Consider the following 57,671-nt stretch of genomic DNA (forward strand, 5'->3'; position numbering starts at 1 on the left):
GAGGAACTGGCCGCGGAGCTCTCCTCGTTCGTCCCCGTGGCGCACTGACCGCACAGCCGCACGACCCGGCGGAACCCGAAGGCCCGCCCCTGCACAGGGGCGGGCCTTCGGGCGTACGGCTGCCGTCCCGTTACCGGTCGGCGAACTTGTCGGTCATCGTGGTGAAGACGTCCTTGGCGCCCGCTCCCAGCTGGGGACCGGCCAGCCAGCCCGAAGTCACCGGCCCGATGGAGGTGTTGGAGACCAGCACGGACTTGCCGTCACGGCCCTTCATGAACCAGCCGCCGCCGGACGAACCACCGGTCATGGTGCAGCCGATGCGGTACATCGCCGGAGTGCTCGGGCTGATGGAGAGCCGGCCCGGACGGTCGACGCACTTGTGCATGATCAGGCCGTCGTACGGCGGGGCGGCGGGGTAGCCCCAGGCCCCCATGGCGCCGATCGCCGAGACCTCGGGAGCGTCGAAGCCGACCGACAGGGCGTTGCCTACGGTCTCCTCCAGCGACTTGGTGCCGCGCTCCGGCTTCACGTGCAGCACCGCGTAGTCGTAGGGGGCGCCCTCGCCCCCGGTGGGGCCGCCGTCGGTGATCCACTCCCCGGACGTGGTCGCCCAGTCCGCCCAGTACGCGCCGTACGGGGCGATCTCCTGCGGCTGCGCGTTCTTCAGCGCGGCGGCGGACTTGCCCTGGTCGTTGTAGGCGGGCACGAAGACGATGTTGCGGTACCAGCCGCCCTTCGAGCCGGCGTGCACGCAGTGCCCGGCGGTCCACACCAGGTTGGACTTCCCCGGGTTCTCCGGGTCCTTGACGACCGTGCCGGAGCAGACCATCGACCCCTCGGGGGAGTCGAAGAACACCTTGCCGACCGGGGCCGCGTAGTTGTGGTACGGAGTCTTCTCGCGCTCGGCCGTCACCGGGGCGGGCTCCGGGTCGCTGACGCCCTGGCCGCCGGAGACGTCGCCGGCCGCCATGGTCTTCGCCGGGTCCTTGGCGGACTTCATCCGGTCGGGCTTCCACAGCCCTTCGATGACCGGGTTGACGAAGTCCTTGGCCTCACGCAGCCATTTGTCCTTGTCCCAGTTCTTCCACTCGCCGTTCTTCCACTTGTCCGGGTCGACGCCGTGCTTCTTCAACTGCTCGGCCAGACCGTCGGACAGGGAGCCGCCGCTGGTCTCGCCCCCCGCGGATTCGGCGGCGGACGGCTTGTCGGCCGCGTTGTCCTCCTCCGGCCCGCAGGCCGTGGCCGTCAGCGCGAGTGCGGCGGCGATGCCGGTCGCGGCGAGCAGCGGACGTATGGATCGCATGGAAGTAATTCCCCCTGAAAACGCTGAAATTGCCATGAACTTGTCACGTGAAGAGGCGGCCGGGCCCGAGGGCCACGAAGGCGCAGCCCCACCCTATGACGGCTCCGGAGGTGCTCCCCGCCACGTGCCGGGGCCGGGAGGAGCGGTCCACGTGCCGGGGCCCCGGCGCACAACTGCCGCGCCGGGGCCCCGAGATGCCGTCGCCGTCGCCCGGACCGGTCCGGGCGACGGGACCGTCGTCACTGTCCCGCGTACTTCTTGCTGACCGCCTCGTAGACGCCCTCGGCCTCCTTGCCGAGCCGCGGTCCGGCGAGCCAGCCGGCCGTGACCGGACCGATGGAGGTGTTGGAGACCAGCGCGGGCTTGCCGTCCTGGCCCGCGGCGACCCAGCCGCCGCCGGAGGAACCGCCGGTCATGGTGCAGCCGATGCGGTACATCGTGGGGTCCTGCGTGGTCAGTGAGAGTCGGCCCGGCCTGTCCGAGCACTGGAACGCCTTCTGGCCGTCGTACGGCGGAGCGGCCGGGAAGCCGGTCGCCGTCATGTTCTCGATCTTCGGCACGGCCGGGGCGTTGAACTCGACGGGCAGCGCGGAGCCCACCGTCTCCTCCAGGGACTTGCCCGTCGAGCCCTTCTCCGGCGCGACCTGCAGCACGGCGAAGTCGTACGGAGCACCCTGCCCGCCGGTCGAGGCGCCCTGCGAGATCCACTGCTCGGACGTCTGGGCCCAGACACCCCACCAGACGCCGTAGGGGGCGATCTGCTCCCTGGTCGCCTTCTTCAGCTCGGCCAGCGAGAGACCGTCGTTGTTGTACGAGGGCACGAAGGCGATGTTGCGGTACCAGCCGCCCGCCTTGCCCGCGTGCACGCAGTGCCCGGCGGTCCACACCAGGTTGGACTTCCCCGGGTGCGCCGGGTCCTTCACCACGGTCGCGGAGCAGACCATGGAGCCCTTGGGGCCGTCGAAGAGCAGCTTCCCGGACTCCGCGGTGCTGGCGTGGTACGGGGTCTCCACCCCGGCGGCCCGGACCGGGGCGGGCGTCGGGTCGGTGACGCCCCTGTCACCCGAGATGTCGTTGTCCACCGGCTTCTGGGGCGCCTTGTCCGCGTCCCGCATCCGGTCCGGGTCCCAGAGGTCCTCGATGATCGGGTTGACGAAGTCCTTGGCCTCGCGCAGCCACTTGTCCTTGTCCCAGTTCTTCCACTCGCCGTTCCGCCACTTGTCCGGGTCGATCCCGTGCTCCTTGAGCCGGTTCTTCAGATCGTCCGGGATGGTGATCCCGCCATCCGAGGACCGGCCGGTGGAGGCGCTCTGCTCGCCGCCCGCGTTGTCCTCCTCCGGCCCGCAGGCGGTGGCGGTGAGCGCGAGGACGGTGGTGACCGCGGCAACGGCGAGCACCGAGGACCGGCGACGTGCCGTCCCTCGGCGTGCTGCGCGGGCCGGTCGAATGAGTCGCATGTGGTGATCCCCCTGGGACTTCGTAACTCAACACTTCTGTACTGCACTGCGGTACTGCTCCGAGCCACCCGCTCAGAACATCCTGCGGATTCCCGAAAAGGTGTCCGGGATCCTGTGCGGCCCCCACTATGCCGGTGCCGAGGGGGACGGCGTGCGGCAGGTCCGCGGTTCCGCCGCCACGAGGATCTTCCGATTTACCCGTGATCCGGCGCGCTCGGCGTCGTTGGTACGGGCGGGGGAACCCGGGACGGCGTTCATCCCCGTAGTCCGTCCGTGCGCCGACGCACGGATGTGCAACGCAACTGTTACAACGGGAGGACCGACAGCAGTGGCCGTGACCGAACCAGCTCCGGTGGCCGCACCGGCGGCGCACGAGGGGATCCTGCGCCGCCAGTCGCTGCGCGAATCCGCCGCCCGTACCTACGCGCGCTCACTGCCGATCGTGCCGGTGCGGGCCCGGGGGCTGACCATCGAGGGCGCGGACGGACGGCGTTACCTCGACTGTCTCTCCGGCGCGGGCACCCTGGCGCTGGGGCACAACCACCCGGTCGTCCTGGAAGCGATCAAGAAGGTCCTCGACTCCGGCGCCCCGCTGCACGTGCTCGACCTGGCCACCCCGGTCAAGGACGCCTTCACCACGGAACTCTTCGCCACGCTGCCGAAGGAGTTCGCCGACGACGCCCGCATCCAGTTCTGCGGGCCGGCCGGGACGGACGCGGTCGAGGCGGCGTTCAAGCTGGTCCGCAGGGCGACCGGTCGCAGCGGACTCCTCGCCTTCACCGGTGCCTACCACGGGATGACGGCGGGCGCCCTCGCCGCCTCGGGCGGCGCCGAGGACGTACGGGTCACCCGGCTGCCCTTCCCGCAGAACTACCGCTGCCCCTTCGGCATCGGCGGCGAGCGCGGCGCGGAGATCGCCGCCCGGTGGACCGAGAACCTCCTGGACGACCCCAAGGGAGGCACACCCCCGCCGGCCGGAATGATCCTCGAACCGGTCCAGGGCGAAGGAGGCGTGAACCCCGCCCCCGACAGCTGGATGCGCCGGATGCGGGAGATCACCGCGGCCCGGTCCGTCCCGCTCGTCGTCGACGAGGTCCAGACGGGCGTCGGCCGCACCGGCGCCTTCTGGGCCGTCGAGCACAGCGGGATCGTGCCCGACGTGATGGTGCTCTCCAAGGCCATCGGCGGTTCCCTCCCGCTCGCCGTGATCGTCTACCGCTCCGGGCTCGACACCTGGCAACCGGGCGCCCACGCCGGCACTTTCCGGGGCAACCAGCTCGCGATGGCGGCGGGCACGGCCACCCTGGCCTTCGTACGGGAGAACCGCCTGGACGAGCGGGCCGCCACGCTCGGGGCCCGCATGCTCGACCGCCTCCAGGCGCTGGCCACCGACCACCCGACCGTCGGCGACGTACGAGGACGCGGCCTGATGCTCGGGGTCGAACTGGTCGACCCCGGGGCCGCCGCACCCGGCGACGGCCCCGAACCACCGCCCGCCCCGGTCCTCGCCGCGGCCGTCCAGCAGGAGTGCCTGCGCCGGGGACTCATCGTCGAACTCGGCGGACGCCACAGTTCCGTCGTACGCCTCCTGCCGCCCCTCACCCTCACCGACGAACAGGCAACAGCGGTCGTGGACCGCCTCGCCGATGCCCTGGCAGCCGCCGAGCGGCTGTCGCTCCGCCGGATCACGACCGGGTCGGTCCGCTGACCCCGGACACCCTCACGAGAAAGACCGCCGTGAACCCCACCTCCGCCCCCCACACCGACGGCCCTTCCCCCACCCCGCAGCCAGGACAGGCCGGCCCCGCCGGAAACCTCGTCATCGAGCAGTCCACCGTGCCGTGCCAGAAAGCGGCGCCGTACGACGAGTGGTACCTGCCGGGGGCGACGGCCGCCGACGCGGTACCGACCGACCTCCTCGACCACCCCGACCCGCGGCGGGCCGCCGACGCCGCGGGCACCGAGAACCTGCTGCGCTGCTGGGTCCGGGAGTGCGACCTGCCCCGGCCGGACGGGGAAACCCTGCGCATCCCCCTCCCCGCCAGCGGAACGGCCCTGCTCGTCCCCGTCCGCTACTGGTCGGCCACCGGCTGGCACCGCTTCGGGGCACCGGTCCTGGAAGGGGCGCCCGAGGGAGCCCCGATCGCCGACGCCGTCACCATCGCCGCGCTCCTGGGCCGCGAGGCCGACCGGGACGAGGGCGCCGACCTGGTGGCCCGGGTGGCCGACTCGGTACGGCGGACCGCCGGCTTCGTCGCGGAACGGCGTCGGGCCCCCGAGGCCCCCGCCGGAGCGGACCTCTTCCTCACCGCCGAGCAGTCGCTGCTCCTCGGCCACCCGCTCCACCCCACCCCCAAGAGCCGCGAGGGACTCTCCGACTCCGAATCCCACCGCTACTCGCCCGAGTCGCACGGGTCCTTCCAACTGCACTGGATGGCCGTCGACCGGTCCGTGCTGGACGACGACTCCGCCTGGACCGACGGAGGACGCCCCGTGCCGGCCGCGGAGCTGATCGCCCCCTATGCCGAAGGGCTGCGCCTCCCCGTCGCCACCGAGCCGATCCCGCTCCACCCCTGGCAGGCCCGCGAACTCGGCCACCGCCCCGAAGTGGCCGCCCTGCTCGACGCCGGAGTCCTTTACGACCTGGGCCCGTACGGGCAGCGCTGGCACCCCACCTCTTCCGTCCGCACCGTGCACCGGCCCGGCGCCGAGTTCATGCTCAAGCTCTCCCTCGGCGTACGCATCACCAACTCCCGCCGCGAGAACCTCCGCAAGGAACTCCACCGAGGAGTGGAGGTGCACCGGCTGCTCCGCAGCGGCCTCGCCACCCAGTGGCACGCGGCCCACCCGGGCTTCGACATCGTCCGCGATCCCGCCTGGCTCGCCGTCGACTATGTGGACGGCACCCCCGTCGCCGGGCTCGACGTGATGATCCGCCACAACCCCTTCGGACGGCACGACGACGCGGTCTGCATCGCCGCGCTGACCGCCCCCCGACCGTGGCCGGGCAGGACGGGGATGCGCTCGCGTCTCGCCGAGACCGTCCTCTCCCTGGCCACCGCCACCGGAAGGGCCGTACCGGAGGTCGCGGCCGAGTGGTTCCTGCGCTACCTGGACCGCGTCGTACGCCCGGTGCTCTGGCTCGACGGGCACGCGGGCGTGGCCCTCGAAGCCCACCAGCAGAACACCCTGGTGCTCCTCGACCCGGAGGGCTGGCCCGTCGGCGGCCGCTACCGCGACAACCAGGGCTACTACTTCCGGGAGTCCCACCGCGCGGCGCTGGAACACCGGCTCCCCGGCATCGGATCGGCCAGCGACACCTTCGTCTCCGACGAGGTCACCGACGAACGCTTCGCCTACTACCTCGGCATCAACAACGTGTTCGGCCTGATCGGGGCGTTCGGTGCCCAGCGGCTCGCCGACGAACGCGTACTCGTCGCGGCCTTCCGCAGGTTCCTCGGCTCGGCCGCCGCCCTGGGCTCCCCGCTGCCCGCGCAGCTGCTGGAGAAGACCCGGCTGAGGTGCAAGGCCAACCTGCTGACCCGGCTGCACGGTCTCGACGAACTCGTCGGCCCCGTGGACACCCAGTCCGTCTACGTCACCATTGCCAACCCCCTGTGTGCCTGAGGGAACATGACCATCGCCTGAACCGCCGAGAGGAGAGCGACACCGTGGCTCCCGCCGATGCACACGCCGACGCGGGCCCCGTTTCCGCCGACCAGGCCGACACGGGCGCCGAGGACACCTTGGACCTGCCGCTCTCCGGAGAACTCCTCAATCTGTTCGGGGAGGACACACCGGCCACCGCGACCTCGTCCCCGCCACCGGCGCCGGACGCGCCCGCGTCGTCCCGAACGGACGGCGCGGGCGCGTCGGTTTCCCGGCCGGCCGCGAGCGGGGAGGGCTCGTCCGACCTGCTCGACCACCCGGCCGACTGGCGGCCGGTCACCACCCCGGCCGGAGTGTTCCAGCTCGTCCCGGTGCGCCTGGAGCGCGACCTCACCGTGCTGAGCCGCTGGATGAACGACCCCGCCGTCGCGGCCTTCTGGGAACTCGCCGGACCGGAGACCGTCACGGCCGACCACCTCCGCCCCCAGATCGAGGGCGACGGACGCAGCGTCCCGTGCCTGGGCGTGCTTGCGGGCGTCCCCATGAGCTACTGGGAGATCTACCGCGCGGACCTCGACCCGCTGGCTCGCCACTACCCCGCACGACCGCACGACACCGGAATCCACCTGCTCATCGGCGGCGTCGACAACCGCGGACGCGGCATCGGCACCACCCTGCTGCGGGCCGTCTCCGACCTCGTGCTCGACAACCGTCCGCAGTGCGCGCGGGTCGTCGCGGAACCCGACCTGCGCAACACCCCGTCGGTCTCCGCCTTCCTGAGCGCAGGATTCCGTTTCTCCGCCGAACTCGAACTTCCCGACAAGCGGGCCGCCCTGATGGTCCGCGACCGTGCCCACCGTGCCCACCTGTGAACGACCATGCCCACCTGTGAACGAACTGCCGCACAACTCATACCGCCCGAACCCCATCGGTTCCGTCCCGAGGAGTTACCGTGCCGAAATATCCCACGAGCCATGATTCAGCGGAGTCCGTCGAACTGCTCAGCACGCCGGAACTGAACCGGACGGTCTGGGACAGGGCCGCCGCCCGGCTGCTCGCGAAGATGCTCGGCGAATTCGCCTACGAGGAACTCGTCGAGCCGGTCGCCCGGGAGGGCGGGGACGACATCTACACCCTCGGGCTCGACGACGGCGCCACCCTCGCCTTCAGGGCCCGCCGGGGCGTGTACGACAGCTGGCGGGTCGACCCCGAGTCGATCGTCGAGACGCGCGGGAGCGTCCCGGGAGACCCGGCGGACGCGGACCGCGCCCCGGACGCGCCCGGCGCACCGCCGGGGAACGGAGAGACCGGCCCCGTCCCGTTCCGGGACCCGCTGCGGTTCCTCGTACGGGCCCGCCACCTCCTGGACATCGACGGCGCCACCCTCGGCCACCTCATCCGAGAGATCACCACCACCCTCACCGCCGACGCCCGGCTCGACCACACCGCGCTCCCCGCGGCCCGGCTGGCCGAACTCGACTACGCCGAGCTGGAAGGACACCAGACCGGCCACCCCTGGCTCGTCGCCAACAAGGGCCGCCTCGGCCTCTCCGCCGCCGACGCCTCCCGCCACACCCCCGAGGCCCGCAACCCGGTCCGGCTCCCGTGGATCGCGGTCTCCACACGGATCGCCGCCTACCGCGGGACGGACGCCCTGGCCGATCCCGAGCGGCTGTACACCCGGGAACTCGATCCGGCGGTCCGCGACTCCTTCGCCGCTGCGCTGCGCGGCCGGGGCCTCGATCCGGACGGCTACCTCTTCCTCCCCGTGCACCCCTGGCAGTGGGACGAATGGATCGTCCCGGTCTTCGCCCCCGCCATCGCCGCCGACGACATCGTGCCGCTCCCCGCCGACCCGGACCTCCGGCTCCCGCAGCAGTCCATCCGCACCTTCTCCAACGTGACCCGCACCGACCGGCACACCGTCAAGCTGCCCCTGTCGATCCTCAACACGCTGGTCTGGCGGGGACTGCCGACCGAACGCACCCTCGCGGCCCCCGCCGTCACCACCTGGGTCCAGGGCCTGCGCGACCAGGACGCCTTCCTCCGTGACACCTGCGGGGTCGTCCTGCTCGGCGAGGTCGCCTCCGTCACGGTCGAGCACCCGCTCTACGACCGCCTCCCCGAGGCCCCGTACCAGTTCAAGGAGATCCTCGGCGCGATCTGGCGCGAACCCCTCCAGCCCCGGCTCGCACCGGGCGAGCGGGCCCGGACCCTCGCCTCGCTGCTGCACACCGACTCGCGGGGGCGCGCCTTCACCGCGGAGCTCGTCGCCCGCTCCGGACTCACTCCCACCGCCTGGCTGACCCGGCTGTTCGCCGCGCTGCTCCCGCCGCTGCTGCACTTCCTCTACCGCTACGGCACGGTCTTCTCCCCGCACGGCGAGAACGCCATCGTCGTCTTCGACGACCGGGACGTGCCGGTGCGCCTGGCGATCAAGGACTTCGTGGACGACGTGAACATCAGCGCCCAGCCGCTGCCGGAGCACGAGTCGATGCCCGAGGACGTGCGCCGCATCCTGCTCACCGAGGAACCCTCCTTCCTCACCCAGTTCATCCAGTCCGGACTGTTCGTCGGGGTGTTCCGTTTCCTGTCCCCGCTGTGCGAGGAACAGCTGGGTGTCCCGGAGGCCGATTTCTGGTCACTCGTCCGGGCCGAGATCCTGCGGTACCACGCCCGCTTCCCCGAGCTGAAGGAGCGGTTCGAGGTGTTCGACCTCCTCGTCCCCCGGATCGAGCGGCTCTGCCTCAACCGCAACCGCCTGCACGTCGACGGGTACCGGGACCGCCCCGAACGCCCGCACGCCGCCATCCACGGGACCGTTCCCAATCCGCTGCACCCCTCCTCCTGAGGCCGGGAGTGATCGCCGTTGTCAGTGGTGCCCCGTAGGGTGGTCGGGCTATGACGAAGCCATCCCTCCCCGATCTCCTGCACGCCGCCGTGACCGCCGTCGGCGGTACGGAAAGGCCGGGCCAGGCCGCCATGGCCGAGGCCGTCGCCGAGGCCGTCGACGACAATTCCCATCTGCTCGTCCAGGCCGGCACCGGCACCGGCAAGTCCCTCGGCTACCTGGTGCCCGCGCTGGCGCACGGGGAGCGCGTCGTGGTGGCCACGGCGACCCTGGCGCTGCAGCGGCAGCTCGTGGAGCGAGACCTTCCGCGTACGGTCGACGCCCTGCACCCGCTGCTGCGCCGACGCCCCCAGTTCGCCATGCTCAAGGGCCGCTCGAACTACCTCTGTCTGCACCGGCTCCACGAAGGGGTGCCGCAGGACGAGGAGGAGGGGCTCTTCGACCAGTTCGAGGCCGCGGCCCCGTCGAGCAAGCTCGGCCAGGACCTGCTGCGGCTGCGGGACTGGTCCGACGAGACCGAGTCCGGCGATCGTGACGACCTGACCCCCGGCGTCTCCGACCGTGCCTGGGCCCAGGTCTCGGTCTCCTCCCGTGAATGCCTCGGTGCGAGCAAGTGCGCGTACGGCGCGGAGTGCTTCGCCGAGCTGGCCCGTGAGCGGGCCAAGCTCGCCGACGTCGTCGTCACCAATCACGCCCTTCTCGCCATCGACGCCATCGAGGGCGCCCCCGTGCTCCCGCAGCACGAGGTGCTGATCGTCGACGAGGCCCACGAACTGGTCTCCCGGGTCACCGGAGTGGCCACCGGCGAACTCACCCCGGGTCAGGTCAACCGAGCCGTGCGCCGGGCGGCGAAGCTGGTCAACGAGAAGGCGGCCGACGCCCTGCAGACCGCGTCGGAAGGGTTCGAGCGGGTGATGGAGCTGGCGCTCCCCGGCCGCCTGGAGGAGGTTCCCGAGGACCTCGGCTACGCACTGCTGGCGCTCCGCGACGCCGCGCGCACGGTGATCTCGGCGCTGGGAGCCACCCGGGACAAGTCCGTCCAGGACGAGGACGCCGTCCGCAAGCAGGCGCTGGCGTCGGTGGAGACGATCCACGGCGTCGCCGAGCGGATCACCCAGGGCTCGGAGTACGACGTCGTCTGGTACGAGCGCCACGACCGTTTCGGCGCTTCCCTGCGGGTCGCCCCGCTCTCCGTGTCGGGGCTGCTGCGCGAGAAGCTCTTCACCGAACGGTCCGTCGTCCTCACCTCGGCCACGCTCAAGCTCGGCGGGGATTTCAACGGGGTGGGGGCCTCGCTGGGGCTCGCCCCCGAGGGCACCGCGGGCGACGACCTCCCGCAGTGGAAGGGGCTGGACGTCGGCTCCCCGTTCGACTACCCGAAGCAGGGCATCCTGTACGTCGCCCGGCATCTGGCCACTCCGGGGCGGGAGGCGTCCCGCCCCGACATGCTGGACGAGCTCGCCGAGCTGGTGGAGGCGGCCGGTGGGCGCACCCTCGGGCTGTTCTCGTCCATGCGGGCGGCCCAGGCCGCAGCCGAGGAGCTGCGGGGCCGACTGGACAAGCCGATTCTGCTGCAGGGCGAGGAGACGCTCGGTGAGCTGATCAAGAATTTCGCGGCCGATGCGGAGACCTGCCTCTTCGGCACGCTGTCGCTATGGCAGGGCGTCGATGTGCCGGGGGCCAGCTGTCAGCTGGTGGTCATGGACCGGATCCCGTTCCCGCGCCCCGACGATCCGCTGATGAGCGCCCGCCAGAAGGCGGTCGAGGAGGCGGGAGGCAACGGGTTCATGGCGGTCGCGGCGACGCATGCCGCGTTGCTGATGGCCCAGGGTGCCGGTCGGCTCGTACGGGCCACGGGAGACAAGGGGGTGGTCGCGGTACTCGATCCGCGTCTGGCCAACGCCCGGTACGGCAGCTATCTGCGCGCCTCGCTGCCCGACTTCTGGTACACAACCGACCGCAACCAGGCGCGCCGCTCACTCGCGGCGATCGATGCGGCGGCCAAGGCCGACGGCAAGTAGGCCGGACCGGGGCCGAGGGCGAGCAGACCCGACCGGGCGGGGCGACGGCGAGCAGGCCCCGCCCGGGGCGGTCGGGCACGGGCACCCGGACGCGAGGGACCGGAGCACCTGGTGGAGTACAAGACGAGACCGTAGTGCAGGCGGGCCGGAGTGCCTGGAGCGCGGGACCGGAGTGCGGGCGGCGGTGGAGTGCCTGGAGCACGGGAATCGGGGCATGGGCAGGGCCCCGGGATCGGCGCAGTGGATCCCGGGGCCCGGTCGGAGCGGGTGGGCCGTCACACCCGCCGCAGCACTGCCACCACCTTGCCGAGGATCGTCGCCTCGTCGCCCGGGATCGGCTGGTACGCGGAGTTGTGCGGGAGCAGCCACACGTGGCCGTCCTCCCGCTTGAAGCGCTTGACCGTGGCCTCGCCGTCCAGCATGGCGGCCACGATGTCGCCGTTCTCCGCGACGGGCTGGCGGCGCACGGTGACCCAGTCGCCGTCGCAGATCGCCGCCTCGATCATCGAGTCACCGACGACCTTGAGTACGAACAGCTCTCCGTCCCCGACCAGTTGGCGGGGGAGAGGGAAGACGTCCTCGACCGACTCCTCGGCGAGGATCGGGCCACCGGCCGCGATCCGGCCGACCAGCGGTACGTACGACGCCGCGGGCTTGCCGGTCGTGTCGGTGGGCTGCGAGCTGGGCTGGTCCGAACCGCGGACCTCGTACGCACGCGGGCGATGGGGGTCGCGACGCAGGAATCCCTTGCGCTCCAGGGCCATCAGCTGATGGGCGACGGAGGACGTGCTGGACAGGCCCACCGCCTGGCCGATCTCCCGCATCGAGGGCGGGTACCCGCGCCGCTGCACGGAGTCCCGGATCACCTCGATCACCCGCCGCTGCCGGTCCGTGAGCCCCGAGCTGTCCGCCCGGATTCCGGGAGGTCGACCGGGCAAGGAGCGCGCTGGGCGCGCGGGCTCTGGCCCCTCCATGTTCGTGACTGAGTCATTCATGGCATGCACCGGCTCGAATCGGCTCTGGGAGCGGTCCTGGACGGTGATGGTGGCGCTGTCTGCGGTGGTGGTCACGTCGGCCCCTCTCGAATGGTCTCCCTGGCTGGACAACGGTAGTAGCTTTCGAAAGGTTGCGCCAAACACACGTTCGAGTGAAAAACGAATAAAAGTCTGTCCAGTGCTCACTGCTGGGTGTATGAGCGATGGTCGGCTGTCGTGATCCGCCATCGTCGGGCCGGTCGGTGCTCCGGGCGGTTCGCGGCAGGGGGTGCCGGTGCGTTGCCGTCGTGCGGAGAGGGCGGCGAGACGGTCGCTGGGAGGGTTCCGGGTCGTTGTCGGGGTCCGACAGTGGGAGCCCCGCGATCCTGGCCGCCCCGTCGTTCCCGTACCCTCGTCCACGGCCGTACGCTGCCTGCCGATCGCTCGTGATGCGCGACACGCGGTAGGGCCGGATGTGCAACCAAACCCAAGATCTAGTGGTTGGATTGCCTCGGCCGCCCAGAAGTTGTGGTCCCCGGTCTGCCGGGGGTGCGGCCATCGCCTATGCTTGTCACTGCTTCGAGGGGCCCCTGCGGGCCCTGGAGAGGCTATTCAGTCGTGCTGTGAAGGAGGGTTGGGAGCCATGCACTGCCCCTTCTGCAGGCACCCCGACAGCCGGGTCGTCGACAGTCGCACCACCGATGACGGCACGTCCATCCGACGCCGCCGCCAGTGCCCCGACTGCTCCCGCCGTTTCACCACGGTGGAGACCTGCTCGCTGATGGTGGTGAAGCGCAGCGGCGTGACCGAGCCCTTCAGTCGCACCAAGGTCATCTCCGGCGTGCGCAAGGCGTGCCAGGGCCGACCGGTCACCGAGGACGCCCTCGCCAAGCTCGGCCAGCGTGTCGAGGAGGCGGTGCGCGCCACCGGCAGTGCCGAGCTGACCACGCACGACGTGGGCCTGGCCATCCTCGGCCCCCTGCAGGAACTCGACCTCGTCGCGTACCTGCGCTTCGCGTCCGTGTACCGGGCGTTCGACACGCTCGAAGACTTCGAGGCCGCCATCGCGGAACTCCGTGAGCAGCGGCCTCCCGCGAAAGAACGCGGGAAGGGCGAGGCCCCCGCGGTCCCCGTTCCCGCCGTCGCCGCCGACTAGAGCGGCGCAGGCCTGCCGGCACGGGTCCGTGGACCGGCGGCAGGGCGGCTTCATGAACCTGCTTCGGGCGCTGTGCGGTGCCCGAAGCATCAGAGACAGACTGTGCCCCGGGAAGTTCTGGGCACTTCAGGGCGTTTTTGCCCACATATGGGAGGCGGCATGACAGAGACGGCGAGCGGCCCGGCACGAGGTTCCCGCGCCAAGGGAGCCAAGGCGAGCAAGGGTCTGCGCATCGAGCGCATCCACACCACCCCCGGCGTACATCCGTACGACGAGGTGACGTGGGAGCGCCGTGACGTCGTCATGACCAACTGGCGCGACGGCTCGATCAACTTCGAGCAGCGTGGCGTCGAGTTCCCCGACTTCTGGTCGGTGAACGCGGTCAACATCGTCACCAGCAAGTACTTCCGCGGGGCGGTCGGCACCCCGCAGCGCGAGACCGGTCTGAAGCAGCTCATCGACCGGATCGTGAAGACGTACCGCAAGGCCGGCGAGGACCACGGCTACTTCGCCTCTCCCGCAGACGCCGAGATCTTCGAGCACGAGCTGGCGTACGCCCTCCTGCACCAGATCTTCAGCTTCAACTCGCCGGTCTGGTTCAACGTCGGCACGCCCCAGCCGCAGCAGGTCTCCGCCTGCTTCATCCTGTCCGTCGACGACTCCATGGAGTCGATCCTCGACTGGTACAAGGAAGAGGGCATGATCTTCAAGGGCGGCTCCGGCGCCGGCCTGAACCTCTCCCGTATCCGCTCCTCCAAGGAGCTGCTCTCCTCCGGCGGCAACGCCTCCGGCCCGGTCTCCTTCATGCGTGGCGCCGACGCCTCCGCCGGAACGATCAAGTCCGGTGGCGCCACCCGACGCGCGGCCAAGATGGTCATCCTCGACGTCGACCACCCCGACATCGAGAACTTCATCGAGACCAAGGTCAAGGAGGAGGAGAAGATCCGCGCCCTGCGCGACGCGGGCTTCGACATGGACCTGGGCGGCGACGACATCACGTCGGTCCAGTACCAGAACGCCAACAACTCGGTCCGGGTGAACGACGAGTTCATGAAGGCCGTGGAGTCCGGCGGCAAGTTCGGGCTGCGCGCCCGGATGACCGGCGAGGTCATCGAGGAGGTCGAGGCCAAGTCCCTCTTCCGCAAGATGGCGGAGGCTGCCTGGGCGTGCGCCGACCCGGGCATCCAGTACGACGACACGATCAACCAGTGGCACACCTGCCCGGAGTCCGGCCGGATCAACGGCTCGAACCCCTGCAGCGAGTACATGCACCTGGACAACACCTCGTGCAACCTCGCCTCGCTGAACCTGATGAAGTTCCTCAAGGACGACGGCAAGGGCAACCAGTCCTTCGAGTCCGAGCGCTTCGCCAAGGTCGTCGAGCTGGTCATCACCGCGATGGACATCTCCATCTGCTTCGCGGACTTCCCGACCCAGAAGATCGGCGAGAACACCCGCGCCTTCCGCCAGCTGGGCATCGGTTACGCCAACCTCGGCGCCCTGCTGATGGCGACCGGCCACGCCTACGACAGCGACGGCGGCCGTGCCCTCGCCGGTGCCATCACCTCGCTGATGACCGGCACCTCGTACAAGCGCTCCGCCGAACTCGCCGCGGTCGTCGGCCCGTACGACGGCTACGCCCGCAACGCCGAGCCGCACCAGCGCGTCATGAAGCAGCACGCCGACGCCAACGCCGCGGCCGTCCGCATGGACGACCTGGACAACCCGATCTGGGCCGCCGCGACGGAGGCCTGGCAGGACGTGATCCGCCTCGGCGCGAAGAACGGTTTCCGCAACTCGCAGGCCTCGGTCATCGCGCCCACCGGCACCATCGGTCTCGCGATGTCCTGCGACACCACCGGCCTCGAGCCCGACCTCGCCCTGGTCAAGTTCAAGAAGCTGGTCGGCGGCGGCTCGATGCAGATCGTGAACGGCACCGTCCCGCAGGCCCTGCGCCGCCTGGGCTACCAGGAGGAGCAGATCGAGGCGATCGTCGCCCACATCGCCGAGCACGGCAACGTGATCGACGCCCCCGGTCTGAAGACCGAGCACTACGAGGTCTTCGACTGCGCCATGGGCGAGCGTTCCATCTCCGCGATGGGCCACGTGCGCATGATGGCCGCGATCCAGCCGTGGATCTCCGGCGCCCTCTCCAAGACGGTGAACCTGCCGGAGTCGGCCACCGTCGAGGACGTCGAGGAGGTCTACTTCGAGGCGTGGAAGATGGGTGTCAAGGCACTCGCGATCTACCGCGACAACTGCAAGGTCGGCCAGCCCCTCTCCGCGAAGACCAAGGAGAAGGAGAAGGCCGAGGTCACGGCCAAGGCCGAGGAGACCATCCGTACCGCGGTCGAGAAGGTCGTCGAGTACCGCCCGGTCCGCAAGCGCCTCCCCAAGGGCCGCCCCGGCATCACCACCTCCTTCACGGTGGGTGGCGCGGAGGGCTACATGACCGCCAATTCCTACCCGGACGACGGTCTCGGCGAGGTCTTCCTGAAGATGTCCAAGCAGGGTTCGACCCTCGCAGGAATGATGGACGCCTTCTCCATCGCCGTCTCGGTCGGTCTGCAGTACGGCGTTCCGCTGGAGACGTACGTCTCGAAGTTCACCAACATGCGCTTCGAGCCGGCCGGCATGACGGACGACCCGGACGTGCGGATGGCGCAGTCGATCGTCGACTACATCTTCCGCCGCCTCGCGCTGGACTTCCTGCCCTTCGAGACCCGCTCCGCCCTGGGCATCCACTCGGCCGAGGAGCGTCAGCGCCACCTCGACACCGGTTCGTACGAACCCTCCCTGGAGGAGGAAGAGCTGGACGTCGAGGGCCTGGCCCAGTCCGCGCCGCTGCGGACGGAGCCGCTGAAGGCGGTGGCCGTCGTGCAGGAGGCCGAGAAGCCCGCCCCGAAGACCGCGCACACCTCGGCGGAACTCGTCGAGATGCAGCTGGGCATCAGCGCGGACGCGCCGCTCTGCTTCTCCTGCGGTACGAAGATGCAGCGCGCCGGGTCCTGCTACATCTGCGAGGGCTGCGGCTCGACCAGCGGTTGCAGCTGAAACCGGGTGTGATCGGGTCCGACACGGCGTTGAACGGCTGCCGTTGAGGACACCGAACCGCACATGAGAGAGGGTGTCGGCCGTGGGCCGGCACCCTCCCCGGCGTTCCGGACCCGCAAGGGCCCGGGGGCCGTGCCCTCGGTGCGTCGGAGCCGCACGGAATGCGCCACCGACCTCCGGCGGACATGGCCGGGGGCGGGGATCCCGGCAGCGAAGCGGCCTGGGACGCCTGGGACGTCCGAGGCGGCCTGGGACGCGTTCTCCCCGCAGAACAATTCGAAGGTGCTTGTGGCCCACGGTTGCGTAGGGTCCCCCCATGCCGAACCCCGAACTCCAGCGGGCCATAGCTTTCCTGACCGACTTCGCCCGCCGTCAGGCCGCACGTGTCGACGAACTCCAAGGCGGATTCGCTGCACTTGACGGCGCATTCGCCCGTTCCCGCGCAAACAACCAGGTCTTCATCGACAGGGCCGTGGACCCCGAGGCGCTGCCCGCCATCGCGGAGGAGGCGCTGGGGCATCTGCCCCACCGCATGATCTCCGTCCTCGACGACGGCGTCGCGACGGCGTGCGCGGAGCCGCTGATCAGGGCCGGATACACCCACTCCACCTGTCTGCTCATGCTGCACGCGGGGCCGGTGCCGGCCGGCGGGCCCGCGGAGGAGGTGGGCCTCGACGAGATACGCGCTCCGCTCGCCCGGCAGTGGCGGGAATTCCTCCCGGCAGTGGACGACGAGGGCATACGCCAGCTCGTCGACCGACGCGAGGCCCGTCGGCGCGGAGCCGACGTGGTGCGTTTCATCGGCGCCCGGACGGAGGAGGGCGAGGTCGCCTCGTGGGCCGACCTCTATCTGGACCCGGCGACCGGCACGGCCCAGATCGAGGACCTGGTCACCTCGAAGGCCCACCTCGGGCGTGGTTACGCCGACGCCGTCCTGACCACCGCCCTGCGCTCGGCCGCCGCCGAGGGTTGCGGCACCCGCTTCCTGTCGGCCGACGCGGAGGACTGGCCGCGTCACTGGTACGAGCGCCGCGGCTTCTCCGTCATCGGCCGCACGCACTGCTTCGAACGCGGCTGATCGCGGGACGATCCGGACGGGGAAGCGGCTGCACGGCGGCTCGCAGTGCGAAGGGGGCCGTTCGGTGGCCGGTCCCCTTCGGCACGCCGGTCGTCGTCCCGCTCGCCGCCCTCTTCCGTGTGCCGTGACGCGTCAGGCTCCGGGCGTACGGCTTCCCATCGCACCGGCGAACGAGTCGGGGTCCCCGTCGAAGCCGCGGACCATGCTGCGGAACTCCCAGGCACCGGAGGCGCCGCGGACGAATTCGGCAATGGTCGCCGCGGTGGCGGCACCGACCGAGGAGAAGTCGTCCTCCGCCAGGTTCGTGTAGCCCTCCCGGACCTGGACACCGGTGTTCGGTATGTCGGCGAACGCCTTGCGGCCGTCGCGCTGCTGGATGGCGACCCCGACGACGACCCGGGTGTACGTGGGCGACAACCGGTTCAGCTCCAGCGTCATCACCTCGTCGAAACCGAAGCCCTGACCGGTCCTGCTGTCGCGGTTGAGGTTGATGGTGCCGTCCGGTGAACGACTGTCGAAGTGCACCAGATACGCGGGGCTGCCGTACGGCGCGTCCGCGAGGTACGTCGCCGCGATGATGTCGAGGTCATGGGCAGGGGTGCCCGAAGGACTGGGATCCCATTTGAGCCTGACTTCGACCTTCTCGATGTCCTTGTTGGGCGTGCTCATCGGACCTGCCTCCCTGGCTTGCCGCCGGGCCGTCGGTTCGTTCGTTCCACCCGATCATGTCCGTAACGGGCCGCGGATCCAACCGGCTTGGCCTTCGATGGCGGAATCGGGCCACTGCCGCTTCGCAGGAGGGTGACTCGTGCCACGCCCGGCGCCGTACGATGGCGCGGTGCTGGTCAAGTGGATTCGTTGCACCGTGATGGACCGTCGAGGCTTTGAACGGGGGCAGCGGAAGTGGGCGGAGCTGCTGGGCGAGCCCGGATTCAGGGGGCAGGGCGGCGGGTGGAGCCGGGAGCGCCCGGACGTGGCGCACGTCTTCGCCTTCTGGGAGAACCGTGTCTTCTACGACTCGTTCATGGCGCGTGCGCACGACAACCTGGCAGCCGCGCAGTCGGGTACGTACAGCAGTATCCAGGTCAAGCTGTTCGAGTACCGCTTCGATGTGAAGACCGGTTTTGAGCCGCGTTTCACCGACGCGGACGTCATCAGGGTGGCGCACAGCAAGGTGCGCGAAGACCGGGTGGAGCACTTCGCTTTGATGCAGGAACGGGTATGGAATCCGGCGATGGCCGGATCGCCCGGCATGCTGCGGGGGGTCTTCGGCGAGGCACCGGGGCACGAGTTCCTCGTGCTGTCCATGTGGCAGTCGAGCGCCGAGCGGGGCAAGTACCGGGCGGGGAGCATCGAGCGGCTGTCGCAACGGGCGCAGACCGAGGACGATGTCGCGGCGCTGGCGGGAGACGTCGTGCAACTCGAACCCTCCTGGACGGTGTGATCGGTCGGTGTGGAGGGCCCGGCCGGGACGGTTGCCTGCGCACGGCACGAGCAGCCGATCAGGCAGGCCCAGCCGGGGTGTTGGCGTTTTTCGGGGCCGTTCCGGTGTCGAAGATTCCGGCTCGGGCGGCCGCCAGTGCCGCGGCGGCACACCGGTCGGCCAACTCCCCGTCGACGGGCTCGCGAGTGATGAACAGTCTGAGGAACAGCGGTGACACGACGGCTCTGACGAGCGCCCCCGCGTCCGTGTCCCGGTCCAGCTCGTGCCGGGACACAGCGCGTACGACGATGGCCTCGCAACGTGCGAACCGCTCCGCGTAGAAGGCGTTCAGCGCCTCCGCGGCGCGCCGGGACTGGAACGCCGCGGCGATGAAGGCGGTCGGCGCGGCCGCCGTGGCGGGGGCGGTGAAGGATTCGGCCGTCGTGTGCGCCAGCGCGCGCAGGTCTCCTTCCAGGCTTCCGGTGTCGGGCGGCGCCCAACTGTCCTCTCCGGCCAGGTCGAGGGCGTCGGCGACCAGCCCTTCGACGTTTCCCCAGCGCCGGTAGAGGGTCGTCTTGTGGATGCCGGCGTGCTCCGCGACGTATTCGACGGTCAGGCCCGGGTATCCGTGTTCCACCAGTCCGGTGAGGACGGCATCCCGGACCGCCGCCCGGGTCCGGGCGGTGCGACCGCCCGGACGGCGGGTGCCGGGGGCGAGCGGAGTCGCCGATGTTTCGACCGACGGGTCATTTCCTTGCTCAATCAATTGCTACTCCAGTTGCGTTAGTGGATTTCAGTGTGCCACACTTGCCCTAATGCGACAACGGTAGCGTTTGCTTGTGCTTGCCGGGCCCGCTCGTCAGCAGCCCCGGTCGTCCCCGGTCGACGACTGCTGTCGCTCCTTGTCCCCAGATCGACTTGTTTCCTCGACGGCCGAGTCCGGAGGCGCTCTTGCCCACGCAGATCTCATTGCGCGATGTGTCCATGTCCCGAGGTGAAAGGCTGTTGCTCGACGATGTCTCGCTGACCGTGCGCCCCGGCGAACGGATCGGCATCGTTGGGGAGAACGGCGCGGGGAAGACGACCCTGCTCCGTCTGCTCGCGGGTCTCGAACGACCCGATTCCGGAAGCGCGTTCACCGCTGCCGACGGTGGCACGGGCCTGCTGGCCCAGACGCCGCGACTGCCGCCCGACAGCGCGGTCCAGGACGTGATCGACGACGCCCTCGCCGAACTGCGCACGATGGAACGGCGGTTGCGTGAGGCCGAGGCGGATCTCGGTACGGCCGACCAGGCAGCGCTCGTCGCCTACGGGGACCTGCTCACCGAGTTCGAGTCGTGCGGCGGATACGAGGCGGACGCGCGCGTCGACAAGGCGATGCACGGTCTCGGTCTCGCCCACATAGGAACGGACAGAAGGCTCGGCAGCCTTTCCGGTGGCGAGCAGGCACGGCTCGGCCTCGCCTGCCTGATCGCGGCGAGCCCCGAGGTGATGCTGCTCGACGAACCCACCAACCACTTGGACGGGACGGCTCTCGACTGGCTGGAGAGCGCCCTGCTGGCACACACCGGCACGGTGCTCGCGGTCTCCCACGACCGGGTCTTCCTGGAACGGGTGGCCACGGCGGTGCTGGAGGTCGACGCCGACCGGCGCACGGTCGTGCGCTACGGGGGCGGCTACCCGGGATTCCGGGCCGAACAGGACGCCGCACGGCAACGCTGGGAACAGTCCTACGCACAGTGGTGCGAGGAAACCGCGCGGCTGGAGGAGTACACGGCGACCACCGCCCATGGCGTCGCGGCCGGCCGCGCCATCAAGGACAACAACAAGATGGCCTACGACCGGGCCGGGGGCCGGGTCCAGGCCTCGGTGTCCGGCCGGATCCGCAACGCCGAGAAGCGCCTGGAGCGGCTGAGGGCGCAGCCGGTCCCCAGACCGCCCGAACCGCTGCGCTTCACCGCCCTGCCCGCCGCCGGTACGACCGAGGGCGAGCTCGTCTCGCTGACGGAGGTACGCGTCGGCGACCGGCTCGCGATCGACCGGCTCTCCGTGGCGGCGACCGACAGGGTCCTGATCCACGGCGGCAACGGCGTGGGGAAATCCACCCTGCTCCGTGTCATGGCGGGTGTACTCGAACCGGACGCGGGGCGTGTGGTCCGGCGGGGCCGGATCGGCTACCTCGCACAGGAGGTGCCGGTGAACCGCCCGGCGGAGCGCGTACTCGCGACATTCGGCCGAGGACTGCCCCTCACCGAGGACGAGCAGGCGGAACTGCTGCTCTCGTACGGACTGTTCCGCCCCCGGGACCTCCGGATACCGGTCGGATCGCTCTCCGCCGGGCAGCGCAGACGGCTCGCCCTCGCCCGCCTGCTGGCCCGGCCCGCTGACCTGCTGCTGTTCGACGAGCCCGCGAACCACCTGGCGCTCGGCCTCGTGCAGGAGCTGGAAGAGGCACTGGCCCACTGGCGGGGCGCGCTGGTCGTCGTCTCCCACGACCGGTTGCTGCGCCGTCGCTTCACCGGCAACATCCGTCGGATGGAGTCCGGACAACTGCTCGAATGAGCTGTGCTCGATCTAGGGTCGGTACATGGCACGACCGCAACGCATCGTCCTCGTTCGGCACGGGGAGTCCGAGGGCAACGCAGACGACACGGTGTACGAACGCGTTCCGGACCACGCGCTGAGGCTCACCGCGACAGGGCTGCGGCAGGCCAGGGAGACCGGTCTGCGGCTGCGCGAGATGTTCGAGGGCGAGCGCGTCAGCGTGTACATCTCGCCCTACCGCCGCACCCATGAAACCTTCCGGGCCTTCGGCCTCGATCTCGAACGGGTAAGGGTGCGGGAGGAACCGCGGCTGCGGGAGCAGGACTGGGGCAACTGGCAGGACCGGGACGACGTGCGTCTGCAGAAGGCGTACCGCGACGCGTACGGTCACTTTTTCTACCGCTTCGCACAGGGGGAGTCCGGAGCCGATGTGTACGACCGGGTCGGTGCTTTTCTGGAGAGCCTGTACCGGAGCTTCGAAGCCCCCGACCATCCGGAGAACGTCCTGCTCGTCACGCACGGACTGACCATGCGTCTGTTCTGCATGCGTTGGTTCCACTGGTCGGTGGCCGAGTTCGAGTCGCTGTCCAACCCGGGCAACGGGGAGACCCGGACACTGATACTCGGCGAGGACGGGCGCTACACCCTCGACCGGCCTTTCGATCGCTGGAGAACCCCTGAGCCCTACGGCATCACCGGATAGAGTGGATGGGCGATGACAACCGCCGACTCTGCTTCCGACCAACGTTTCGCACGAGCCCTCGCCAGCCTGCACGGACTGGCCGTGGGAGACGCACTGGGCTCCCAGTTCTTTGTCCCCGTCAACTATCCGTTGCTGAAGCAACGCGAAATCCCGCCGGGCCCCTGGCAATGGACGGACGACACCGAGATGGCCGCTTCGGTGCTGGCCGTGCTGGGGGAGCACCAACGGATCGACCAGGACGCGCTGGCCCGTTCCTTCGCCGAGCACCACGATTTCGACCGGGGATACGGCCCCGCCGTGAACCGCATGCTCAGGCTGGTCCGCGAAGGCGGCGACTGGCGGGAGCTGGCATCCGTGCTGTTCCAGGGCCAGGGATCCTGGGGCAACGGCTCGGCGATGCGTATCGCACCGCTCGGCGCCTGGTACGCGGACGACCCGGAGCAGGCCACCCACCAGGCCGAGATCTCCTCCTACACCACGCACCAGCACCGCGAGGCGGTCGTGGGTGCGATGGCGGTCGCGGCGGCGGCCTCCCTGGCGGCGGCAACCACCGGCCCGCCCACCCCGGCGGACCTGCTCGACGGTGTGATCGCCCTCGTGCCGCGCAGCGCGGTGGGCGCCGGACTGCGCAGAGCCCGCGACATGCTCGACTACGACGACGTCGGCACCGTCGCGGCGGTCCTCGGCAACGGCCGACGCACCAGCGCACACGACACCGTCCCGTTCGCCCTCTGGTCGGCGGCACGGAGCCTCGGCGACTTCGAGCAGGCGTTCTGGGTGACGGCCCAGGCGGGCGGAGACGTCGACACCACCTGCGCGATCGTCGGCGGGATCGTCGCAGCGGGCAAGGCCGGCGCACCGCCCGCCGACTGGTCGGCACAGACGGAGGAACTGCCGGACTGGCTCCCGAGCCGACGCGGCGACGCCACCTGAACCACCGACGCGTGAGGCGCCGCCCCGGCGCCGTCCGTCTGTCACGGTACTGCCACAGCCCTTCGCCTCCTGCCGGAAGCGTCACGAGGAGGGGCTACTCTTTCGGCCACGCCGCCGTCGATGATCATTTGTCGCGCGTGCGCCGAATCGAGACGCCGGGGTGCCCCAGCAGCCGCCCTGCGGGCGGTGCGTGCGGACCTCGGCAGGGGAGGGGTCCCATGTTCGATCACACGCCAGGAACCGCCAGGCCGGAAGACACCCCCGAGCTGTCCGAATCATCGGAACGGGGCGGAACGTCCGAACAGGCCGCGCCGGTGAAGACTCCGCAGTCGGAGCCCCGCGGCGAAGCTCCCGAGCCGCCGAAGACACCGGCGTACGCCCAACCGGGCAGACGGCAGCCACCACCCAGCCACTGGCAGCCGCACAGACCCCAGGAATCCGTACTGGCGCGGCTGCGCCCGGCCGAGCCCGCCGCCGTCCACGGCGCGACACTCTGCTCCGTCGTTGTCACGGCGCTGCTGAGCGCCCTGCTGCTGGGGGACGGCCTCGGAACGAATCTGCTGATCGTCGCCGTTCCCGCCTCGCTCGGGGCCTTCTTCGCCGCGCGGGCGGCCGGCCGCCGCCTCCGCCCGTGGACCGCCTGCTGGGCGGTCGGCGGACTGGCACTCCTCGTGGTGCCCGCCCTCAGGGATGCCGGATGGCCCGTGTTCCTCGCTGTCGTCTCGGCCATCGCACTCGGCTCGCTCGCCCTGCACGGAAGCCGCAGCTGGCTCGGGGTGTTCCTCGGCTCATTGGGCCTGCTCAGTTCCATAGCCGACGGGTTGGCCTGGGGCGGACGGGGTGTGCGCGCCAGACTCGAGGATTCCCGGGGTCGACTGGGCGTCGTCCTTCGCAGCGCCGGGGTCGCGGTCGTTCTGCTCGTCGTGTTCGGGGCGCTGTTCGCCAGTGCCGACGCCGCCTTCGCCGATGTGCTCGGCGGACTGATGCCCGATGTGTCGGTGGGTGGCAGCCCCTGGCGGGTACTCCTCTTCGTCACCGGCCTGATCGGTGCGCTCGCCGCCGCGTACACCGCGGCCGCCCCGGTGCGCTGGGACGGCATCACCGTCCGTCGGGGCAAGGCGCGCGGGCGGCTGGAATGGGCCCTGCCCCTCGTCGTGCTGAACCTGCTGTTCGCCGTCTTCATCGCCATTCAGCTCACCGTGCTGCTCGGCGGATACGACAAGGTGATGGCCGAGACGAATCTCAGCTATGCCCAATACGCCCGCCAGGGCTTCTGGCAGCTTCTCTGGGCGACACTGCTCACACTGCTGGTCATCGCGCTCGCCCTGCGCTGGGCCCCGCGCGGGCGGGAAGGCGACCGCACGCTCGTCCGGAGCGTGCTCGGCGTGCTGTGCCTGCTCACCCTCACCGTCGTGGCCTCCGCACTGAGGCGGATGGACCTGTATGTCGAGGCGTACGGGCTGACACGGCTGCGGATATCCGTGGCCGCGATTGAACTCTGGCTCGGTGTGGTGATCGTCCTGATCCTGGCCGCCGGGGTGTTCGGCGCCCGCATGCTGCCGCGCGCCGTCGCGGTCAGCGCCGCCGTCGCCGTCCTCACGTTCGGACTGATCTCGCCGGACGGGCTGATCGCGGAGCAGAACGTCCAGCGCTACCGCGACGACCGCTCCATCGACATCGCCTACCTCCGAGGCCTGTCGGCCGATGCCGTACCGGCCCTGGACGCGCTGCCCGAACCACTGCGCTCCTGTGCACTCATGGACATCGATCGGTCGCTGCGTTCCGACGACGCGGCCTGGTACGCCACCGACTGGGGCGAGGCACGGGCCCGGGACATCCTGAGGAAGAAGCCGGTCTCGGACAACCCGGTGCAGTCCTGCACGGCCTCGCGCACGGGCGGCGAAGACGGCGAACCCGGCGTCGACCAGTACGACCCCTACGACCCGTACTGACCGGCACGGCCCACGCGTTCGGGCCGTGCCGGCCGAGGATCCCGAGGTGGCGGCGCCGCACCGCACGGTCACGACCCGACACACGTGCCGTGCTCTCACGGACGTACCGCCACCCGTTCCGCGGGCCCTCGTGCGGTTCCGGCGACCGACGGGCGCCCCGGGGTGTTGTCGGCGTCGCCATCGGCGTACGCTGACAGGCGCCATGCCGTACGAACCACCCACGCACACCGTCGAGCGCTCACTGCGCGCCACCACCGGTGCCAAGATCGTCGCCGGTGTCGATGAGGTCGGACGCGGAGCGTGGGCGGGACCGGTCACCGTGTGCGCGGCCGTCACCGGCCTTCGCAGACCTCCCGCCGGGCTCACCGACTCCAAGCTGATCAGCCCCAAGCGCCGCGCGGAGCTGGCACCGTTGCTGGAGCACTGGGTCACCGCTTTCGGTCTCGGCGACGCTTCTCCCCAGGAGATCGACGAGCTCGGGATGACCGCCGCACTGCGCCTGGCCGCTGTACGTGCCCTCGACGTACTGCCGGTCCGGCCGGACGCGGTGATCCTCGACGGCAAGCACGACTACCTGGGAGCGCCCTGGCAGGTCCGCACCGTGATCAAGGGCGATCAGTCCTGCATCGCGGTCGCGGCTGCTTCGGTGATCGCGAAGGTCCGCCGGGACACGATGATGGCCGAACTGGGCGCGGAATCCGGCGAGTACGCCGACTTCGCCTTCGGCACCAACGCCGGTTACCCGTCGCCCGCACACAGGGCCGCGCTGGAGGAGTGGGGGCCCACGCCCCACCACCGCCTCTCGTGGTCCTACCTCGACGCGTTGCCCAGGTGGCAGCACCTCAAGAAAGCCCGTTTCTCCGCCGAGGCGGCTGCACTGGAAAGCGGGGGCCAGCTCGGCTTCGACTTCTGATCGCGCATCTGCACCCACCCGCCGACGCCCCGCGCGTCGGCGTTTGATAGACAACCACCCATGCCTCTCATCCCCGAGGAGCCTCAGATTCACGAGAGCGCCCAGGGTCCCCGCGCCACTCCGGCCTCCGGCCGCACCGCGTCGACCCCTCGTCCCGTACCCGGCCCGCGTTCAGCGGCCACGCCGCGCCCCGGTCGTCCCGGGCCCGGCCCCGCGAGGCCCGCGCCCCCGGCGCAGCGCCCGCACCCCACTCCCGCTCGGCCTCAGGCGGGTCGGCAGGAGAATCGTTCCGCGCCGCAGATCCAACTGATCCCCGCCCCGGCGGCCGGTGCTCTCGACGCCGCCGACGAAGCGGTGGACCTGCTGCTCGAATCCGGCCGTGCGCCGGGCGACATCCTGGTGCTCACCACCGGGGAGCAGCACCCGTGGGCCGCGCACGAACTCTCCTTCGGCGAAGCCGCCTACTGGGCGCAGCACGAGGCGGGCGACGACGTCTTCTTCGTCGGCGTCGCGGCCGCGGACCGGGTGAAGGCCCGCCCCGTGGTGATCGTCGCCGTCAACGGGGACGGCGAGGTCGCGCGTGCGCTGAACGACGCACGGGAACGTGCCGGAGCACTGCTGATCGTCTGCGGGGACCCGCAGCGGATCAACGCGGTTCTCGGCGCCGGTGTCTGATCCGTAGGACACCCGGAACCATGGTGGCCCGACTGCCCGGCAGGGTGGTCGGGCCCGCCCCTCGGTCAGCGGGCGGCGGTGCGCCGCAGGGCCTGTACCGCGCCGCCACCGGTGCGCAGCGGGGAAGGGTCGGGACCGAGCGACGCGTCGGCGAGAGCGGGCGGCTGGGACGTGGAGTTGGGACGGCGCCCGCCCCGGCCCTCGCCCAGCACCTGCCAACCGCCGCGGGTCAGTGTGATGTACGCGCCGCAGCGCAGCCCGTGCAGGGTGCAGGCGTCACGCAGGCCCCACATCCAGGCTCCGTCCTCCTCCGTCCAACGCTCGTCGCCCTCACGGCAGTAGAGCAGTACCGCGGTACGGACGGGGGTGCGGCGGCGGAGGTCGTGCGGGATCACCCGGCGCAGATGCGCCAGCAGCGCGTTGCGGAACTCCCAGCCGTCCGCGGCTGTGGGGCGGCGGGTGAACGAAGCGCTGGCCGTGAGGCGTTCCTCATGGTCGAGCACGGCCACGACGGCGGTCGTCGGGGTCGGACTGTGCCGGGCGTGCAAGCCGCTGACGACCTCGCGGGGGCTGCGCAGCAACGGTATTCCCGCTTCGGCCCACTCGGCTGGCTCGAGCATCCTGGCAAGGCGGTTGGCGGAGTCGGCGGATGCCGACATCGAAGTGGCTGCGGACGGAGCGAATCCGAAGGTCACGGTCCTCCCTTCACATACGTGCCCATGGTGCGGGCAGGGTCGAGTGAGGGCGCACCGCAGCACAACCCTTCCGGGCCGCGAAAGGGACTGCGCGGGGAGCGAGACCAATTCTTCCTGGCGTACCGGCGGGCGGCAACGAGCAATTGGCGCAGGTGACGGTAATCAGCCGGAATGACTCTGATATCCCTGCCCACGCCGGGCTCGAACGACGTCCCCCGTCACGCCTGAACGGCGAGGACCAGCGGAAACACACCCTCGGCCCCGGACCGCCGCAGCAGCCGTGCCGCCACCGCCAGGGTCCAGCCGGTGTCCGCGAGATCGTCCACAAGCAGCACGGGCCCGCCTGCCGAGGCCAGCGTTTCGGCCAGACCGGGCTCCACGACCAGCGCCTCGTGCAGGGCCCGGACCCGTTGTGCGCTGTTGGTCCGGGAGATCCGCAGGTCCGTTGCGCCCGGCGCATAGGTGACGCTGCCGAGCAGTGGCATCCGGCCGATCTCGGCGATACGGCCGCCCAGGGACTGGATGAGCCGTGGCTTGCTCTGCGAGGCGACAGTGACCACCCCGACCGGTCTGGGGGCGGCGTCCGCGGCCCCCGAGGCCCAGCCCCCGGGCCCCTTGGCCCAGTCGGCCAGCACACTCACCACGGCGTTCGCCACATCGTCCGGCACGGGGGCGTCCGGGGCCTGGGGCGCCAGCATCGGGCGCAGCCGGTTGCCCCAGCCGATGTCGGAGAGCCGCCCCAGAGCGCGGCCGGTGAACGACACCTCTCCTGCGGGAATGCGTCCCTTGAGGTCGACACCCACGGCCGCAAGGCCGGTCGGCCACATCTTGCGGGGCTCCATCTCCACGCCGGGCCTGCTCAGTTCGCCCCGCGCGCCGTCGAGGGCCACGCCGGACACCCGGTCGTCGAAGCGGGCTCCCGCGCAGTTGTCGCAGCGTCCGCAGGCAGCCGCCTCCTCGTCGTCCAGCCGACGGCGCAGGAACTCCATCCGGCAGCCCGTCGTCGTCGCGTACTCGCGCATCGCCTGCTGCTCGGCGGACCGTTGGCGGGCCACCCACGCGTAGCGTTCGGAGTCGTACACCCAGGGCTCACCGGTGGCGATCCAGCCGCCCTTGACGCGTTTGACGGCTCCGTCGACGTCGAGCACCTTGAGCATGGTCTCCAGCCGGGTGCGCCGAAGGTCGACCAACGGCTCCAGGGCGGGGAGCGAGAGCGGACGGCCGGCGTGGGCGAGGGCGTCGATCGTCCGCCGCACCTGCTCCTCCGGAGGAAAGGCGACCGACGCGAAGTACTCCCAGATCGCTTCGTCCTCCTTGCCCGGCAGGAGCAGTACCTCTGCGTGCTCGACACCACGCCCCGCACGCCCCACCTGCTGGTAATAGGCGATGGGGGAGGAGGGCGAGCCGAGGTGGACGACGAATCCGAGGTCGGGCTTGTCGAACCCCATGCCCAGCGCGGACGTCGCCACGAGGGCCTTGACCCGGTTGGCCAGGAGGTCGTCCTCCGCCTGCTGGCGGTCGGCGTTCTCGGTGCGACCGGTGTAGGACGCCACCGTGTGCCCGCACTGACGCAGATACGCGGTGACCTCCTCGGCGGCGGCGACCGTCAGGGTGTAGATGATCCCCGAGCCGGGGAGTTCCTTCAGGTGATCGCCCAGCCAGGCCAACCGGTGCGCGGCGTTCGGCAGTTGCAGGACACCGAGACTGAGGCTCTCCCGGTCCAGGGAACCACGGAGCACGAGCGCGTCGGTGCCCGCGCCGGTGCCCAACTGCTCCGCCACGTCCGCGGTCACCCGGGCGTTCGCCGTCGCGGTGGTCGCCAGGACGGGCACACCGGCGGGCAGGTCGGCCAGCATGGTCCGCAGACGCCGGTAGTCGGGCCGGAAATCGTGACCCCAGTCGGAAATGCAGTGCGCCTCGTCGACCACGAGCAACCCGGTGGCGGCGGCGAGCCGGGGCAGCACCTGGTCCCGGAAATCGGGATTGTTGAGCCGCTCGGGGCTGACCAGCAACACGTCCACCTCGCCGGCCGCCACCTCGGCCTGCACGGTCTCCCACTCCTCGGTGTTGGAGGAATTGATCGTGCGGGCGCTGATTCCGGCTCGGGCCGCTGCCGCGACCTGGTTGCGCATCAACGCGAGCAGCGGCGAGACGATCACGGTCGGCCCGCCGCCCTGCGCGCGGATCAGCGATGTCGCGACGAAGTACACGGCGGACTTGCCCCACCCGGTTCGCTGGACGACCAGGGCCCGGCGCCTGTCGGCGACGAGCGCCTCGATGGCCAGCCACTGGTCCTCCCGCAGCCGTGCAGTGCCTGAAGGATCACCGACGAGTCGGGCGAGTACGGAATCGGCCGAGGCCCTGAGGTCTGCACGGGTTGCATGGGTCATGCCCCCATGCAACCCGATGGCTACGACAAACCGCGAACGGTCGCCCCCGCCTGTGGAAAAAGTTATCCACAGGGGTCGCGGAATTCTGCCGCTCGCGGGACGGTCATGCCATGAACCAGCACCACGAATCCAACGGTCCGGCCGACGAGCAGCAGATCACCCTGCGAGGCCCCGCCGAACTCGCAGACGCCCTCCCCTACCTCATGGGTTTCCACCCGAACGACAGCGTGGTCATGGTCGCCCTGCACGGCGGCAGGGGCCGCTTCGGCGGGCGGCTCAGGCTCGGCATCCCGCAGTCGCCCGAGGAATGGCCGTCCGTCGCGGAACAGCTCGCCGAGTGCCTGATCAAGGGGAGCGAGCGACGCGGGAGCCGCCCCGACGCGATCGTGATCTTCCTCTGTCAGGACCCTGCCGAGGGCGAGCCGGGCAGCAGGATCATGGAGCGGCTGCGGCCCCTGGCCCAGAATCTGCGTACGGCCTGCGGCGCGCTCGACGTGCCGGTGCTCGAAGCGCTCTGCATCTCCGACGGCCGGTACTGGTCCTACTGCTGTCCGGACGGCCGCTGTTGCCCCACGGAGGGAAATCGGCTGGCGATGCCCGGCACCTCGGTGATGGCGGCCGCCGCCGCGTACGCGGGCATCCAAGTGCGTGGATCGTTGCGGGAGATGGAGTCCAGGCTCATGCCCCTGGGGACCGCCGCCGAGGCGGATCAGCAACGCGCGCTCGACTCGGCAGGGGTCGAAATGGTGCCCAGGCTCCTCGACGAAGCGGGACGCAAGGCCGTGGCACGGGAGACCCTGGACCTCGCCCGGAGGCTCATGAAGCGCCTCGGGGAGGCGCCGCCGTCGACTCCCTCCACCGCGGACCTCGATGACGACCGGCTGATCAGCCATGACGAGGCGGCCGCGGTCATCCTCGGGCTGCAGGACCGGGAGACCCGCGACAGGGCGGCGGAATGGATGGAAGGCCCGGAAGCCGATTCCGCGCTGCGGCTCTGGCGGGCGCTGTCCCGCCGTTGTGTTTCGCCGTACGAAGAACACGCCGCTGCGCCGCTGACCCTGGCCGGCTGGGTCTCCTGGTCGACGGGAGACGAACCGGCCGCGCGGGTCGCGCTGGGACTCGCCCTGCGGATGGATCCCGAGTACACCTTCGCCCAGCTTCTCCACGAAGCGTGCAACCAGGGCCTCGACCCGGAGACGTTGCGTCGGTGCCTGCGCGGGGAGCGCAGCGCCCGGACGGGACGGCGGGGCCACCGTGCGACCCCGGGCGCGCGGCCTCGCACCACACGTCCGGCCACTGCGCGCCGGAAGAAGGCTCCGTCCGGCTCCTCCCGCCCCGAAACAGCGGTCCGGCGCCGGTCCGGGCGAGCCGCTCCGGGACGGAGCACCCCCAGGAACGACGGATGACTCGCAGACCCCGTCGCTGAGGCACGCCGGGACGGTGCGGACCGTCGGCGCCTCGTACGGCACCGGCTCGGGCAAGGAGCGGCCCACGGGGGTGAAGCCGGTGCCGGGGCGCGGGCCGCGGGCGGGCTCCGGCGCGACGACGGGCGCGGAGCACGAAGAAGGGTGGGCACGATGTGCGCGGGATCGAGAAGAGATCTTCGAAGGGAGTGTTTATCGTCAGGCAGACGACTATGATCGCGGCATGCCGCCCTACGACCCGTCGACTTTTCCGCCCTTCGCCGTCACCGTCGACCTGGTCGTGCTCACAGTGCGCCGTCACGCACTCTGCGCGCTGGTCGTACGTCGTGGTGAGCCGCCTTTCCAAGGGCGATGGGCCTTGCCCGGCGGCTTCGTGAGGACGGATGAAGATCTCGGAGCGGCGGCGGCGCGGGAGCTCGTGGAGGAGACCGGTCTGTGTGCCCAGGACCCGGCGGCTCCGGCAGTGGGGAACGGCGCCCACCTCGAACAACTCGCTACTTACGGTGACCCCGGTCGCGATCCGCGGATGAGGGTCGTCAGTGTCGCCCATCTAGCCCTGGCTCCCGATCTGCCGGCTCCACGGGCGGGTGGTGACGCGAATAGCGCGAGGTGGGCACCCGTCGGGGATCTGCTCGGACCGGAGGGGGGTTTCGGCCAGGAGGGCGAGAGCCAGGCTCCGCTGGCCTTCGACCATGCGCGGATCCTTGCCGACGGCGTCGAACGGGCCCGATCCAAGATCGAGTACTCCTCCCTGGCCACCGCCTTCTGCCCCCCGGCATTCACGGTCGGCGAGCTCCGGAGGGTGTACGAAGCGGTATGGGGCGTGGTCCTCGACCCGCGGAACTTCCACCGCAAGGTGACCGGCACCCCCGGCTTCCTGGTGCCCTCCGGCGGTACGACCACCCGTCAGGGTGGGCGTCCGGCCCAGCTCTTCCGGGCGGGGGCGGCCACGGTGCTCAACCCCCCGATGCTGAGGCCGGAGGTCTGAGCCCGCGGAACGCCCGCGATATCGAGGCTGCATAAAAAGTCCGATTTGTCGCGTTATCTTGCTGCGGTACCCATCCTGCCGCCGAGCGGTCTCACCCTTCCGCGAGAGATAGCGATGCTCCAGGCCATCGGACTCACCAGCGCCCCCCGCCGCGGCCTTCCGGCTGCTGTGGACGACCTCACCTTCGAAGCCCGGCCCGGCCGTGTCACCGCACTTCTGGGTGCCCCCGGCTCCGGGAAGACCGCAGCCCTCCGCCTCATGCTCGAACTGGACCAGGGGCGGGGCATCACCTACTTCCGGGGCAGACCGCTGCACCGGATCCCGCACCCGGTGCGTGAGGTGGGGGTGCTCCTCGGAGACGTACCGGGACACCCCGCCCGCACCGCCCGGGGGCAGCTCCGGATGCTCTGTGCCGCTGCGGGAGTGCCGGCGACGCGGGCCGACGAACTGCTCGACGTCGTGGGACTCGCCGGACTCGGGAGCCGACGCATCGGTGCGCTCTCACTCGGCATGGACCGTCGGCTCGCGCTTGCCTCGGCGCTGCTCGGCGACCCGTACGCGCTCGTCCTCGACGATCCGGCAGAGGGCCTTTCGTCGCGCGAGGGCGGCTGGCTGCACGAGTTGTTGCGGGCCCATGCGACACGAGGCGGGACCGTCCTGTACACCACGGCCGATCCCAAGGAGGCCGCGTGGAACGCCGACCGCGTGGTCACCATCGACAACGGCCGTCTCGTCGCCGACCAGGATGCCGGTGACTTCGCCCGGACCCGTCTGCGTCCCCGGGTCACGGTCCGGACCCCGCACGCGGCCCGCCTCGCCGCGGTCGTCAGCCGAGAGGCCAGGGCGGCCCGGCGCTCGGTCGAAGTGGTCGCCGAAGCGGGCAGTCGTCTCTCGGTGTACGGCTCCACGTGCGCGGAGATCGGTGACACGGCATTCCGGCACGGGCTCCCGGTGCACCAACTCGCCGATGAGGTCGGTCCCACCGCACCGGTGGGGCCGCCGAGAACAACAGAGCCCCCCGCGTCGGTGGAACCCGCGGAGGCGACGAGGCAGGAGCGCCCCGCCGGCCGCGCAAACCTCGAGGGACACGCAGACCTCGCAGGTCGCCCGAGCCCGGCAGGTCATGGGGACACCACGGGTCCCGTACGTCCTGCGGCTGCCGCAATCCTCGCAGGCTCGGCAGCTTCCGCAGCGCCTGGTGATGCAGGGAAGGCGGCCCTTTCCCGGCCGGTCGTGCGGGCAGCAGTCCCAAAGCTGCCGCCGCCTGTTCGGCGCCGTCCGGCACGCGGTCCACTCCATCCGCTGCGGTACGAGCTGCGCCGCATGTTCGGGGTCAGAACAGCCCCCTTGATCATGGCCGCTGTCATGGTGCTCTCGGTCGGGCTCTCCGTGCTGTTGGCCCGTACTGGTCATACGCCCCTGCCGAAGGTGCTGGCGGCCTGGCCGTCGCTGCTGCCCCTGCCACCCGCGGCGGTCGGCGCCGGGGTGCTCGGCGCCCTGTCGTTCGGCGACGAGTTCCGCTACCCCGCGCTCGCCGCGGGGCGAGGCGCGATTCCCCGCCGACTGGGGTTGCTCCTTGCCAAGCTGGTGGTGTCCGCGGGCGTTGCCGTGGTGCTTGCTCTGGCCGTCGTCCTGGCCTCCGCCGAAGCCCTGCGCGTCGTGTACGGCCCCGATCTGATCGGCATTCCGCCGAATTCGGCTTCGCTGTGCGTCGGTTGGGCGGGGCTGATCGTGGGCTGTGCGTGGGCGGGGCTCCTGGCCGCCGGAGTCTTCCGGGTGACCACGGCCGGTGTCGCCGCGGTGCTCGCCGTCCCGGTGCTTGTGGCTCCACTTGTCCGGAAGGTGCTGGCGGTGGGGCCGGGCTCCCGTCAGGTTGCCGGGCTGCCGGGCAGGCTCCGCGAACTGATGTGGCCGAGCTGGCCCCACGAGACGGACCGATGGGTGGCGGCGGCCGTGCGGCTCGTGGCCCATCCGGTGGGGGCCGCGTTGTCGTTGTCCTTGTCGGTCCTGGTCTGCGTGTATCTGCTCACCGGCCTTCACGGCAGGGTCCGTTGGCGGTCGCGGAACGGTGTCGGACCGAGTGAGAGCCCACAACTCCCGTGAGAATGACTGGTTTATACCGGTTAGACGTCAATTGGTGGGTGGGTGCCGATCACCCTTTCGTGTGCTTTTCACCAAAGACCTCAAGAGCTGAGTGAGCTGCGCCGACAAAGGATGCGTGAGTACCCTTGCGCACACCATGATGACCGCCGCCCGCTCCGCCGATTCCGGCCTCGCCGGCCCGGGTGAACTCGATCGCTACCCGTCGTACGCGGAGGCGCCGGCCGGCGAGCGCGCCGCTCTTCGCACCTGGGACGGTCCCGATGCCGAGCTCGGCCGGGTGGGCCGACGGGGCTCGGCCAGCCGGGGCCGCGGCCTCCACGGCCAACTCGTTCAGCAGCTGGGTCAGATGATCGTTTCCGGCGATCTGGGCGCCGACCGCCCCCTCGTTCCGGAGGAGATCGGTCAGCGTTTCGAGGTTTCCCGGACCGTCGTGCGTGAATCGCTGCGCGTCCTCGAAGCCAAGGGACTGGTCAGCGCCCGGCCCAACGTGGGTACCAGGGTCCGCCCCGTCAGTGACTGGAACCTGCTGGACCCCGACATCATCGAATGGCGCGCCTTCGGTCCCCAGCGCGAGGACCAGCGCCGCGAGCTGGGGGAGCTCCGCTGGACGATCGAGCCGCTCGCCGCGCGTCTCGCCGCAGGCCATGGCCGTGAGGACATCCAGCAGCGCCTCGGCGACATGGTCGAGATCATGAGGCACGCGGTCGGCCAGGGCGACGCGATCACCTGCTCCCGGGCGGATGCGGAGTTCCACTCCCTGCTCATCCAGGCGGCGGGCAACCGGATGCTCGAGCACCTCTCGGGCATCGTCGCCGCGGCGCTGCAGGTCTCGGGCGGCCCGGTCACGGGCTGTGACCGCCCCGGCGACACGTCGCTCGGCCACCACGCCCGGATCGTCGAGGCCCTCGCGTCCGGCGACGCGGCGGGTGCCGAAACGGCCATGCGTCAACTGCTCGTCGTTCACCCCGAGGTGGAGCGGGTGGTACCCGCGCCCCGCGAGCACTGAGCGCAGTACGGCCGGGGTGCGAACCACGTGTCGCCGGGCCCTTCACGGTCCGGCGGCACAATTGTGGGGAGGAATGCACTCTTGGCCTCGTTCGTCGCAAATGAGGTGTGACTCGGGCCACGCGTATTGGGCGTAACACTCCTCGAAGCAGTGCGATGACTTAAGAGGTGACCGCCACGGAAGGAATACAGCAGCCGTTCAGTGCGCTGTGCAGTTCTGAGGCCAAGCCCCGCGCCGCCGGTACTTCCCAGCCCGGCGGTCGTCGGCTCCAGCCCTCACCGGGGCCGGGCCGGAAGCCGTTTCCATCGTTCCGAGAGGTTGTTCGTGTCGGCCAGCACATCCCGTACGCTCCCGCCGGAGATCGCCGAGTCCGAGTCTGTGATGGCGCTCATCGAGCGGGGAAAGGCTGATGGGCAGATCGCCGGCGATGACGTGCGTCGGGCCTTCGAGGCTGACCAGATTCCGCCAACCCAGTGGAAGAATGTTCTGCGCAGCCTCAATCAGATCCTCGAGGAAGAGGGTGTGACGCTGATGGTCAGTGCCGCGGAGCCGTCCAAACGTGCCCGCAAGAGCGTCGCAGCGAAGAGCCCGGTCAAGCGCACCGCCACCAAGACCGTCGCGGCCAAGACGACCGTGACGAGGACTGTCGCGGCCACCGCCGCTCCGTCGGCAGAGACCGTGGACCCGGCGGCCGGTGACGCTGCCGCGACCGGCCCTGCGAAGAAGGCGGCAGCCAAGAAGACGGCTGCCAAGAAGACCGCTGCGAAGAAGACGGCGGCCAAGAAGACAGCAGCGAAGAAGTCCGGGAAGCAGGACGACGAGCTTCTCGACGGCGACGAGGCGATCGAGGAAGTAAAGGTCGGCAAGGGCGGCGAGGAAGAGGAGGGCGAGGGCGAGAACAAGGGCTTCGTTCTCTCCGACGACGACGAGGACGACGCGCCTGCGCAGCAGGTCGCCGTCGCCGGTGCCACCGCCGACCCGGTCAAGGACTACCTGAAGCAGATCGGCAAGGTTCCCCTCCTCAACGCCGAGCAGGAGGTCGAGCTCGCCAAGCGCATCGAGGCCGGGCTGTTCGCCGAGGACAAGCTGGCGAACTCCGACAAGCTCGCCCCGAAGCTCAAGCGTGAGCTGGAGATCATCGCCGAGGACGGCCGCCGCGCCAAGAACCACCTGCTGGAGGCCAACCTCCGTCTCGTGGTCTCGCTGGCCAAGCGTTACACCGGCCGCGGCATGCTCTTCCTGGACCTCATCCAGGAAGGCAACCTCGGTCTGATCCGCGCGGTCGAGAAGTTCGACTACACCAAGGGCTACAAGTTCTCCACGTACGCCACCTGGTGGATCCGTCAGGCGATCACCCGCGCCATGGCCGACCAGGCCCGCACCATCCGTATCCCGGTGCACATGGTCGAGGTCATCAACAAGCTCGCCCGTGTGCAGCGCCAGATGCTCCAGGACCTGGGCCGCGAGCCCACGCCGGAGGAGCTGGCCAAGGAGCTCGACATGACCCCCGAGAAGGTCATCGAGGTCCAGAAGTACGGCCGTGAGCCGATCTCTCTCCACACCCCGCTGGGTGAGGACGGGGACAGCGAGTTCGGTGACCTGATCGAGGACTCCGAGGCGGTCGTGCCGGCCGACGCGGTCAGCTTCACGCTCCTCCAGGAGCAGCTGCACTCGGTGCTCGACACGCTCTCCGAGCGTGAGGCCGGTGTGGTCTCGATGCGCTTCGGTCTCACCGACGGCCAGCCGAAGACGCTGGACGAGATCGGCAAGGTCTACGGCGTGACGCGTGAGCGCATCCGTCAGATCGAGTCGAAGACCATGTCGAAGCTGCGTCACCCGTCGCGTTCGCAGGTGCTGCGCGACTACCTCGACTAGGAGCAGAAGTGCGTGAGGGCCCGGAACCCCATGGGGTTCCGGGCCCTCGGCCTATCAATGGGTGCGTCGGACGGGCAGCGGGACGACTCTGGGTGGGAACGGTTCACCACAGAGTCAGGAGTGCGCATGTCCCGTACCGTCTTCCGTGCCCTGACCGGGGCGTTCGCCCTGGTTGCCGCCGCAGCCGCGATACCTCTTGCGTCCCCCGCCCGAGCGGCCGAGGACGGCATAGTCGTCGGTGGTCAGCCCGCACACGTTAAGGACAGCCCCTGGGTGGTGGCGCTGTCCAGCCGCGAACGGTTCGGAGAGGCGCGTGCCGGGCAGTTCTGCGGCGGTGTCGTGGTGGCACCCAAGAAGGTGCTGACCGCCGCGCACTGCTTGAGTCGCGAGGCGCTCGGCGCCGAGGCCGGCCAGGTGCGGGACCTGAAGGTCATTGTGGGCCGCGACGCCCTGCGCGGGACCGGGGGGCAGGAGGTACCGGTACGGGCGGCATGGGCCAATCCCGCGTTCGACCCGGTCACGAACGCGGGGGACCTGGCGGTACTCACACTGGCCGACGCGCTGCCAAAGGAGAGTGCGATCCGGATGGCCGAATCGGGGGACGCGGCGTACACGCCGGGCACCGGGGCCGTGGTCTACGGGTGGGGTGACACGACTGGTAACAACGACTACGCGTCGTCGCTCCGTTCCGCGAAAGTGAGCGTTCTGCCGGACAGCATGTGCGCGCAGGCGTATCCGGGTGGCAGGAACGGTACGTACGATCCCTCAGCGATGCTCTGCGCGGGCGAACTGCTGGGCGGGCACGATGCATGCCAGGGGGACAGCGGAGGGCCGCTGGTGGCCCGTGGGCGGCTCATCGGGCTGGTGTCCTGGGGGAACGGCTGCGCGAAGGCAGGAAACCCCGGGGTGTACACGCGGATCTCCGCCGCGATCGGCTGGATGCCGGAAGGCGGCTGAGCGGCCGCGCCACGTGAGTACGAGAACGGGCGGCTCCCTCGCGGGGAGCCGCCCGTCGGCAGGTCCGGGACCTGGCCCGAGCTCGTCGGGAATGCGAGGTGTCAGTGTTCCTCTTCGGCGGCTTGGGCCTGTACAGCCGTGAGCCGCTCCGTCTCATCCTGTATTTCCGCGGCGATCTTCTTGAGTTCCGGCTCGAACTTGCGACCGTGGTGGGCACAGAAGAGCAGTTCACCGCCGCTGATCAGGACGACGCGCAGATATGCCTGGGCGCCGCAACGGTCACAGCGGTCTGCTGCGGTCAGCGGGCTCGCGGGGGTCAGAACAGTAGTCACGTCGCCTCTTCTCTAGCTCGACGAGCTGTCGTACCAGGGTCAACATCCAACCAGGCCGAAAACGTTCCCGCTCGTGGCTTTTCTTCGAAACTTCTTCTCGAGGTGGCTGTCTGTTGACGGTTGGCGGCGAATGTGCCGTATTGCGTAGCGCTACGGTTTCGCGTTGCTTGTCTTGGTGGATCCTCCCGGCTGGCTTGCCGGTTCGTTCATGAGGACGTGCCCGGAGCCTAAATGGTTCATGCCTGGAAGGGAACGTGATGTGCGCGTCACTCCTGCGGGTGACCGAACGTATGTGCGAGGATGGATTGATGTGAAGGTTGTCGGAGGGTGGCGTTACAACCGCTCTACCAGGCCTCGGTACGCTCTCAGCGGCTACCGAAGCCGAGCCCGATACCCACTGGGCCCCAAATGAAATTCAGCGAGGAGCGAACCGCGTGACCGCCGATACGTCCGTGCCGTCCACTGCGCTGCTGACCGGAGCAGACCGAGACGGTTCCAACTACACCGCGCGGCATCTGCTCGTACTCGAGGGGCTCGAAGCGGTTCGCAAGCGCCCCGGCATGTACATCGGGTCCACCGACAGCCGCGGCCTCATGCACTGCCTCTGGGAGATCATCGACAACTCCGTCGACGAGGCCCTGGGCGGCTTCTGCGACCACATCGAGGTCATCCTCCACGACGACAATTCCGTGGAGGTCCGGGACAACGGGCGAGGTATCCCCGTCGACGTCGAGCCCAAGACCGGCCTGTCGGGCGTCGAGGTCGTGATGACCAAGCTCCACGCCGGCGGAAAGTTCGGCGGCGGCTCGTACGCCGCTTCGGGCGGTCTGCACGGCGTCGGCGCCTCCGTCGTCAACGCGCTCTCCGCCCGGCTCGACGTCGAGGTCGACCGCAACAGCGCGACCCACTCGATCAGCTTCCGCCGCGGAGTTCCGGGAATCTTCACCGAGCAGGGGCCGGACAGTCCGTTCGACCCGGCCAACGGTCTGCTCAAGGGCAAGCGGGTGCCGAAGACGCGCACCGGCACCAGGGTGCGTTACTGGGCGGACCGGCAGATCTTCCTCAAGGACGCCAAGCTCAGCCTGGAGACGCTCCACCAGCGGGCGCGGCAGACGGCCTTCCTCGTCCCCGGCCTCACGATCGTCGTCCGCGACGAACGCGGTCTCGACGGCGCGGGCAAGACCGAGGAGACCTTCCACTTCGACGGCGGCATCAGCGAATTCTGCGAGTACCTCGCCCAGGACAAGGCGGTCTGCGACGTCCTGCGCCTGAGCGGGCAGGGCACGTTCAAGGAGACCGTGCCGGTGCTGGACGAGCGCGGCCACATGACGGCGACCGAGGTCACCCGGGAACTCGCGGTGGACATCGCCCTGCGCTGGGGCACCGGCTACGACACCACCCTCAAGTCCTTCGTCAACATCATCGCCACCCCCAAGGGCGGCACGCATGTGACCGGATTCGAGCGCTCCGTGACCAAGACGATCAACGAGGTGCTCCGCTCGGCCAAGCTGCTCCGCGTCGCCGAGGACGACATCGTCAAGGACGACGCGCTGGAGGGGCTGACCGCGGTCGTCACCGTGCGCCTGGCGGAGCCGCAGTTCGAGGGGCAGACCAAGGAGGTGCTCGGCACCTCGGCGGCGAACCGGATCGTCGCCAACGTCGTGGCGAAGGAACTCAAGGCTTTCCTGACCTCGACGAAGCGCGATGCGAAGGCCCAGGCCAGGGCGGTCCTGGACAAGGCCGTGGCCGCCGCGCGCACCCGGATCGCGGCCCGTCAGCACAAGGACGCGCAGCGTCGCAAGACGGCGCTCGAGTCCTCCTCGCTGCCGGCGAAGCTCGCCGACTGCCGCAGCGACGACGTGGACCGCAGCGAACTCTTCATCGTCGAGGGAGACTCCGCGCTCGGCACGGCGAAGCTCGCCCGGAACAGTGAGTTCCAGGCGCTGCTGCCGATCCGGGGCAAGATCCTCAATGTCCAGAAGGCATCTGTCTCGGACATGCTGAAGAACGCCGAGTGCGGCGCGATCATCCAGGTCATAGGAGCCGGGTCCGGCCGGACCTTCGACATCGACGCCGCGCGCTACGGGAAGATCGTCCTGCTGGTGGACGCCGATGTCGACGGCGCGCACATCCGCATCCTGCTGCTGACGCTCTTCCAGCGGTACATGCGGCCCATGGTCGAGGCGGGCCGGGTCTTTGCCGCCGTGCCCCCGCTCCATCGCATCGAGCTGGTCCAGCCGAAGAAGGGCCAGGACAAGTACATCTACACGTACTCCGACAACGAGCTGCGGCAGCGGCTGCTGGAGCTCCAGCGGAAGAACATCCGGTACAAGGACTCGATCCAGCGCTACAAGGGCCTGGGCGAGATGGACGCGGACCAGCTGGCGGAGACCACGATGGACCCGCGTCACCGCACCCTGCGACGGATCAACATCGGCGACCTGGAGTCGGCCGAGCAGGTCTTCGATCTGCTGATGGGCAACGAGGTGGCTCCGCGCAAGGAGTTCATCACCAGCTCCGCCGCCACCCTGGACCGCTCGCGCATCGACGTCTGAGCGTCTCGCACAACGATGTTTGAGAGTCGCTGTCTCCACCCGTGGATGGAGACAGCGACTCCACCCATGATCAACCCCTGAGCCGATCCCCCGGCCCGGCCGTTTCCGTAGCGTCGAAGGCGTTCAACCTTCCCGCGAATCGGAGGCAGCCATGTCGGGGCTCGTCGATGGCCTGGTGACCGTTGCGGTCGCAGTCGCCGTGATGGTCCGCCGGTTCCAGGCGCAGCAGATCACGGGCGAGCGGCGCCGGTGGGTCCTGCCGGGGGTCCTCCTCGTCCGGGCAGGGGGAGCGGGGCTATGGGCGGCCCTCCGTAGGGCTGCCTCGCTGACGGGTGTGGACCGAGGCACGGCCGCTCTTCCGCCGGTCCTCGCGGTGACGGCGACGGTGCGCGGAGGCGTGCTGACGTGGCGCCCGGGACGGACGAGTCCGGTGTACGCCGAACCGGTCGTCGGGACGACGCCGCAGCCGAGGTGGAAGGACCGCGGGTGATGCGTACGACCTGGACGAGCTGGCCTTCCCGGGAGGCGCTCTCGGAAGCGAGCCGTACCCGCCCCCGGAAGGTGATCACCTGGTCGGTCCGGGCGGTGCTGCTCGCCGTCATGCTGCTGGGGACGTTCAGTGGCGGGCGGTTCGGCCCCTGGGAGATCGCGCTCGGGCTGGTGGGAGTGCTGGGCTGCGCGGTCACCGCGTGGGCGTTCTTCCGGACCAGCCTGGAGCACCGGCTCTGGCCCTCGCTCGGACTGCTGACGCTGTTGCTGCTGGCGGCCTTCGGGGCGCATCGGGCCGATGCCGATCTGCCGGCGACAATCCTGTGGTGCGGTTGCGCGGTCACCGCGCTGGAGCGGCTGCCGCTCATGGCAGGTGTTCCCGTCACGGCCCTCACGCTCGGCGCGTACGCCGTCGTCAACACCGACGGCTGGTTCGCCACGGCCACGACCACCGTGGGCCTCTCGCTGGCCGGTTACGTGATCCGGCTGGATGCCGAGGCCCGTGGCAACGCCCAGAGACTCCTCGTGCAGGAGCGGGCGGCCCGAGCGGCGGAGGCCGAGACGGCAGCCCTGGGCGAGCGGGCCAGGATCGCGCGGGAGATCCACGATGTGCTCGCCCACAGCCTCTCGGCGCAACTGGTACATCTGGAGGCGGCGCGGCTGCTGATCGAGCGGGAGCCCGCGGGGGAGTTCCGGGACAGAGTGCTGGAGCGGGTCGTGGCGGCGCGGTGCATGGCGCGCGAGGGGCTCGCGGAGACTCGCCAGGCTCTCTCCGCGCTCCGGGGAGAGGTGTCTCCGGTGGAGGACTTCCTGAGACAACTGGTGGCCTCCGAGCCCGCGGAGGTCAGTGTGGCGGGGGAGCAACGGGCGCTGACGGCCGAGGCGTCGCAGACGGTCCGGCGGGTGGCGCAGGAGGCACTGACCAATGTGCGCAAGCACGCGCCGGGGGCCAGGGTGCTCGTCCGGCTGGAGTACCTGCCGGACGGAGTCGCCCTGGAGGTCAGGGACTCGGGTGGGGGCGTTCCCGAGGGTGAACTCGCGGGCAGTGGATCCGGATACGGTCTGTTGGGGATGAGGGAACGGGCCGAGCTGATGGGCGGGACGCTGGAGGCGGGCCCGGCCGAGGAGGGTTTCGTGGTGAGTCTGCGAGTGCCCGCGTGAACGCGCGGGTCGTGGTCGCCGACGACCAGTCGGTGGTGCGCGAAGGAATCGTGATGCTGCTGGGGCTGTTGCCCGGCATCGAGGTGATCGGATCGGCGAAGGACGGCGAGGAAGCCGTCGCGCTCGTGGCCGAACTGGCCCCCGACGTAGTCCTGATGGACCTGCGGATGCCCCGGTGCGACGGGGTCGAGGCGACACGGCGGATCCGCAGGGACCACCCCGGTACCCAGGTGGTGGTGCTCACGACGTTCGCGGACGACGACTCGCTCTTCCCCGCGCTGCGGGCAGGGGCCCGCGGCTACCTCACCAAGGACGCCGGGGGCGAGGAGATCGTGCGGGCCGTCCAGGCCGTGCTGTCGGGCGAAGCGGGACTCTCCCCGAGCGTGCAGCGTCGGCTGCTGGAACGCGTCACCACGAGTCCTCTGCCACCGGACCCGCTGCCCGAGCAGCAGTTGCCCGACGGCCTGACACCACGTGAGGTGGAGGTGCTGGCCCTGATCGCGGAGGGGCTGTCCAACGCGGAGATTGCCCGGCAGCTGCACATTTCGCAGGCCACCGTGAAAAGCCACATCAACAATCTCTTCGCCAAGGCCGGGGTGCGCGACCGGGCGCAGGCCGTTCGTTATGCGTACGTTCGGGGCCTCGCACAGCCGCCCGGTTCGGTCTTCACCTGAAGAGGTGAAGACCGGCGAATGGCACGCCCGGGGTCTTCCTGATCTGCCCATTCTTGAGTACACGGCCGAAGTAGTCCGTGGACAAGGGGAGTTGTTCCGTGGAGAAGGAAGCAGGGCGTGAGGTCGCAGCAGTGCGGCTCGACGACCCGTGGCACGACGAGCCGATCTCCGGACGGGACGGGCCGGGCGGCACGGGGGCCTTCGTCCCCGCCGGACGACCCGCACCCCCGGAGCCGCGACGCGGCCACAGCGCGGCCGACATCTACCTGGAGGTGCAGCGCAGCGGGGCCTTCCAGGAAGTACGCCGCAGGTACCGACGGTTCGTCATTCCCGCCACTCTCGCCTTCCTCGTCTGGTACCTGGCCTATGTCGTCGCCGCGATCACCGCTCCCGGACTGATGGCCCGGCCGGTGGCCGGAGCGCTCAACGTCGCGATGATCGCGGGGCTCGGGCAGTTCCTCACGACCTTCCTGCTCACCGGGGTGTACGCACGGCACGCGCGCCTGCGCCGGGACCGGGCCGCGCTCGAATTGCGCTGGGAGACCCAGGAGATGACACGGGGGGTTGGACGTTGAACGGGAACCACCAGACGCTGGCGCTCGTGCTGTTCAGCACCTTCATCGCGGTGACGCTCGCCATCACCGCCTGGGTGAGCCGCAACCGCCATGGCTCGGCCGAGGAGTTCTACGCGGGCGGCAGGCTGTTCTCCCCGATGGAGAACGGGTTCGCCATTGCGGGCGACTACATGTCGGCCGCCTCCTTCCTCGGCATCTCCGGCCTCATCGCCCTCTTCGGCTACGACGGCATGCTCTATTCGGTCGGTTTCCTCGTCGCCTGGCTCGTCGTCCTGCTGTTGGTTGCCGAACTGGTCCGCAACTGCGGCCGGTTCACGCTCGCCGATGTGGTGGCCGCGCGGATGGCGGAGCGTCCGGTCCGGATCGCGGCGGGAACCTCCTCCGTCACCGTGTCCGTGCTCTACCTCGTGGCGCAGATGGTGGGTGCGGGCAGCCTGGTCGCCCTGCTGCTCGGCGGTACGAGCGGTGCGGCCCGTTCCTGGACCGTCATCGGTGTCGGCGCGCTCATGGTCGTCTACGTGTCGTTCGGCGGGATGCGCGCCACCACCTGGATCCAGATCGTCAAGGCCGTGCTGCTGATGGCAGGGGCGGTCGCGCTGACGGTGCTCGTCCTGATTCATTTCCACGGCAACTTCAACACCCTGCTCAGCTCCGCCGCCGAACGGAGCGGGCACGGCGGCAGGTTCCTCCTGCCCGGCCTCCGGTACGGCGGGAGCTGGACCGCGCGCATCGACTTCATCAGCCTGGGCCTGGCCCTGGTGCTCGGCACGGCGGGGCTGCCGCACATCCTGTCGCGGTTCTACACCGTGCCCACCGCCCGTGCGGCTCGCCGTTCCGTCGTCTGGTCGATCGGGCTCATCGGCGGTTTCTACCTGATGACGATCGCACTCGGCTTCGGGGCGGCCGCCCTGGTCGGCTCGGCCGAGGTGCGGGCGTCCAACGCCGCGGGCAACACGGCGATCCCGCTGCTGGCCATGGAGCTCGGCGGCGGTGAGGGATCCACCGGAGGCACGATCCTGTTCGCCGTGGTCGCCGCCGTCGCCTTCGCGACCATCCTCGCGGTCGTCGCGGGGATCACCCTCGCCTCGTCCGCCTCGGTGGCCCACGACCTCTACGCCTCACTCAGGCGGCCGGACGCCAAGCAGTACAGCGAGGTCGCCGTCGCCAGGGTGGCGGCGGCCGGGATCGGGGTCGCCGCCATCGGGCTCGGCCTGATCGCCCAGAACCTGAACGTGGCCTTCCTGGTGGGGCTCGCCTTCGCCGTCGCCGCCTCGGCCAATCTCCCCGTGCTTCTGTACTCCCTGTTCTGGCGGAATTTCACCACGCGGGGAGCAGTCTGGTCCGTCTACGGCGGACTGATCCCCGCCGTGCTGCTCGTCCTGTTCTCACCGGTCGTCTCCGGCAGCCCCGCCTCGCTGTTTCCCGGGGTGGACTTCCAGCTCTTCCCGCTGGAGAACCCCGGACTGGTCTCCATCCCGCTGGGCTTCCTGGCCGGCTGGATCGGAACGGTCACGTCCCCCGAGCCGCCCGACGAGGCCAAGCACGCGGAGACCGAGGTCCGGGCACTGACCGGAGCGGGGGCGGTGTAGGAACCCGCGAGCCGCCGGGGCGTGCGACGGGGCCGGGCGATCAGGTCCGACTGCCGGAGGACCAGGTGTAGCGGTGTTCGGGGCGGCCCGTCTCGCCGTACCGCAGGGTCAGTCGCACCCTGCCGGTCTTCTCCAGCAGCTTCAGATAGCGTTGGGCGGTCTGACGGCTCATTCCGGCGCTCTCCGCGATCTCCTGCGCGGAGAGCGGCCCGTCGGCGTTCCGGAGCGCCTGCCTGACCAGTTCTGCCGTGGTCGGCGAGTGGCCCTTGGGCAGGTCGGGCTCGCCGGCGGCCCACAGCGCACCGAAGAGCCGGTCCACCTCGCCCTGTTCGGCCTCCCCGCCGCGTTCGAGAGTGTGGCGCAGCGCCGCGTAGCCCTCCAGTTTGGTGCGCAGTCCCGCGTACGCGAACGGTTTCACCAGGTACTGCAGCGCGCCGTGCCGCATGGCCTCCTGCACGGTGGCGACATCGCGCGCGGCCGTCACCATGATCACGTCGGTGTGGTGACCGCGCCTGCGCAGTTCGCGCACCATGGCCAGGCCGTTGTCGCCGGGCATGTAGTGGTCCAGCAGGACCAGGTCCACACGTCGGCTCTCGATCGCGGCGAGGGCCTCGGCGGCGGAGTGGACCTGATCGACCACCCGGAAGCCCGGCACCCTGGAGACATAGGCCGCGTTCACCTTCGCGACGCGGACGTCGTCGTCCACGACCAGGACCTCGATCACTGGGCTTCTCCCACGGTTCCGGTGGCCGGTGCGGTCGTCCCCGGCGCGGCCGTTTCCGGGCCCGCCGCTCCGGGGCCGTTCACGGGCGGGGGCCCGGTCCGGCCCGGTTCCGCCACGTCCGCGTCGGTCAGGGCCTCCGGCAGTACGACGGTGAACTCGGCACCGCCGTCCACGGCCTCGTCGACGGTGGCACCGCCACCCTGCCGTTCCGCCAGCCGTCGCACCAGGGCGAGGCCGAGGCCGCGCTTGCCGTGCGCCGGGATCTCCTTGGTCGACCAGCCCTCCATGAAGATCGTTTCGCGTTGTCCGGGAGGGACGCCGGGGCCGCTGTCGCGGACCCGCAGCACCACGGTACGGCCCTCGGTGCGCAGTCCCACCTCGACCAGGGCACCGTCCGTGCCGGCCGCCGCGTCCAGCGCGTTGTCCACGAGGTTGCCGACGACGGTGACCAGTCCGCGCGGGTCCACCAGCCGGTCCGGGAGCAGAGTCCCGGGGGCCATGCGCAGCGCGACGCCGCGCTCCGCAGCGACCGTGGCCTTGCCGACCAGGAGCGCGGCCAGCAACGGATCGCGCACCTTCTCGGTGACCTGCTCGGCCGTCGCCCGGTGCACACCGACGACCTCGGTGACGTACTCCATGGCGTCCTCGTGCATGTCCAGCTCCAGCAGACCCAGGAGCGTGTGCATCCGGTTGGCGTGCTCGTGGTCCTGCGCCCGAAGCGCGTCGATCAGACCACGGGTGGAGTCGAGTTCACGGCCGAGGTGTTCGAGTTCGGTGCGGTCGCGGAGGGTGGCGACGGCGCCGCCGTCGTCGGTCGGCATCCGGTTGACCAGCAGGACCCGGGTGCCCTGCACCGTCAGCAGATCGTCGCCCAGCACCCGTCCCGCCAGCACGTCGGCCGTCCGCCCCGCGTCGAGCACGGAGTCCAGCGGACGGCCGGCGGCATCGGGGCCGAGTCCGAGCAGCCGCTGCGCCTCGTCGTTCAGGAGCCGCACCCGCCCGGTCCGGTCCAGCGCGACGACGCCCTCCCTGATGCCGTGCAGCATCGCCTCGCGCTCGGTCAGCAGTGCGGAGATGTCGGAGAACGCGAGGTCATGGGTCTGCCGCTGGAGCCGCCGGGAAATCAGGTACGCGGCCAGCGCCCCCACGGCGAGCGCGCCGCCCGCGTAGACGATCAGTCCCGGGATCGCCGCGAGCAGCCGGGCACGGACGCTGTCGTACGCGATGCCGACGGAGACGGCTCCCACGACGCGGCTCGACCCGTCGCGGAGCGGCACCTTCCCCCGGGCCGACCGGCCGAGCGTTCCGCTGTCGATCTCCATGACGTTCCGGCCCGCGAGCGCGTCGCTCGGGTCGGTGGAGACGACCTTGCCGATCTTGCCGACGTCGGGGTGCGACCAGCGCACCCCGCGCCGGTCCATGACGACGACGTACTCGGCGCCGGTGGCCCGCCGAATCCGTTCGGCCGCCGACTGCACGGGCCCGGCGGGGGACGGGGCCGTGGCGAGCAGCGACTCGGCGATCCGCGGCTCGGCCGCCGTGCTCTGCGCGATGGCCAGGGCGCGGCGCATCGCCTGGTCGTCGAGCTGGGCGCTGAGCGGTGCCAGGAAGAGACCGGTGGCCAGTGCGGTCACACCGGTGGCGATGGCCAGCTGCATCAGCAGGACCTGGGAGAAGACCCGCTGCGGCCAGCCGAAGCGGCGTGCTCTTCCAGGAGTGGGCGGTGGGGCGCTCATCGTATGAACGGTAAGCGGCGTTATGACCCTTTGTGAAATTCTTCCCGCTTCTCCCCGCGCCGTCGTCGTGCGGCCCCAGCGTTACGGCGCGGCCCGTCGCGGCAGGCCCTGCTCGGCGGTGGGCAGTGGCCGAGGAGGCCGGGGACCGCAGTACTGGCCGCTGGGACGCATGCGCAAGGGGCGCTCCTCGTACTCCTCCAGCGCGTGCGCGATCCACCCGGCCGTGCGGGACACCGCGAACACCGTCTCACCGGCCTCCGCTGCCATGCCGGAGGAGACCGAGAGCACGGCGAGCGCCAGATCGACATTGGCGAGCAGGGGCGCGTGCCGGGCGGTCGTGACGACCACGTCGTGGGCCGCGGCGAGCGCCCCGGCGGCCTGCGGCACCTTCGCGAGCAGGGCGAACAGCGCCTGCGCCCGGGGGTCCTCGGCCGTGTAGAGGCGGTGTCCGAGCCCCGGGACCCTGCGTCCGGCACGGAGGTGATCGGCGACCACCGGGACCGCGCTGCCCCGCTCCAGGACCTCGGCCAGCATCCGGTGGGCCAGACCGCTCGCCGCCCCGTGCAGCGGCCCCTCCAGCACTCCGAGACCCGCGGAGACCACCGCGTACGGATGGGCGTGGGCGGACGCGGCGACCCGGGCGGCCAGTGTCGACGCCGCGAGATCGTGGTCGATCAGCAGGCCGAGGGCTCCGTCCAGCGCGGTGACGGACGGCTCGTCGGCCGGCCGGGCGGTGAGCTTCGACCACAGCTGCCGGGCCAGGCCGGGCCCGTCCCCGGCCGCCCGGTCCTCGGTCCCGCCATCGGCCGGGGGAGTGCCGCCGGCCGGAGGAAGCGCGCCGACCAGGGTCGGCACGAGACCGCGCGCACTGGCGAGCACGGCCTCGCGCGAGAGGTCGAAACGGAGCGGATCGGCGCTGGCCGCGGCGATCACCGCTACCCGCAGCCGATCCGTCGGACCGCTGTGCGCGGGCAGCGCGTCGACCGCCGTGCGCGCCGCGGCCAGCGCCCCGTCGGGCGCCGTGAAACGGATGCCGGGGTGCAGCTCACCGGTCCAGAGCCACTCGGCGACCTCCTCGTAGGCGTACTCCCGGGCCAGCTCGGTCGCGTCGACGCCGCGGAAGTAGTAGTGGTCGTCCTCGATCAGGGTGAGACCGGTGCGGAAGGCCAGGTCGCCGACGGCGGGCGGGGGTTCCCGGCGGCCCGTGCGCCGGGCCAGGGCGTCGACCTCCGCCGCGTCGAACGTGCTGCCGCGCCCGCCGGGGGCGCGGGTGCTGCTCAGCTGGCCCCGGCTGACGTAGGCGTACACCGTCTCCGGCTTCACTCCGAGACGCTCGGCCGTCTCCCGGGTGCTGAGCCGCCGGGGCGCCGCCCCGGAACCCTCGCCGGGTGCTGCTTGATCCTTCATGCCGCCAACCGTATCTATATTGATTCAATCAACATTGACAGATATTGAGTCCATCTTAGATGGTCGAATCAATATTGATGAGCCCCGGACCCCACGGAGGAAACGATGTCGACCACGACCGGCGGCACCCCGCTCGACGTACCCCGAGGACTGGCGGGCGTCGTCGTCACCGACACGGCCCTCGGCGACGTCCGAGGACGCGAGGGCTTCTACCACTACCGGCAGTACTCGGCGATCGAACTGGCGCAGACCCGCAGCTTCGAGGACGTCTGGTACCTGATGTTCGAGGGGACGCTGCCCGACGCCGCGGCCCGTGCCGAGTTCGCCTCCCGCACCGCCGCCCTGCGCCGACTCCCCGCACAGGTGCGCGAGGCCCTGCCCGCCACAGCGCGTGCGGGAGCCGTCTCCGGCCCCCTGGCCGGGCTGCGCACCGCCCTCTCGCTCCTCGGCGCCTCGGCCGGATTCCGGCCGGTGTACGACCTCGACGCCGACCGGCGCCGCGACGACGCCCTGGCCGCCTGCGCGGCCGTCCCCACCGTGCTCACCGCCCTGCACCGGCTCGGCCGGGGCCTCGAACCGGTCGAGCCGCGCGACGACCTGCCCCACGTGGCCAACTACCTCTACATGCTCACCGGCTCCGTACCGGACGCCGCACGCGTCAGGGCCGTGGAGCAGTACCTGATCTCCACCATCGACCACGGCTTCAACGCCTCGACCTTCACCGGCCGCGTGGTCGCCTCCACCGGCGCCGATGTCGCGGCCTGTCTGGTGGCCGCCGTCGGCGCACTCTCCGGCCCGCTGCACGGCGGAGCGCCCAGCCGCGCCCTCGACACCCTGGACGCCATCGGCACCCCCGATCGCATCGACGGCTGGATCCGCGAACAGGTGCTCGCGGGCAGGCGGATCATGGGCTTCGGGCACCCCGTCTACCGCACCGAGGACCCCCGCTCACGCATGCTGCGAAGCATCGCCCAGGGCTTCGGCGGCCCGCTCGTCGACTTCGCCGTCGAGGTGGAACGACAGGTCGAGACGATCCTCGCCGAGCTCAAGCCGGGCCGCGAACTGCACACCAACGTGGAGTTCTACGCCGGGGTCGTCATGGAGCTGTGCGGCCTGCCGCGCGAGATGTTCACACCGACCTTCTGCGCGGCGAGGGTGGTCGGCTGGAGCGCCAATATCCTGGAGCAGGCGGAGGACTCGAAGATCATCAGACCGGCGGCCCGTTACGTGGGCACGCCCCCGCCGCAGCCGGTCCCGGCGCCCTGAGGCCATCGAGGAAGGTTTCCGTTGAACCCGTCGTCCCCGTCCCGCAAGCAGCAGATTCCGGTCATCGTCCTTGCGGGGTTCCTGGGATCGGGCAAGACGACCCTGCTCAACCACCTCCTCGCCAACCGTGCGGGAAACCGGATCGGCGTGATCGTCAACGATTTCGGCTCCATCGAGATCGACGCCATGACCGTCTCGGGACAGGTCGGCTCCACCGTCTCGCTGGGCAACGGATGCCTGTGCTGCGCGGTCGACGCGAGCGAACTCGACACCTTCCTCGACACGCTGACCCGGCCCTCCGCCCGCCTCGACGTGATCGTCATCGAGGCCAGCGGACTGGCCGAGCCGCAGGAACTGGTACGGATGCTCCTGGCCAGCGACAACCCGGACATCGTCTACGGGGGGCTGGTGGAGGTCGTGGACGCCGCCGGGTTCGACGCCACCCGGGAACGCCATCCGGAGATCGACCGCCACCTCGCCGTCGCCGACCTCGTCGTGCTGAACAAGACCGACCTGGTCGGGAGCAAGGAACTGGACCGGGTCGGGAAGGCCGTCGCCGCAGCCGGTGCCCCGGTCGTGGACGGGAAGCCGGTCGGCGGCGGGCCCGCGGTCGTCCGTGCCACGTACGGACGCATCGATCCGGAACTCCTCTTCGACCCGACACTGCGACCGGACGGCGCCGAGAAGGCACGCCAGCTCACCTTCGAGGACCTGCTCCTGGCGGAGCGGGCCGAGGGGGAGGGCCACGACGCACACGGACACCACCTCCACGCCGCCTACGAGAGCGTGTCCTTCACCGCGGACGCGCCCATGAACCCCCGCCGCCTGATGGACTTCCTCGACTCCCGCCCGCAGGGCCTCTACCGGATCAAGGGATTCGTCGACTTCGGTGTGGGCGACCGGGCCAACAAGTACGCCCTGCACGCGGTCGGCAGGTTCCTGCGGTTCGACCCGCGGCCGTGGACGCGCGACGAGTCGCGCCTCACCCAGCTGGTGCTGATCGGTTCCGGCATCGACCCCGAGGCCCTGCGCAAGGAGCTGGACGACTGCCGCGAGAGTGCCGCGCCGGGCCCGGACACGACGCAGGACGCCGCACACGAACGAAGCATGTGGGGCGTCCTGCGGTACGTGCAGCGGCCCGACGACGCGTAGGCAGTGCCCCGCCCCGCGTCGCCGGACCGGTCGGCTACACCGGGCCCGCGATCACCGCGACCGGCTTGACCAGCGGCGTCCCCGAACCGTCGCGCCGCGGATCGGGCTCCGGCAGCTCGGACGGCGTGCCGTTGGACTGCGCGGCGCGGGCGGGCACCGCACCCGCCCAGCCGAACACCAGGACGTCCTCGCCCTTGAGGAACCGCTGACAGCGCACCCCGCCGGTGGCCCGGCCCTTGCGCGGATACTGGTCGAACGGGGTGAGCTTGCACGTCCGCACCGAGTCGTCCAGCGTGCCGTGCGAGCCCGCGACGGTGAACACCATCGCGTCCGCCGCCGGGTCCACAGCGGTGAAGGAGATCACCTCGGCGTCCGCCGCCAGCTTGACCCCCGCCATGCCCCCGGCGGGCCGGCCCTGCGGCCGCACCTGCGCCGCCGGGTAGCGCAGCAGCTGCGCGTCGGAGGTGATGAACACCAGGTCCTCCTCGCCGGTCCGCAGCTCGGCGGCACCGACGATCCGGTCACCGGACTTGAGGGTGATGACCTCCAGCTCGTCCTTGTTGGCCGGATAGTCCGGCACCACCCGCTTGACGACGCCCTGAAGGGTGCCGATCGCCAGGCCGGGGGACGCCTCGTCGAGCGTCGTCAGGCAGACGACCGTCTCGTCGTTGCCCAGGGTGAGGAACTCGGAGACCATCGCCCCACCCGACAGATTGGGCGCCGCGTGGGTGTCCGGCAGCTGGGGCAGATCGATCACCGGGAGCCGCAGCAGCCGGCCCGTCGACGTCACCACGCCCACATCGCCCCGCGCCGTCGCCGGTACGGCCGACACGATCACGTCGTGCTTGGCGCGCTTGGCGTCCTCGGTGAGGACGATCGGCTCGTCACCGGCGGTACGGGCCAGCAGACCGGTCGAGGAGAGCAGCACCCGGCACGGGTCGTCCGCGACCTCCAGCGGCACCGAGGCGACCTGCGTACCGGCCGACTCCAGCAGCACCGTACGCCGGGCGGTGCCGAACTTCTTGGCGACCGCGGCCAGTTCCGTGGAGACGAGCTTGCGCAGCTCGGCGTCCGACTCGAGGATGGCGGTCAGCTTGTCGATCTCGTCGTTGAGCCGGTCCCGCTCGCTCTCCAGCTCGATCCGGTCGAACCGGGTCAGCCGACGCAGCGGGGTGTCCAGGATGTACTGCGTCTGGACCTCGCTCAGCGAGAAGCGCTCGACGAGCCGCTCCTTCGCCTGCGCCGAGTTGTCACTGGAGCGGATGAGGCGGATGACCTCGTCGATGTCGACCAGCGCGACGAGCAGACCCTCGACCAGGTGGAGCCGGTCGCGGCGCTTGCCCCGACGGAACTCGCTGCGTCGGCGCACCACGTCGAAGCGGTGGTCGAGGTAGACCTCCAGCAGCTCCTTGAGGCCCAGCGTGAGCGGCTGCCCGTCGACCAGCGCCACGTTGTTGATGCCGAAGGAGTCCTCCATCGGCGTCAGCTTGTAGAGCTGCTCCAGCACGGCCTCCGGCACGAAGCCGTTCTTCACCTCGATGACCAGGCGCAGGCCGTGCTCGCGGTCGGTCAGGTCCTTCACGTCCGCGATGCCCTGGAGCTTCTTGGCCGAGACCAGGTCCTTGATCTTGGCGATCACCTTCTCCGGACCGACGGTGAAGGGGAGTTCCGTGACGACCAGGCCCTTGCGACGGGCCGTCACGTTCTCCACGGAGGCGGTCGCGCGGATCTTGAACGTGCCGCGCCCCCGGGCGTACGCGTCCTTGATGCCGCCCAGGCCCACGATCCGGCCGCCGGTGGGCAGGTCGGGGCCGGGCACGAACCGCATCAGGGTCTCCAGGTCCGCGCCCGGGTGCTTGATCAGGTGCCGGGCAGCGGCGACGACCTCGCCCAGGTTGTGCGGCGGCATGTTGGTCGCCATGCCGACCGCGATCCCGGACGAGCCGTTGACCAGGAGGTTCGGGTACGCGGCGGGGAGAACGGTCGGCTCCGTCTCCTGCCCGTCGTAGTTCGACTGGAACGCGACGGTGTCCTCGTCGATCGACTCCGTCATCAGCGACGTCGCGTCGGCCATCCGGCACTCGGTGTACCGCATGGCGGCCGGCGGGTCGTCGTTCCCGAGCGAGCCGAAATTGCCGTGGCCGTCGACCAGGGGGAGCCGCATGGAGAACGGCTGCGCCAGCCGGACCAGCGCGTCGTAGATCGACGCGTCGCCGTGCGGGTGCAGCTTGCCCATGACCTCGCCGACCACGCGGGCGCACTTCACGAAGCCGCGGTCGGGGCGCAGGCCCATCTCGTTCATCTGGTAGACGATGCGGCGGTGCACCGGCTTCATGCCGTCCCGGGCGTCGGGCAGGGCCCGGGAGTAGATCACCGAGTACGCGTACTCGAGGAAGGAGCCCTGCATTTCGTCGACGACGTCGATGTCGAGGATCTTCTCCTCGAAGTCGTCCGGCGGCGGGGTCTTCGTGCTGCGGCGGGCCATCGCTGCTGCGACTCCTTCACGGATTCTGTTCGGGCAACCTCAGGTTCTGACGCGGACCATTGTGGACCGCCGCACTGACATCCCCGACCTCGACCCGGCCCAAAGGGCGTCCGGGGCGCCCGCCGAGGGTGTTTCCCGCCCCTGCGCGCGGGGGGTGCGCCCCCCTTTCACGCGAACTTCCGCGGGACGGGAACTTCGCCAGGCGCGTGTGCGCTTGCTTACAGTGGCAGGTCTCGCAGGAAATCCAGTATCGCGATCGAAGGGACGTACATGCCCATGGGTCACACGGCCACAGCTCAGGCCGGTTCCGGCGGCTTGACAGCGACCGAGCACCGCCTGGCCAACGGCCTGCGCGTGGTGCTCTCCGAGGACCATCTGACCCCGGTCGCCGCGGTCTGCCTCTGGTACGACGTCGGCTCGCGCCACGAGGTCGAGGGACGCACCGGCCTGGCTCACCTCTTCGAGCACCTGATGTTCCAGGGCTCCGGCCAGGTCAAGGGGAACGGCCACTTCGAGCTGGTGCAGGGGGCCGGCGGTTCGCTCAACGGGACCACCAGCTTCGAGCGCACCAACTACTTCGAGACCATGCCCGCCCACCAGCTGGAGCTGGCCCTCTGGCTGGAGGCCGACCGCATGGGCTCGCTGCTCGCCGCGCTCGACGAGGAGTCGATGGAGAACCAGCGGGACGTCGTCAAGAACGAGCGCCGCCAGCGCTACGACAACGTCCCCTACGGCACGGCGTTCGAGAGGCTGACCGCCCTGGCCTACCCCGAGGGCCACCCGTACCACCACACCCCGATCGGCTCGATGGCCGACCTGGACGCCGCGACCCTGGAGGACGCGCGCACCTTCTTCCGTACCTACTACGCGCCCAACAACGCGGTGCTCTCGGTCGTCGGCGACATCGACCCCGAGCAGACCCTCGCCTGGATCGAGAAGTACTTCGGCTCCATCCCGTCCCACGACGGCAAGCAGCCGCCGCGCGACGGCGCGCTCCCCGAGATCATCGGCGAGCAACTGCGCGAGGAGGTCCGCGAGGAGGTCCCGGCGCGCGCCCTGATGGCCGCCTACCGGCTGCCGCACGACGGCACCCGGGAGTGTGACGCGGCGGACCTCGCGCTGACCGTGCTCGGCGGCGGCGAGTCGTCCCGGCTGCACAACCGTCTCGTCCGCCGTGACCGTACGGCCGTGGCGGCCGGGTTCGGGCTGCTGAGACTGGCCGGGGCGCCCTCGCTCGGCTGGCTGGACGTCAAGATGTCCGGCGGGGTCGAGGTGCCGCAGGTCGAGGCCGCGGTCGACGAGGAGCTCGCCCGGTTCGCCGCCGAGGGCCCCACACCCGAGGAAATGGAGCGTGCGCAGGCCCAGTTGGAGCGCGAGTGGCTGGACCGGCTCGGCACGGTCGCGGGCCGCGCGGACGAACTGTGCCGCTTCGCCGTGCTGTTCGGCGACCCGCAGCTCGCCCTGACCGCCGTGCAGCGGGTGCTCGACGTCACCGCGGAGGAGGTCCAGGCCGCCGCCAGGGCCCAGCTGCGCCCCGACAACCGGGCGGTGCTGGTCTACGAGCCGGTCGAGTCGGCCGAGCCCGCCGATACGGCCGAGCCCGCCGACATGGCGGAGACCGACGCCGACGACACCGACGCGCACGAAGGAGCGGGCAAGTGACCGACGCCGCCGCGACTGGAGTTTCGATGCAGTACCACCCGCAGCCGGCCCCCGGCGTCGCCCGGCCCTGGGCCTTTCCCGCGCCGGAGCGGGGCTCCCTGCCCAACGGCCTGACGGTGCTGCGCTGCCACCGCCCCGGCCAGCAGGTCGTCGCGGTGGAGATCTTCCTCGACGCCCCGCTGGACGCCGAGCCCGAGGGCTTCGACGGCGTGGCCATGATCATGTCGCGGGCGCTCTCCGAGGGCACGGACAAGCACACCGCGGAGGAGTTCGCCGCCGAGCTGGAGCGCTGCGGCGCCACCCTCGACGCGCATGCCGACCACCCCGGCGTCCGGGTCTCCCTGGAGGTTCCGGCCTCCCGGCTCTCCAAGGCCCTGGCACTGGTCGCCGAGGCGCTCCGGGCGCCCGCCTTCGCGGACGGCGAGATCGAGCGGCTGGTGCGCAACCGGCTCGACGAGATCCCGCACGAGCAGGCCAACCCGGCCAGGCGCGCCGCCAAGCAGCTCTCCAAGGAACTGTTCCCGGCCGCGGCACGGATGTCGCGCCCGCGTCAAGGCACCGAGGAGACGGTGGAGCGGATCGACTCGGCGGCGGTGCGCGCGTTCTTCGACGCCCACGTCAGGCCGTCCACCGCGACCGCCGTGATCGTCGGCGACCTCACCGGCATCGACCTGGACGCCCTGCTCGCCGACACGCTCGGCGACTGGTCGGGCGAGCCCGCCGAGCCCCGGACCGCCCCGCCGATCACCGCCGACGACACCGGGCGGGTGGTGATCGTCGACCGTCCGGGCGCGGTGCAGACGCAGCTGCTGATCGGCCGGATCGGCGCCGACCGGCACGACAGCGTGTGGCCGGCCCAGACGCTCGGCACGTACTGCCTGGGCGGCACGCTCACCTCCCGGCTGGACCGGGTGCTGCGCGAGGAGAAGGGCTACACCTACGGTGTGCGGGCCTTCGCCCAGGTGCTGCGGTCGTCGGCCCCGGACTCCGCGTCGGGCGCGACCGGTGCCGCGATGCTCGCCATCAGCGGTTCCGTGGACACGGAGTCCACCGAGCCGGCGCTCAAGGACCTGTGGACGGTCCTGCGGACCCTGGCGGCGGAGGGCCTGACCGACGAGGAGCGCGAGACGGCCGTGCAGAACCTCGTGGGTGTGGCGCCCCTGAAGTTCGAGACCGCGGCCTCCATCGCGAGCACCCTCGCCGACCAGGTCGAGCAGCACCTCCCGGACGACTACCAGGCGCACCTGTACGCCCGGCTCGCGGAGACCGGCACGGTCGAGGCGACCGCGGCGGTCGTCAACGCCTTCCCCGAGGACCGGCTGGTCACGGTCCTCGTCGGTGACGCGGCCCGGATCGCGGAGCCGGTCCGGGCGCTGGGCATCGGAGAGGTGTCGGTGGTCACCGGCTGACGAGCGGAACGGCCCCGCCGGTCGCCTGAGCCCAGGCGCGGACCGGCCGGTCGGGCATTCGCATATCGGGACGAAGGGAGGATCTGGGTGAGAGGGATTTCGCCGAGACCCTCCCTTTTGTCCGCCCTTGTGAGGGAGGTTGCCTGTCTGCCCTGTGGGATGCGCTACAAAACGGCCTGTCCGTTTGGTGAATGAAAGCGGCCCCGCTTAGCGTCGGCTGGGCTGCCCGCCACTCGTATGCCGCAACCGCGACGTACCGGGCAGTCATCGCCGAGTCCCCGTCAGGCGCGAGCCGGGGGAGCCGGGGACCCATGCAGTCCCTGGGGTGAATCGGACGCCCGAGCCGCGACGGCCGGGGCGCCCGTAGGAGA

The 57,671-nt window shown here is 70.6% G+C and carries 43 protein-coding genes and 1 riboswitch (2 of these 44 cut by a window edge); of the genes, 31 read left to right on the forward strand and 12 right to left on the reverse strand.

Going from position 1 to position 57,671, the window contains the following annotated elements; translation table 11 throughout:
• Positions 1-48, forward strand: the 3' portion of a protein-coding gene (hflX, locus tag ACWCXX_RS14360) for a GTPase HflX (RefSeq protein ID WP_451126918.1). The gene continues 1,473 nt to the left of window position 1, outside the view; only the last 48 of its 1,521 coding nucleotides appear in the window; the start codon falls outside the window, past its left edge; the stop codon is at positions 46-48.
• A gap of 82 nt (positions 49-130) precedes the next feature.
• Here hflX and ACWCXX_RS14365 read toward each other — a convergent pair whose 3' ends face one another.
• Both ACWCXX_RS14365 and ACWCXX_RS14370 read right to left on the reverse strand, forming a co-directional pair.
• Positions 131-1,303, reverse strand: coding sequence for a trypsin-like serine peptidase (locus tag ACWCXX_RS14365; protein WP_451126920.1), 1,173 nt, complete (start codon positions 1,301-1,303; stop codon positions 131-133).
• Positions 1,304-1,542: 239 nt separating this feature from the next.
• The gene (locus ACWCXX_RS14370) at positions 1,543-2,760 is read right to left on the reverse strand and encodes a trypsin-like serine peptidase (RefSeq protein WP_451126922.1); all 1,218 of its coding nucleotides are present in this window, start codon (positions 2,758-2,760) and stop codon (positions 1,543-1,545) included.
• A gap of 328 nt (positions 2,761-3,088) precedes the next feature.
• Between ACWCXX_RS14370 and ACWCXX_RS14375 the strand changes: the two genes are divergently transcribed.
• From ACWCXX_RS14375 to ACWCXX_RS14395, 5 genes are all read left to right on the forward strand, one after another.
• On the forward strand, positions 3,089-4,468 hold the full coding sequence (locus tag ACWCXX_RS14375; RefSeq protein WP_451126924.1) for a diaminobutyrate--2-oxoglutarate transaminase family protein: 1,380 nt from the start codon (positions 3,089-3,091) through the stop codon (positions 4,466-4,468).
• A gap of 29 nt (positions 4,469-4,497) precedes the next feature.
• Positions 4,498-6,387 carry an IucA/IucC family protein gene (locus tag ACWCXX_RS14380; protein WP_451126926.1) on the forward strand — a complete coding sequence of 630 codons (1,890 nt, stop codon included), beginning with the start codon at positions 4,498-4,500 and terminating at the stop codon, positions 6,385-6,387.
• A gap of 44 nt (positions 6,388-6,431) precedes the next feature.
• Positions 6,432-7,241 carry a GNAT family N-acetyltransferase gene (locus tag ACWCXX_RS14385; RefSeq protein WP_451126928.1) on the forward strand — a complete coding sequence of 270 codons (810 nt, stop codon included), beginning with the start codon at positions 6,432-6,434 and terminating at the stop codon, positions 7,239-7,241.
• 80 nt (positions 7,242-7,321) lie between these two features.
• Positions 7,322-9,220, forward strand: a complete 1,899-nt coding sequence (locus ACWCXX_RS14390) for an IucA/IucC family protein (protein ID WP_451126930.1) — start codon at positions 7,322-7,324, stop codon at positions 9,218-9,220.
• Positions 9,221-9,270: 50 nt separating this feature from the next.
• The gene (locus ACWCXX_RS14395) at positions 9,271-11,241 is read left to right on the forward strand and encodes an ATP-dependent DNA helicase (RefSeq protein WP_451126932.1); all 1,971 of its coding nucleotides are present in this window, start codon (positions 9,271-9,273) and stop codon (positions 11,239-11,241) included.
• A gap of 275 nt (positions 11,242-11,516) precedes the next feature.
• Here the strand turns inward: ACWCXX_RS14395 and lexA are convergent, their stop codons facing one another.
• Positions 11,517-12,311 carry a transcriptional repressor LexA gene (gene lexA / locus ACWCXX_RS14400; RefSeq protein WP_283854428.1) on the reverse strand — a complete coding sequence of 265 codons (795 nt, stop codon included), beginning with the start codon at positions 12,309-12,311 and terminating at the stop codon, positions 11,517-11,519.
• 547 nt (positions 12,312-12,858) lie between these two features.
• Between lexA and nrdR the strand changes: the two genes are divergently transcribed.
• The 3 genes from nrdR to ACWCXX_RS14415 all read left to right on the forward strand — a co-directional run bounded on the left by nrdR (position 12,859) and on the right by ACWCXX_RS14415 (position 17,503).
• Entirely contained in the window at positions 12,859-13,371 is a 513-nt protein-coding gene (gene nrdR, locus ACWCXX_RS14405) for a transcriptional regulator NrdR (RefSeq protein ID WP_402340412.1), read from the forward strand.
• Between the two features lie 159 nt (positions 13,372-13,530).
• Positions 13,531-16,425 carry a vitamin B12-dependent ribonucleotide reductase gene (locus ACWCXX_RS14410; protein ID WP_451126935.1) on the forward strand — a complete coding sequence of 965 codons (2,895 nt, stop codon included), beginning with the start codon at positions 13,531-13,533 and terminating at the stop codon, positions 16,423-16,425.
• A gap of 316 nt (positions 16,426-16,741) precedes the next feature.
• Positions 16,742-17,503 carry a GNAT family N-acetyltransferase gene (locus ACWCXX_RS14415; protein WP_451126937.1) on the forward strand — a complete coding sequence of 254 codons (762 nt, stop codon included), beginning with the start codon at positions 16,742-16,744 and terminating at the stop codon, positions 17,501-17,503.
• Between the two features lie 132 nt (positions 17,504-17,635).
• Here the strand turns inward: ACWCXX_RS14415 and ACWCXX_RS14420 are convergent, their stop codons facing one another.
• Entirely contained in the window at positions 17,636-18,172 is a 537-nt protein-coding gene (locus ACWCXX_RS14420) for a TerD family protein (protein ID WP_451126939.1), read from the reverse strand.
• A gap of 169 nt (positions 18,173-18,341) precedes the next feature.
• Here ACWCXX_RS14420 and ACWCXX_RS14425 point away from each other — a divergent pair, with 169 nt between their 5' ends.
• The gene (locus ACWCXX_RS14425; RefSeq protein WP_451126940.1) at positions 18,342-18,947 is read left to right on the forward strand and encodes a YdbC family protein; all 606 of its coding nucleotides are present in this window, start codon (positions 18,342-18,344) and stop codon (positions 18,945-18,947) included.
• Between the two features lie 58 nt (positions 18,948-19,005).
• Here ACWCXX_RS14425 and ACWCXX_RS14430 read toward each other — a convergent pair whose 3' ends face one another.
• On the reverse strand, positions 19,006-19,689 hold the full coding sequence (locus ACWCXX_RS14430) for a TetR/AcrR family transcriptional regulator (protein WP_451127102.1): 684 nt from the start codon (positions 19,687-19,689) through the stop codon (positions 19,006-19,008).
• Positions 19,690-19,877: 188 nt separating this feature from the next.
• Here ACWCXX_RS14430 and ACWCXX_RS14435 point away from each other — a divergent pair, with 188 nt between their 5' ends.
• The 6 genes from ACWCXX_RS14435 (at position 19,878) to ACWCXX_RS14460 (ending at position 26,646) form a co-directional block, all read left to right on the forward strand.
• The gene (locus ACWCXX_RS14435; RefSeq protein WP_451126942.1) at positions 19,878-21,488 is read left to right on the forward strand and encodes an ABC-F family ATP-binding cassette domain-containing protein; all 1,611 of its coding nucleotides are present in this window, start codon (positions 19,878-19,880) and stop codon (positions 21,486-21,488) included.
• A gap of 25 nt (positions 21,489-21,513) precedes the next feature.
• Positions 21,514-22,173 carry a histidine phosphatase family protein gene (locus tag ACWCXX_RS14440; RefSeq protein WP_451126944.1) on the forward strand — a complete coding sequence of 220 codons (660 nt, stop codon included), beginning with the start codon at positions 21,514-21,516 and terminating at the stop codon, positions 22,171-22,173.
• A 12-nt stretch (positions 22,174-22,185) separates the two neighbouring features.
• Entirely contained in the window at positions 22,186-23,106 is a 921-nt protein-coding gene (locus tag ACWCXX_RS14445) for an ADP-ribosylglycohydrolase family protein (protein WP_451126946.1), read from the forward strand.
• Between the two features lie 218 nt (positions 23,107-23,324).
• Positions 23,325-25,058, forward strand: coding sequence for a DUF4153 domain-containing protein (locus ACWCXX_RS14450; RefSeq protein ID WP_451126948.1), 1,734 nt, complete (start codon positions 23,325-23,327; stop codon positions 25,056-25,058).
• Positions 25,059-25,260: 202 nt separating this feature from the next.
• The gene (locus tag ACWCXX_RS14455) at positions 25,261-25,971 is read left to right on the forward strand and encodes a ribonuclease HII (protein WP_451126950.1); all 711 of its coding nucleotides are present in this window, start codon (positions 25,261-25,263) and stop codon (positions 25,969-25,971) included.
• Between the two features lie 60 nt (positions 25,972-26,031).
• Entirely contained in the window at positions 26,032-26,646 is a 615-nt protein-coding gene (locus ACWCXX_RS14460) for a hypothetical protein (RefSeq protein WP_451126951.1), read from the forward strand.
• A gap of 65 nt (positions 26,647-26,711) precedes the next feature.
• On the opposite strand, the gene ACWCXX_RS14465 is transcribed toward ACWCXX_RS14460, so the two are convergent.
• A complete protein-coding gene (locus tag ACWCXX_RS14465) occupies positions 26,712-27,341 on the reverse strand; it encodes a hypothetical protein (RefSeq protein ID WP_451126953.1) in 630 nt (209 codons plus the stop codon).
• Positions 27,342-27,559: 218 nt separating this feature from the next.
• Positions 27,560-29,731, reverse strand: coding sequence for a RecQ family ATP-dependent DNA helicase (locus ACWCXX_RS14470; RefSeq protein ID WP_451126955.1), 2,172 nt, complete (start codon positions 29,729-29,731; stop codon positions 27,560-27,562).
• Positions 29,732-29,841: 110 nt separating this feature from the next.
• Between ACWCXX_RS14470 and ACWCXX_RS14475 the strand changes: the two genes are divergently transcribed.
• The 6 genes from ACWCXX_RS14475 to ACWCXX_RS14500 all read left to right on the forward strand — a co-directional run bounded on the left by ACWCXX_RS14475 (position 29,842) and on the right by ACWCXX_RS14500 (position 38,084).
• Complete coding sequence (locus ACWCXX_RS14475; protein WP_451126957.1) at positions 29,842-31,137, forward strand: DUF4192 domain-containing protein; 1,296 nt, start codon at positions 29,842-29,844, stop codon at positions 31,135-31,137.
• Between the two features lie 241 nt (positions 31,138-31,378).
• Positions 31,379-32,143, forward strand: coding sequence for an NUDIX hydrolase (locus ACWCXX_RS14480; protein ID WP_451126959.1), 765 nt, complete (start codon positions 31,379-31,381; stop codon positions 32,141-32,143).
• Between the two features lie 114 nt (positions 32,144-32,257).
• Positions 32,258-34,246, forward strand: a complete 1,989-nt coding sequence (locus ACWCXX_RS14485) for an ATP-binding cassette domain-containing protein (RefSeq protein ID WP_451126961.1) — start codon at positions 32,258-32,260, stop codon at positions 34,244-34,246.
• Positions 34,247-34,361: 115 nt separating this feature from the next.
• Positions 34,362-35,252, forward strand: coding sequence for a FadR/GntR family transcriptional regulator (locus ACWCXX_RS14490; protein WP_451126963.1), 891 nt, complete (start codon positions 34,362-34,364; stop codon positions 35,250-35,252).
• A gap of 324 nt (positions 35,253-35,576) precedes the next feature.
• Complete coding sequence (locus ACWCXX_RS14495; protein WP_451126965.1) at positions 35,577-37,127, forward strand: RNA polymerase sigma factor; 1,551 nt, start codon at positions 35,577-35,579, stop codon at positions 37,125-37,127.
• A 126-nt stretch (positions 37,128-37,253) separates the two neighbouring features.
• The gene (locus tag ACWCXX_RS14500) at positions 37,254-38,084 is read left to right on the forward strand and encodes a S1 family serine peptidase (protein ID WP_451126967.1); all 831 of its coding nucleotides are present in this window, start codon (positions 37,254-37,256) and stop codon (positions 38,082-38,084) included.
• 101 nt (positions 38,085-38,185) lie between these two features.
• Here the strand turns inward: ACWCXX_RS14500 and ACWCXX_RS14505 are convergent, their stop codons facing one another.
• Positions 38,186-38,416 (reverse strand): DUF7455 domain-containing protein, encoded by a 231-nt coding sequence (locus ACWCXX_RS14505; protein ID WP_451126969.1) that lies wholly within the window; start codon positions 38,414-38,416, stop codon positions 38,186-38,188.
• Positions 38,417-38,850: 434 nt separating this feature from the next.
• Here ACWCXX_RS14505 and ACWCXX_RS14510 point away from each other — a divergent pair, with 434 nt between their 5' ends.
• The 5 genes from ACWCXX_RS14510 to ACWCXX_RS14530 all read left to right on the forward strand — a co-directional run bounded on the left by ACWCXX_RS14510 (position 38,851) and on the right by ACWCXX_RS14530 (position 45,459).
• Positions 38,851-40,971 (forward strand): DNA gyrase/topoisomerase IV subunit B, encoded by a 2,121-nt coding sequence (locus ACWCXX_RS14510; RefSeq protein ID WP_451126971.1) that lies wholly within the window; start codon positions 38,851-38,853, stop codon positions 40,969-40,971.
• Between the two features lie 486 nt (positions 40,972-41,457).
• On the forward strand, positions 41,458-42,621 hold the full coding sequence (locus ACWCXX_RS14515) for a sensor histidine kinase (RefSeq protein ID WP_451126973.1): 1,164 nt from the start codon (positions 41,458-41,460) through the stop codon (positions 42,619-42,621).
• Positions 42,618-43,295, forward strand: coding sequence for a response regulator transcription factor (locus tag ACWCXX_RS14520; RefSeq protein ID WP_451126975.1), 678 nt, complete (start codon positions 42,618-42,620; stop codon positions 43,293-43,295). Before ACWCXX_RS14515 ends, ACWCXX_RS14520 begins: the two co-directional genes overlap by 4 nt.
• 131 nt (positions 43,296-43,426) lie before the next feature.
• Positions 43,427-43,870 carry a DUF485 domain-containing protein gene (locus tag ACWCXX_RS14525; protein WP_451127104.1) on the forward strand — a complete coding sequence of 148 codons (444 nt, stop codon included), beginning with the start codon at positions 43,427-43,429 and terminating at the stop codon, positions 43,868-43,870.
• Positions 43,867-45,459 (forward strand): solute symporter family protein, encoded by a 1,593-nt coding sequence (locus ACWCXX_RS14530; RefSeq protein ID WP_451126977.1) that lies wholly within the window; start codon positions 43,867-43,869, stop codon positions 45,457-45,459. Before ACWCXX_RS14525 ends, ACWCXX_RS14530 begins: the two co-directional genes overlap by 4 nt.
• A 40-nt stretch (positions 45,460-45,499) precedes the next feature.
• Here the strand turns inward: ACWCXX_RS14530 and ACWCXX_RS14535 are convergent, their stop codons facing one another.
• The 3 genes from ACWCXX_RS14535 to ACWCXX_RS14545 form a co-directional block, all read right to left on the reverse strand.
• Complete coding sequence (locus ACWCXX_RS14535; protein ID WP_451126979.1) at positions 45,500-46,183, reverse strand: DUF7342 family protein; 684 nt, start codon at positions 46,181-46,183, stop codon at positions 45,500-45,502.
• Entirely contained in the window at positions 46,180-47,919 is a 1,740-nt protein-coding gene (locus ACWCXX_RS14540) for a sensor histidine kinase (RefSeq protein WP_451126981.1), read from the reverse strand. The genes ACWCXX_RS14535 and ACWCXX_RS14540 overlap by 4 nt, the downstream gene beginning before the upstream one ends.
• 81 nt (positions 47,920-48,000) lie before the next feature.
• Positions 48,001-49,326, reverse strand: a complete 1,326-nt coding sequence (locus tag ACWCXX_RS14545; RefSeq protein ID WP_451126983.1) for a citrate/2-methylcitrate synthase — start codon at positions 49,324-49,326, stop codon at positions 48,001-48,003.
• A 105-nt stretch (positions 49,327-49,431) separates the two neighbouring features.
• Between ACWCXX_RS14545 and ACWCXX_RS14550 the strand changes: the two genes are divergently transcribed.
• Both ACWCXX_RS14550 and ACWCXX_RS14555 read left to right on the forward strand, forming a co-directional pair.
• Complete coding sequence (locus tag ACWCXX_RS14550; protein WP_451126985.1) at positions 49,432-50,592, forward strand: citrate synthase/methylcitrate synthase; 1,161 nt, start codon at positions 49,432-49,434, stop codon at positions 50,590-50,592.
• 21 nt (positions 50,593-50,613) lie between these two features.
• Positions 50,614-51,744 (forward strand): CobW family GTP-binding protein, encoded by a 1,131-nt coding sequence (locus ACWCXX_RS14555; RefSeq protein ID WP_451126987.1) that lies wholly within the window; start codon positions 50,614-50,616, stop codon positions 51,742-51,744.
• Between the two features lie 34 nt (positions 51,745-51,778).
• Here ACWCXX_RS14555 and ACWCXX_RS14560 read toward each other — a convergent pair whose 3' ends face one another.
• The gene (locus ACWCXX_RS14560; protein WP_451126989.1) at positions 51,779-54,229 is read right to left on the reverse strand and encodes a DNA gyrase/topoisomerase IV subunit A; all 2,451 of its coding nucleotides are present in this window, start codon (positions 54,227-54,229) and stop codon (positions 51,779-51,781) included.
• 276 nt (positions 54,230-54,505) lie between these two features.
• On the opposite strand from ACWCXX_RS14560, the gene ACWCXX_RS14565 reads away from it, so the two are divergent.
• Positions 54,506-55,891 carry a M16 family metallopeptidase gene (locus tag ACWCXX_RS14565; protein WP_451127106.1) on the forward strand — a complete coding sequence of 462 codons (1,386 nt, stop codon included), beginning with the start codon at positions 54,506-54,508 and terminating at the stop codon, positions 55,889-55,891.
• A gap of 26 nt (positions 55,892-55,917) precedes the next feature.
• On the forward strand, positions 55,918-57,300 hold the full coding sequence (locus tag ACWCXX_RS14570) for a M16 family metallopeptidase (RefSeq protein ID WP_451127108.1): 1,383 nt from the start codon (positions 55,918-55,920) through the stop codon (positions 57,298-57,300).
• Positions 57,301-57,558: 258 nt separating this feature from the next.
• Positions 57,559-57,671: riboswitch (cyclic di-AMP (ydaO/yuaA leader) on the forward strand; it runs 52 nt beyond the window's last position.

The organism is Streptomyces sp. NPDC001732, assembly GCF_053596315.1.

What these genes read in the sequence shown, in the direction of transcription:
- ACWCXX_RS14440 (WP_451126944.1), top strand. Translation starts at nt 21,514, where the DNA reads ATGGCACGACCGCAACGCATCGTCCTCGTTCGGCACGGGGAGTCCGAG.
- ACWCXX_RS14500 (WP_451126967.1), top strand. Translation starts at nt 37,254, where the DNA reads ATGTCCCGTACCGTCTTCCGTGCCCTGACCGGGGCGTTCGCCCTGGTT.
- ACWCXX_RS14450 (WP_451126948.1), top strand. Translation starts at nt 23,325, where the DNA reads ATGTTCGATCACACGCCAGGAACCGCCAGGCCGGAAGACACCCCCGAG.
- ACWCXX_RS14370 (WP_451126922.1), bottom strand. Translation starts at nt 2,760, where the DNA reads ATGCGACTCATTCGACCGGCCCGCGCAGCACGCCGAGGGACGGCACGT.
- ACWCXX_RS14470 (WP_451126955.1), bottom strand. Translation starts at nt 29,731, where the DNA reads ATGACCCATGCAACCCGTGCAGACCTCAGGGCCTCGGCCGATTCCGTA.
- ACWCXX_RS14540 (WP_451126981.1), bottom strand. Translation starts at nt 47,919, where the DNA reads ATGAGCGCCCCACCGCCCACTCCTGGAAGAGCACGCCGCTTCGGCTGG.
- ACWCXX_RS14395 (WP_451126932.1), top strand. Translation starts at nt 9,271, where the DNA reads ATGACGAAGCCATCCCTCCCCGATCTCCTGCACGCCGCCGTGACCGCC.
- ACWCXX_RS14565 (WP_451127106.1), top strand. Translation starts at nt 54,506, where the DNA reads ATGGGTCACACGGCCACAGCTCAGGCCGGTTCCGGCGGCTTGACAGCG.
- ACWCXX_RS14415 (WP_451126937.1), top strand. Translation starts at nt 16,742, where the DNA reads ATGCCGAACCCCGAACTCCAGCGGGCCATAGCTTTCCTGACCGACTTC.
- ACWCXX_RS14570 (WP_451127108.1), top strand. Translation starts at nt 55,918, where the DNA reads ATGCAGTACCACCCGCAGCCGGCCCCCGGCGTCGCCCGGCCCTGGGCC.
- ACWCXX_RS14475 (WP_451126957.1), top strand. Translation starts at nt 29,842, where the DNA reads ATGAACCAGCACCACGAATCCAACGGTCCGGCCGACGAGCAGCAGATC.
- ACWCXX_RS14480 (WP_451126959.1), top strand. Translation starts at nt 31,379, where the DNA reads ATGCCGCCCTACGACCCGTCGACTTTTCCGCCCTTCGCCGTCACCGTC.
- ACWCXX_RS14545 (WP_451126983.1), bottom strand. Translation starts at nt 49,326, where the DNA reads ATGAAGGATCAAGCAGCACCCGGCGAGGGTTCCGGGGCGGCGCCCCGG.
- ACWCXX_RS14420 (WP_451126939.1), bottom strand. Translation starts at nt 18,172, where the DNA reads ATGAGCACGCCCAACAAGGACATCGAGAAGGTCGAAGTCAGGCTCAAA.
- nrdR (WP_402340412.1), top strand. Translation starts at nt 12,859, where the DNA reads ATGCACTGCCCCTTCTGCAGGCACCCCGACAGCCGGGTCGTCGACAGT.
- ACWCXX_RS14485 (WP_451126961.1), top strand. Translation starts at nt 32,258, where the DNA reads ATGCTCCAGGCCATCGGACTCACCAGCGCCCCCCGCCGCGGCCTTCCG.
- ACWCXX_RS14445 (WP_451126946.1), top strand. Translation starts at nt 22,186, where the DNA reads ATGACAACCGCCGACTCTGCTTCCGACCAACGTTTCGCACGAGCCCTC.
- ACWCXX_RS14460 (WP_451126951.1), top strand. Translation starts at nt 26,032, where the DNA reads ATGCCTCTCATCCCCGAGGAGCCTCAGATTCACGAGAGCGCCCAGGGT.
- ACWCXX_RS14410 (WP_451126935.1), top strand. Translation starts at nt 13,531, where the DNA reads ATGACAGAGACGGCGAGCGGCCCGGCACGAGGTTCCCGCGCCAAGGGA.
- ACWCXX_RS14550 (WP_451126985.1), top strand. Translation starts at nt 49,432, where the DNA reads ATGTCGACCACGACCGGCGGCACCCCGCTCGACGTACCCCGAGGACTG.
- ACWCXX_RS14455 (WP_451126950.1), top strand. Translation starts at nt 25,261, where the DNA reads ATGCCGTACGAACCACCCACGCACACCGTCGAGCGCTCACTGCGCGCC.
- ACWCXX_RS14560 (WP_451126989.1), bottom strand. Translation starts at nt 54,229, where the DNA reads ATGGCCCGCCGCAGCACGAAGACCCCGCCGCCGGACGACTTCGAGGAG.
- ACWCXX_RS14365 (WP_451126920.1), bottom strand. Translation starts at nt 1,303, where the DNA reads ATGCGATCCATACGTCCGCTGCTCGCCGCGACCGGCATCGCCGCCGCA.